Origin of the sequence: Kluyvera sp. CHPC 1.251 (assembly GCF_036759945.1) — a bacterium.
GTDB lineage: Bacteria > Pseudomonadota > Gammaproteobacteria > Enterobacterales > Enterobacteriaceae > Kluyvera > Kluyvera sichuanensis.
In genome coordinates, this window is sequence record NZ_JAPKIC010000001.1 from 862,930 (window position 1) to 919,310 (window position 56,381).

The 56,381-nt window shown below is 54.6% G+C and carries 55 protein-coding genes and 1 pseudogene (2 of these 56 only partly in view); 28 read left to right on the forward strand and 28 right to left on the reverse strand.

From position 1 onward, the window contains the following. Positions 1 to 926, reverse strand: partial view of a GGDEF domain-containing protein gene (locus V6940_RS03865; RefSeq protein WP_333494889.1) — the 5' portion only. Its footprint begins 160 nt before the window's first position; 926 of the gene's 1,086 nt are visible here — the first part of the coding sequence; its start codon is at positions 924 to 926; its stop codon lies off the left edge, out of view. Positions 927 to 1,209: 283 nt separating this feature from the next. Between V6940_RS03865 and V6940_RS22740 the strand changes: the two are divergent. After that, positions 1,210 to 1,370 (forward strand): annotated as a pseudogene (locus V6940_RS22740) (glyceraldehyde-3-phosphate dehydrogenase); the annotation flags it as partial. Continuing rightward, positions 1,324 to 1,581, forward strand: coding sequence for a hypothetical protein (locus V6940_RS03870; RefSeq protein ID WP_333494890.1), 258 nt, complete (start codon positions 1,324 to 1,326; stop codon positions 1,579 to 1,581). The pseudogene V6940_RS22740 and the gene V6940_RS03870, both read left to right, overlap by 47 nt. Before the next feature lie 66 nt (positions 1,582 to 1,647). On the opposite strand, the gene ydfZ is transcribed toward V6940_RS03870, so the two are convergent. From ydfZ to V6940_RS03885, 3 genes are all read right to left on the reverse strand, one after another. Beyond that, on the reverse strand, positions 1,648 to 1,851 hold the full coding sequence (gene ydfZ / locus V6940_RS03875; RefSeq protein WP_185668649.1) for a putative selenium delivery protein YdfZ: 204 nt from the start codon (positions 1,849 to 1,851) through the stop codon (positions 1,648 to 1,650). Positions 1,852 to 1,986: 135 nt separating this feature from the next. Beyond that, positions 1,987 to 2,232 carry a hypothetical protein gene (locus V6940_RS03880; RefSeq protein WP_333494891.1) on the reverse strand — a complete coding sequence of 82 codons (246 nt, stop codon included), beginning with the start codon at positions 2,230 to 2,232 and terminating at the stop codon, positions 1,987 to 1,989. A gap of 114 nt (positions 2,233 to 2,346) precedes the next feature. Continuing rightward, positions 2,347 to 2,688: a DHCW motif cupin fold protein gene (locus V6940_RS03885; RefSeq protein ID WP_333494892.1), complete on the reverse strand. Its 342-nt coding sequence runs from the start codon at positions 2,686 to 2,688 to the stop codon at positions 2,347 to 2,349. A 567-nt stretch (positions 2,689 to 3,255) separates the two neighbouring features. On the opposite strand from V6940_RS03885, the gene V6940_RS03890 reads away from it, so the two are divergent. Both V6940_RS03890 and V6940_RS03895 read left to right on the forward strand, forming a co-directional pair. Next, positions 3,256 to 3,645, forward strand: a complete 390-nt coding sequence (locus V6940_RS03890) for a SecDF P1 head subdomain-containing protein (RefSeq protein WP_333494893.1) — start codon at positions 3,256 to 3,258, stop codon at positions 3,643 to 3,645. A gap of 684 nt (positions 3,646 to 4,329) precedes the next feature. Further along, positions 4,330 to 4,815, forward strand: coding sequence for a hypothetical protein (locus V6940_RS03895; RefSeq protein ID WP_333494894.1), 486 nt, complete (start codon positions 4,330 to 4,332; stop codon positions 4,813 to 4,815). A gap of 110 nt (positions 4,816 to 4,925) precedes the next feature. On the opposite strand, the gene V6940_RS03900 is transcribed toward V6940_RS03895, so the two are convergent. After that, entirely contained in the window at positions 4,926 to 5,462 is a 537-nt protein-coding gene (locus V6940_RS03900) for a hypothetical protein (protein ID WP_333494895.1), read from the reverse strand. A gap of 524 nt (positions 5,463 to 5,986) precedes the next feature. On the opposite strand from V6940_RS03900, the gene sufA reads away from it, so the two are divergent. The 7 genes from sufA (at position 5,987) to ldtE (ending at position 12,638) form a co-directional block, all read left to right on the forward strand. Further along, positions 5,987 to 6,355, forward strand: coding sequence for a Fe-S cluster assembly scaffold SufA (gene sufA, locus V6940_RS03905; RefSeq protein WP_333494896.1), 369 nt, complete (start codon positions 5,987 to 5,989; stop codon positions 6,353 to 6,355). Between the two features lie 10 nt (positions 6,356 to 6,365). Then, entirely contained in the window at positions 6,366 to 7,853 is a 1,488-nt protein-coding gene (gene sufB, locus V6940_RS03910) for a Fe-S cluster assembly protein SufB (RefSeq protein WP_220439723.1), read from the forward strand. A gap of 17 nt (positions 7,854 to 7,870) precedes the next feature. Further along, entirely contained in the window at positions 7,871 to 8,617 is a 747-nt protein-coding gene (gene sufC, locus V6940_RS03915; RefSeq protein WP_185668657.1) for a Fe-S cluster assembly ATPase SufC, read from the forward strand. Further along, entirely contained in the window at positions 8,592 to 9,866 is a 1,275-nt protein-coding gene (gene sufD / locus V6940_RS03920) for a Fe-S cluster assembly protein SufD (protein WP_333494897.1), read from the forward strand. Before sufC ends, sufD begins: the two co-directional genes overlap by 26 nt. Continuing rightward, a complete protein-coding gene (sufS, locus tag V6940_RS03925) occupies positions 9,863 to 11,083 on the forward strand; it encodes a cysteine desulfurase SufS (RefSeq protein WP_333494898.1) in 1,221 nt (406 codons plus the stop codon). The genes sufD and sufS overlap by 4 nt, the downstream gene beginning before the upstream one ends. Before the next feature lie 12 nt (positions 11,084 to 11,095). Continuing rightward, positions 11,096 to 11,512 carry a cysteine desulfuration protein SufE gene (sufE, locus tag V6940_RS03930; RefSeq protein ID WP_333494899.1) on the forward strand — a complete coding sequence of 139 codons (417 nt, stop codon included), beginning with the start codon at positions 11,096 to 11,098 and terminating at the stop codon, positions 11,510 to 11,512. A gap of 109 nt (positions 11,513 to 11,621) precedes the next feature. Then, positions 11,622 to 12,638, forward strand: a complete 1,017-nt coding sequence (gene ldtE / locus V6940_RS03935) for a L,D-transpeptidase LdtE (protein ID WP_185668661.1) — start codon at positions 11,622 to 11,624, stop codon at positions 12,636 to 12,638. A gap of 63 nt (positions 12,639 to 12,701) precedes the next feature. Here the strand turns inward: ldtE and V6940_RS03940 are convergent, their stop codons facing one another. The 3 genes from V6940_RS03940 to ynhH form a co-directional block, all read right to left on the reverse strand. Continuing rightward, positions 12,702 to 12,938, reverse strand: coding sequence for a major outer membrane lipoprotein (locus V6940_RS03940; RefSeq protein ID WP_002908860.1), 237 nt, complete (start codon positions 12,936 to 12,938; stop codon positions 12,702 to 12,704). 311 nt (positions 12,939 to 13,249) lie between these two features. Continuing rightward, complete coding sequence (gene pykF / locus V6940_RS03945; protein WP_185668662.1) at positions 13,250 to 14,662, reverse strand: pyruvate kinase PykF; 1,413 nt, start codon at positions 14,660 to 14,662, stop codon at positions 13,250 to 13,252. Between the two features lie 7 nt (positions 14,663 to 14,669). Then, positions 14,670 to 14,894, reverse strand: coding sequence for a protein YnhH (gene ynhH / locus V6940_RS22745; protein WP_442910774.1), 225 nt, complete (start codon positions 14,892 to 14,894; stop codon positions 14,670 to 14,672). A 233-nt stretch (positions 14,895 to 15,127) separates the two neighbouring features. Here ynhH and fumD point away from each other — a divergent pair, with 233 nt between their 5' ends. Beyond that, a complete protein-coding gene (fumD, locus tag V6940_RS03950; protein WP_185668663.1) occupies positions 15,128 to 15,340 on the forward strand; it encodes a fumarate hydratase FumD in 213 nt (70 codons plus the stop codon). Between the two features lie 23 nt (positions 15,341 to 15,363). Here the strand turns inward: fumD and V6940_RS03955 are convergent, their stop codons facing one another. Then, complete coding sequence (locus V6940_RS03955) at positions 15,364 to 16,002, reverse strand: TetR family transcriptional regulator (protein WP_333494900.1); 639 nt, start codon at positions 16,000 to 16,002, stop codon at positions 15,364 to 15,366. 132 nt (positions 16,003 to 16,134) lie between these two features. Here V6940_RS03955 and V6940_RS03960 point away from each other — a divergent pair, with 132 nt between their 5' ends. The 4 genes from V6940_RS03960 (at position 16,135) to V6940_RS03975 (ending at position 21,061) form a co-directional block, all read left to right on the forward strand. After that, positions 16,135 to 17,985: a bifunctional sugar phosphate isomerase/epimerase/4-hydroxyphenylpyruvate dioxygenase family protein gene (locus V6940_RS03960; protein ID WP_333494901.1), complete on the forward strand. Its 1,851-nt coding sequence runs from the start codon at positions 16,135 to 16,137 to the stop codon at positions 17,983 to 17,985. Positions 17,986 to 18,077: 92 nt separating this feature from the next. Beyond that, a complete protein-coding gene (locus V6940_RS03965; protein ID WP_333494902.1) occupies positions 18,078 to 19,427 on the forward strand; it encodes an MFS transporter in 1,350 nt (449 codons plus the stop codon). Then, positions 19,417 to 20,253: a shikimate dehydrogenase family protein gene (locus V6940_RS03970; RefSeq protein WP_333494903.1), complete on the forward strand. Its 837-nt coding sequence runs from the start codon at positions 19,417 to 19,419 to the stop codon at positions 20,251 to 20,253. The genes V6940_RS03965 and V6940_RS03970 overlap by 11 nt, the downstream gene beginning before the upstream one ends. Positions 20,254 to 20,320: 67 nt before the next feature. After that, positions 20,321 to 21,061, forward strand: coding sequence for a substrate-binding domain-containing protein (locus V6940_RS03975; RefSeq protein ID WP_333494904.1), 741 nt, complete (start codon positions 20,321 to 20,323; stop codon positions 21,059 to 21,061). On the opposite strand, the gene V6940_RS03980 is transcribed toward V6940_RS03975, so the two are convergent. The 3 genes from V6940_RS03980 to V6940_RS03990 are packed head-to-tail and all read right to left on the reverse strand — an operon-like array spanning position 21,036 to position 23,852. Then, on the reverse strand, positions 21,036 to 21,794 hold the full coding sequence (locus V6940_RS03980) for an ABC transporter ATP-binding protein (protein ID WP_333494905.1): 759 nt from the start codon (positions 21,792 to 21,794) through the stop codon (positions 21,036 to 21,038). The genes V6940_RS03975 and V6940_RS03980 overlap by 26 nt on opposite strands. After that, positions 21,791 to 22,798, reverse strand: coding sequence for a FecCD family ABC transporter permease (locus V6940_RS03985; RefSeq protein ID WP_185668670.1), 1,008 nt, complete (start codon positions 22,796 to 22,798; stop codon positions 21,791 to 21,793). Before V6940_RS03985 ends, V6940_RS03980 begins: the two co-directional genes overlap by 4 nt. Then, the gene (locus V6940_RS03990) at positions 22,785 to 23,852 is read right to left on the reverse strand and encodes an ABC transporter substrate-binding protein (protein ID WP_333494906.1); all 1,068 of its coding nucleotides are present in this window, start codon (positions 23,850 to 23,852) and stop codon (positions 22,785 to 22,787) included. The genes V6940_RS03985 and V6940_RS03990 overlap by 14 nt, the downstream gene beginning before the upstream one ends. Before the next feature lie 674 nt (positions 23,853 to 24,526). Here V6940_RS03990 and V6940_RS03995 point away from each other — a divergent pair. Continuing rightward, positions 24,527 to 25,429, forward strand: a complete 903-nt coding sequence (locus tag V6940_RS03995; protein WP_333494907.1) for an alpha/beta hydrolase — start codon at positions 24,527 to 24,529, stop codon at positions 25,427 to 25,429. 3 nt (positions 25,430 to 25,432) lie between these two features. Here the strand turns inward: V6940_RS03995 and V6940_RS04000 are convergent, their stop codons facing one another. Together V6940_RS04000 and V6940_RS04005 are read right to left on the reverse strand one after the other, a co-directional pair. Next, a complete protein-coding gene (locus V6940_RS04000; protein ID WP_333494908.1) occupies positions 25,433 to 25,720 on the reverse strand; it encodes a putative quinol monooxygenase in 288 nt (95 codons plus the stop codon). A 1-nt stretch (position 25,721) separates the two neighbouring features. After that, positions 25,722 to 26,729: a zinc-binding alcohol dehydrogenase family protein gene (locus V6940_RS04005; protein ID WP_333494909.1), complete on the reverse strand. Its 1,008-nt coding sequence runs from the start codon at positions 26,727 to 26,729 to the stop codon at positions 25,722 to 25,724. A 247-nt stretch (positions 26,730 to 26,976) separates the two neighbouring features. Here V6940_RS04005 and V6940_RS04010 point away from each other — a divergent pair, with 247 nt between their 5' ends. Both V6940_RS04010 and V6940_RS04015 read left to right on the forward strand, forming a co-directional pair. Continuing rightward, positions 26,977 to 27,843, forward strand: coding sequence for an aldo/keto reductase family oxidoreductase (locus V6940_RS04010; protein ID WP_333494910.1), 867 nt, complete (start codon positions 26,977 to 26,979; stop codon positions 27,841 to 27,843). Between the two features lie 11 nt (positions 27,844 to 27,854). Beyond that, positions 27,855 to 28,262, forward strand: a complete 408-nt coding sequence (locus V6940_RS04015; protein WP_333494911.1) for a GFA family protein — start codon at positions 27,855 to 27,857, stop codon at positions 28,260 to 28,262. A gap of 94 nt (positions 28,263 to 28,356) precedes the next feature. On the opposite strand, the gene azoR is transcribed toward V6940_RS04015, so the two are convergent. After that, positions 28,357 to 28,959: an FMN-dependent NADH-azoreductase gene (gene azoR, locus V6940_RS04020; RefSeq protein WP_035893172.1), complete on the reverse strand. Its 603-nt coding sequence runs from the start codon at positions 28,957 to 28,959 to the stop codon at positions 28,357 to 28,359. A gap of 199 nt (positions 28,960 to 29,158) precedes the next feature. Here azoR and hrpA point away from each other — a divergent pair, with 199 nt between their 5' ends. Further along, entirely contained in the window at positions 29,159 to 33,061 is a 3,903-nt protein-coding gene (hrpA, locus tag V6940_RS04025; RefSeq protein ID WP_333494912.1) for an ATP-dependent RNA helicase HrpA, read from the forward strand. A 158-nt stretch (positions 33,062 to 33,219) separates the two neighbouring features. Here the strand turns inward: hrpA and V6940_RS04030 are convergent, their stop codons facing one another. From V6940_RS04030 to V6940_RS04055, 6 genes are all read right to left on the reverse strand, one after another. Beyond that, positions 33,220 to 33,879 carry an O-methyltransferase gene (locus tag V6940_RS04030; RefSeq protein ID WP_333494913.1) on the reverse strand — a complete coding sequence of 220 codons (660 nt, stop codon included), beginning with the start codon at positions 33,877 to 33,879 and terminating at the stop codon, positions 33,220 to 33,222. A gap of 21 nt (positions 33,880 to 33,900) precedes the next feature. Then, complete coding sequence (locus V6940_RS04035; protein WP_333494914.1) at positions 33,901 to 35,277, reverse strand: efflux transporter outer membrane subunit; 1,377 nt, start codon at positions 35,275 to 35,277, stop codon at positions 33,901 to 33,903. After that, complete coding sequence (locus tag V6940_RS04040) at positions 35,274 to 36,359, reverse strand: HlyD family secretion protein (RefSeq protein WP_333494915.1); 1,086 nt, start codon at positions 36,357 to 36,359, stop codon at positions 35,274 to 35,276. Before V6940_RS04040 ends, V6940_RS04035 begins: the two co-directional genes overlap by 4 nt. A gap of 24 nt (positions 36,360 to 36,383) precedes the next feature. Further along, on the reverse strand, positions 36,384 to 38,036 hold the full coding sequence (locus V6940_RS04045) for an MFS transporter (protein WP_333494916.1): 1,653 nt from the start codon (positions 38,034 to 38,036) through the stop codon (positions 36,384 to 36,386). After that, positions 38,036 to 38,467 (reverse strand): MarR family winged helix-turn-helix transcriptional regulator, encoded by a 432-nt coding sequence (locus V6940_RS04050; protein ID WP_333495003.1) that lies wholly within the window; start codon positions 38,465 to 38,467, stop codon positions 38,036 to 38,038. Before V6940_RS04050 ends, V6940_RS04045 begins: the two co-directional genes overlap by 1 nt. A 199-nt stretch (positions 38,468 to 38,666) precedes the next feature. Further along, positions 38,667 to 39,989, reverse strand: a complete 1,323-nt coding sequence (locus tag V6940_RS04055; RefSeq protein ID WP_442910775.1) for an MFS transporter — start codon at positions 39,987 to 39,989, stop codon at positions 38,667 to 38,669. 362 nt (positions 39,990 to 40,351) lie between these two features. On the opposite strand from V6940_RS04055, the gene V6940_RS04060 reads away from it, so the two are divergent. Further along, entirely contained in the window at positions 40,352 to 41,146 is a 795-nt protein-coding gene (locus V6940_RS04060; protein ID WP_333494918.1) for a YdcF family protein, read from the forward strand. Positions 41,147 to 41,174: 28 nt separating this feature from the next. Here the strand turns inward: V6940_RS04060 and V6940_RS04065 are convergent, their stop codons facing one another. Continuing rightward, positions 41,175 to 41,702, reverse strand: a complete 528-nt coding sequence (locus tag V6940_RS04065; protein WP_442910776.1) for a hypothetical protein — start codon at positions 41,700 to 41,702, stop codon at positions 41,175 to 41,177. 224 nt (positions 41,703 to 41,926) lie between these two features. Here V6940_RS04065 and aldA point away from each other — a divergent pair, with 224 nt between their 5' ends. Further along, positions 41,927 to 43,372, forward strand: a complete 1,446-nt coding sequence (gene aldA / locus V6940_RS04070; RefSeq protein ID WP_333494919.1) for an aldehyde dehydrogenase — start codon at positions 41,927 to 41,929, stop codon at positions 43,370 to 43,372. An 87-nt stretch (positions 43,373 to 43,459) separates the two neighbouring features. Here the strand turns inward: aldA and V6940_RS04075 are convergent, their stop codons facing one another. From V6940_RS04075 to gap, 4 genes are all read right to left on the reverse strand, one after another. Beyond that, the gene (locus tag V6940_RS04075) at positions 43,460 to 44,386 is read right to left on the reverse strand and encodes an alpha/beta hydrolase (protein ID WP_333494920.1); all 927 of its coding nucleotides are present in this window, start codon (positions 44,384 to 44,386) and stop codon (positions 43,460 to 43,462) included. Between the two features lie 31 nt (positions 44,387 to 44,417). Continuing rightward, positions 44,418 to 45,476 (reverse strand): bifunctional transcriptional activator/DNA repair enzyme AdaA, encoded by a 1,059-nt coding sequence (locus V6940_RS04080; RefSeq protein WP_333494921.1) that lies wholly within the window; start codon positions 45,474 to 45,476, stop codon positions 44,418 to 44,420. Beyond that, positions 45,460 to 46,236 (reverse strand): isocitrate lyase/PEP mutase family protein, encoded by a 777-nt coding sequence (locus V6940_RS04085; RefSeq protein WP_333494922.1) that lies wholly within the window; start codon positions 46,234 to 46,236, stop codon positions 45,460 to 45,462. Before V6940_RS04085 ends, V6940_RS04080 begins: the two co-directional genes overlap by 17 nt. A gap of 124 nt (positions 46,237 to 46,360) precedes the next feature. Further along, positions 46,361 to 47,362 (reverse strand): type I glyceraldehyde-3-phosphate dehydrogenase, encoded by a 1,002-nt coding sequence (gap, locus tag V6940_RS04090; protein WP_185668686.1) that lies wholly within the window; start codon positions 47,360 to 47,362, stop codon positions 46,361 to 46,363. Positions 47,363 to 47,589: 227 nt separating this feature from the next. Here gap and cybB point away from each other — a divergent pair, with 227 nt between their 5' ends. The 5 genes from cybB to V6940_RS04115 all read left to right on the forward strand — a co-directional run bounded on the left by cybB (position 47,590) and on the right by V6940_RS04115 (position 52,319). Then, positions 47,590 to 48,117, forward strand: coding sequence for a cytochrome b561 (gene cybB, locus V6940_RS04095; RefSeq protein ID WP_333494923.1), 528 nt, complete (start codon positions 47,590 to 47,592; stop codon positions 48,115 to 48,117). Positions 48,118 to 48,187: 70 nt separating this feature from the next. After that, positions 48,188 to 48,826 (forward strand): leucine efflux protein LeuE, encoded by a 639-nt coding sequence (gene leuE, locus V6940_RS04100; protein WP_333494924.1) that lies wholly within the window; start codon positions 48,188 to 48,190, stop codon positions 48,824 to 48,826. A gap of 239 nt (positions 48,827 to 49,065) precedes the next feature. Further along, entirely contained in the window at positions 49,066 to 49,341 is a 276-nt protein-coding gene (locus tag V6940_RS04105; RefSeq protein WP_185668689.1) for a metal/formaldehyde-sensitive transcriptional repressor, read from the forward strand. 23 nt (positions 49,342 to 49,364) lie between these two features. After that, positions 49,365 to 50,483, forward strand: a complete 1,119-nt coding sequence (locus V6940_RS04110) for an S-(hydroxymethyl)glutathione dehydrogenase/class III alcohol dehydrogenase (protein WP_185668690.1) — start codon at positions 49,365 to 49,367, stop codon at positions 50,481 to 50,483. Positions 50,484 to 50,621: 138 nt separating this feature from the next. Next, positions 50,622 to 52,319 (forward strand): methyl-accepting chemotaxis protein, encoded by a 1,698-nt coding sequence (locus tag V6940_RS04115; protein ID WP_333494925.1) that lies wholly within the window; start codon positions 50,622 to 50,624, stop codon positions 52,317 to 52,319. A gap of 141 nt (positions 52,320 to 52,460) precedes the next feature. On the opposite strand, the gene V6940_RS04120 is transcribed toward V6940_RS04115, so the two are convergent. Then, positions 52,461 to 54,836 carry a glucose/quinate/shikimate family membrane-bound PQQ-dependent dehydrogenase gene (locus V6940_RS04120; protein WP_333494926.1) on the reverse strand — a complete coding sequence of 792 codons (2,376 nt, stop codon included), beginning with the start codon at positions 54,834 to 54,836 and terminating at the stop codon, positions 52,461 to 52,463. Between the two features lie 392 nt (positions 54,837 to 55,228). Here V6940_RS04120 and V6940_RS04125 point away from each other — a divergent pair, with 392 nt between their 5' ends. Next, complete coding sequence (locus tag V6940_RS04125) at positions 55,229 to 56,137, forward strand: lipopolysaccharide core biosynthesis protein RfaZ (RefSeq protein ID WP_333494927.1); 909 nt, start codon at positions 55,229 to 55,231, stop codon at positions 56,135 to 56,137. Positions 56,138 to 56,171: 34 nt separating this feature from the next. Here V6940_RS04125 and V6940_RS04130 read toward each other — a convergent pair whose 3' ends face one another. After that, positions 56,172 to 56,381, reverse strand: the 3' portion of a protein-coding gene (locus tag V6940_RS04130) for a LysR substrate-binding domain-containing protein (protein WP_333494928.1). The gene runs 714 nt beyond the window's last position; only the last 210 of its 924 coding nucleotides appear in the window; its start codon lies off the right edge, out of view; the stop codon is at positions 56,172 to 56,174.

Consider the following 56,381-nt stretch of genomic DNA (forward strand, 5'->3'; position numbering starts at 1 on the left):
GGAATCCTGGCATCACTGATAGTCTGACGAATTCTCTCAGCAATCATAACGGCTTCCTGAATGTGGCTGCAGCGGCTGAGCACGATAAATTCTTCACCCCCAAAGCGGAACGCGGTATCCGTTGATTTTCGGAGAGACTGGGATAGGCATTTTGCGGTCTTCACCAGGCATTCATCGCCAGCAACATGGCCATAGAGATCGTTATACTGCTTGAAAAAATCGATATCCATGATGATCATGAATAGCTTCTCGCCCGGTTTCCGCAGTAGCTGGACATTCTCGTCGAAATGCGTATTCAGACTGCCTTTGTTCAGCAACCCGGTAAGAGAATCGCGATGAGCCAATCGCGTAAGTTTTTTAATCAGCATACTTTTGGCGAATTCGCTGTTCTGTGTGCGAACATACCATTCCAGAAGAATATACCGAGCGCTTATTACCACTGCGAAAATAATAATTGTTCCAGAAATTTGTAATGGATTGAATTTCTCAAAAGATGTCAGTTCACTAAGGATCATTGAAAATACAATGGGTGCGCAAAAAAGAATCAATATTCTTCCTGATATATAAAATGAAATAGTTGCTGGTAATAAGAGGGTGATGAGTAAGGCGAGGGAGGTTGCGGGCGTATTGTAGTTCTGCATCATAAAGTAAAACATTCCTCCCCATAACAAACCTAACATCAACACCAAAAGGGCTAACGTTAATGGCTGGAATTTCTTTTTGATGTGCCTTCTCAAGTAAAAGCCGAACAATGCAACGATGATAGTAATAAAGCATAACTTGTTGATTATGGTGCTGTTGAGACTGCTGGAGGAGTGAGAGACATTGCTGGCCAGCGTCCATAGACAAAAAATCACGTTAAGACTAAGAAACCAGATGTAGCCCCAGGAGTTAACGATATCTAAAATTCGCTTACTGTCGGTCATTACCTTCATTGTCTACGGCTCGCCATTTATAACTCTAGTCTGGAATTATAGTCTAATCATGCATGCTGCCACGTCTTGAATTCGTTTAAGACTGGACAAAGCTCAAATGAACCTACGGTGTTTAAGCCTTACGCGCAATAATAAAAATAAATGTATCTGGGTTATAGCCATGTTCAGAATGCGGGCTGGAGAATGTGCGTGGCCATTACGGTGATTAATCCTGCTGCTGCCATTGCTTTGCTGGAAAGCGCAAGCCGACGGCCTGTTTGATCCTGAAGATGGCATGCTGGATATGAGTCGCTACCTGCAGGATAACCAATATGGTTTTTTCCCATCCCCGTCGTGATTACGGAGCCCGTCGTGGGATACGGCGGTGGGTTGTTTGGCCTTTTTTTGCATGGCAAAGGTAAACGTGAGGATCAACGTTTTGTTCCTCCGCCTATCTAATGAAAGCGCTCAGCCGCTGATGTTGACGTTTCCTGCTGTTGTCGAAGGGTATCAACGTTCACATTTGGGGGCGCTACAAATCTATCCTGGGAAAGAGATGCAGTTACTTCCGTTACCTGAATCCTTCTACAGCACGCAGCAGTTTCAAAAACTGGCCGATAAGACAGCGCGTTCGGATAAGGTGCTTTTTGATAGGATACAAAAATAATTAAGGCCACAATCGTGGCCTTAGGCTGATATTTTCGACGCTGGTTTTCGTCAATACGATCGCGTATCAGTTGAAGCCAAGACGGATCAAATCCAGCGGGCAATAGACGCCATCGCACCCTTCAATCTCAACGGAGTCAGTACGGCGAATTTGCTCAGCCGTTTTACCTTCACCGTGAATTGACCGGATAACGCCCGTCGCGCCATTGTTAGCAATCATGACGCGGCTGCCAATAGTGATAGCGTTACGGTTACGATCGTAGGTTTTCATCGTCTCCTCCTTTCACATTTCAAGACGGGATACATTTGCGGTGTGAATTAATACCGCTGTGACACGCGTCATGTTTTGAGCTTCGTCAAAAGAGTGGTTATTTTTAGATGGAGTGATTGCGGAGTGAAAAACGAATCAGGATTTCCGATAGCTGACAAACCACAGCACAAACCCGCCAGCGGCGCCAACGCCGGCCATGCTGAGAAAGAGAAGGGCATGAGAGAGGAAATAATCAGGCAAGGTCATACGTCCATTCCACACATCTTCAGTTGAGTCACCAATCGCAAAATCAATGAAGACCAACACGAAGACGAACATGAGGGCATAGGTGATCATCATGTAGCAAAGCGCGTAAAGCTTAAAATCAGTCTTGCTGCTCACGAGTGTGCCCCGGTGTGGTTTGAACGGGTAAGATAACGTATTGCGGGAAAGATGCCTAGATGCGTGAATGGGTAGGAAGAACGTGCCAGAGGCGCTGGCGCTCTGGCGTGCGACTTAATCAACAATAAAGAGTCTGGCGCCCATGGTGGTTCTGGACTGATGTGGCTCAGCGTTATCACCAACCTGGTAGCTCATTCCGGCTTTCAGTACAAATACGCGCCCATCCTCGAGCGTGGTTTCTAATTCGCCTTCCATACAAAAAAGAATGTGTCCTTTATGGCACCAATGATCTGCAAGATAGCCTGGGCTGTACTCAACCATCCGCACGCGGATTTGATTGGGCTCGGTACCAAAGTGCTGCGTACGCCAGTACGCGATACCGGTTTCTCCGGGATGCTCTGTGCTTTCAATCTTGCTCCAGTCGGTCGTGCCAAACGCAAATGCATCCATTTTCATGTTTATGGTTTCTCTTTTTGATGGGGTGAACGTCTTTAGAGTAGAGGGCAGCATAAAATTTGACCGTTTAATTATTCTCGTTCTACACGCGTTTTTCAGGAAGCTGTGTGGCAAATTTAATAGCCATGGAAAAAATATCTGATTTTCAGACCCATAAACTTTAAAACTGGCCACAGATAGTGTTGGATAATATAAGACGAAGGTAAAACCACGACTACCGCAAACATCGAGCAGAGTCCGTAAATCGTACTCTTTCGCGCTAACTCAGCGAAATCAATGTTGAATGACCCGTATTCAATCATCATTCTCGTGCTCGAACCCACAAAACACGTACCAAAAACTCCGACAAAAAGGTAGGTAAGTACACAAGCATAGCGGATAACTGTCTTGAAAGGTCTCACACAACCTCCAGTGATAATACTCTGTTTATAAGTTAAAACAGGCTATTCATCAATGCATAAATTGGCCTGTCTTACAGATGAAGGGATTATCTAATATTGGTAGCTCTAATGCGCTTTTGGCCTTAACGCAATGAGGTATAATCCGTTTCGTAACAATGGATACCATATGTTTTTAAGAGCAGTGTTTTCTATAGCGATGCTAATACCTGTGCACGCATGGGCAGATAAAGGCGATTTTACATTTCAGATTGCCGATAGCGTTAATGCTATTCCATCGGCATGCGTGGCGTCATTGGAATACTCGCCTAAAGATGAATTTGATTCTGAGAATGTATTTCTTTCACTCAACTCGGAGTGTGCAAAACCTTTAACTCAGTTAACAAGACAGAACATCGGCAAGACCGCCATTATTTTCTACAGAGGAAATGCGCTCTCCCCGGTAGTCATTACCTCCGCTCTGGGTATCACTTTCAGAATTTCATCAAAGCAAATACCGAGAGTTATTCTCCTGCAGATGCTAAATGATTACGGCGTTACGCTTAAAGTAAATGGATAGTAGCGGTTTGTGTTGCCTACAAGCGCGTAAAGTCCAGGTTCTGCCTTTGCAGAACGCGAAGCCTTACGTAGATGCTAATCAATGCCCGTCGGGGTTTTTTAATCTATGCTCAATGGACATTTGTCGAGAGTGACACTATGAAGCCGAAGAAACCAACGAAACCAAATGCCGAGCATCAGCACCAATTAGATCTTGAATTGGTAAAGAGGAAGCCAACTAACCGAGCCGAAGCAAGAGCCCATCTGGCAGCACAGTTGCGTATCAGTAAGCATAAGGCTAATGGCCGGAAAGGTTTCAAAAGTGGTGTACAAGAGGCACGGGCTGCCTTATCTAAAGCAAACGCAACCAGATTTAGTGATGGCGTGGTTGAGTCAGTGGACACCGACAGAATATCAGAGAGCAATAAGCGCTGGAGAGGGAGAACCGCAGACTGATTTGCGATAGTAGAGATAACGCCTTGCTATCAAATCGGGCAAAACGGTAAAAGCGCGATAGCTGCTTCTTAATAACGGTGTTAGTGCTTGAAGGTAATGCAAGCAGAGAATACAGGTGACAGTATGATTAAAAAGTTGACGTGAATCGCCACGGGTCTAACAGACATGACCCCACACCGGTTGACGATCCTGCCCTATATGCACCGGTAGTAAACACGTTTTTAAGCCTCGTCGATGTGCGGGGCTTTTTATGCGCATCAATGACCATTACAGCTCTGAAGTGTATAATTCTCGCTTTGCGTTAGGTTATGCCATGAAAAAAATGATATTTGCAGCGTTGTTTTTGATGGGGACCGCACAGGCCGCTAATCAGCCGACAATGCTCGTTTTTAAATGTACCCCTGAACATTCCAAAAAAAGCACTATTGTTACTTGGCAGGATGTAGAAAAAGCAGATGGATGGCATCGTTATGCCAGTTGGAAAGATCGGCTGGGTGACCATTTTGGTATCGAGCTCTACTTTAACGGCTCTGCTCCAAACGATGATGGTCAGATTGAAGACTTCTACGTATTTGGCAATATGGATGCTGCGAAGAAAATAGCTGGCCCCACAGTTACGATGACTTTCAATAAAAAGGCCAAAAAAATAACGTACAGTATTAGCAACGACATCGCTGGTTCCGATGTCAGCGCTCAGATTGAGAAGGGTAGCTGTGTTTTGAGCGACAAAGGATAAGCCTTCGACGTTTATAATTTTTTTATCTCCCTTAGAAGCTGCCTTAGGCAGCTTTTTCTATTTTCAGAATACGGAAGCCTTCACTATGTTGGGAGATACTGGATATACGGTCAGTTGCCTAGTTTATGAACATTCACTAATTCGGGATCCATTTGATCGAAGGGGGCGCAATCATGAAACTCATAATACAACCCCTTATCAAGATAGCGGCTGCAGACAAGCTCTACAACACTGTCAGCATCGAAGTTCTTGAGCCACTGAATATCTTCGGATTTTGTGTTATGTGGGCGGAAGGAAAATCCTATACCACCTTCTTTACTGACGGCGTAACAGTCAGTATCTGTTTCACATCGTATACGGTCGATAGTCATTGAAAATCTTACCCAACCGCGTCGAAGTTGATCTTTCAGCTTTAGTTCATTTTTAACTCGTTGTTCTGAAACGTCGTCAATGCTGTAGGTATAAATCTCAATTTTCGGCTTTGGTTTGACTTCCTGCTTGGGGGGAGGAGAAGGCTCAGTTTGCTGGCTTGGGGCTGCGGGTGTGACTCCTGATGCAGGTACGGAATTTCCTGCAAAATGGTACCCCACAAGGCCACCAATGATTAGGCAACCTAGCCCCGTGGCTAAAACACCATAATTGTTCATCGTAAATCTCATTCAACTCATTAGTTAGACGAAAAGTATACATGAATTGAATTTTAACTATTAAATCTGTTTCAGGCTCCGGGAAAAAACCTCGACCGATATTGTGATGCGGTTGTTAATCGGCTGGCACTATGCACTTACAAACAACTTCCGCCTGAGTTTGGGGGCATCAAAAAGACCGTATATGTCCCCATATGTCCATACCTCACTTTTCCTAACCTACTGATTATCCGCTAAGTGCTTGATTCACTGAAACCCTCAAAACCGATTAAATAAATAGGCATTGGCTATACATCTTTAGCACATCTCGCCAATCCACCTATCACCATTAATAAATCCATTATTTTTCAAAGTATTGTAAAAATAAATCTATCTCAATCGGCGATTGTTGCAGGGTCTATGCTTATAAAAAGGCATAAATAAAGGGAAAACGGGGAATACCCCCACGCGGCGCGGGTTGAAGTGATAATCATTATCACTAACATGGTGTTATCCCTTTGTGGTTCCACTGATGAGGTAGACCTATGGATTTGCATTCAGGAACTTTCGATCCCAGTGATGTGACCTGGCGCGGCGTGACGCTCACGCCGCCCGCTGCGGCGCATATACGGGAGTTGGTCAAACAACAACCCGGTATTCAGGGCGTGCGGCTTGGGGTGAAACAGACCGGCTGCGCGGGTTTTGGCTATGTGCTGGACGCGGTGAGTGAACCGAATAAAGACGATCTGCTGTTCGAAGCCGACGGCGCGAAGCTGTGGGTACCTTTAAGCGCGATGCCGTTTATTGACGGTACGGAAGTGGATTACGTGCGGGAAGGCCTGAACCAGCTGTTTAAATATCATAACCCGAAGGCGCAGAACGAATGTGGCTGCGGCGAAAGCTTCGGGGTATAGGCGGTACATAATGACGCGCAATACTGATGCAAGTGACGATGTCCAGACCTGGGCCGGCGGCCCGCTGAACTATAAAGAAGGGTTTTTTACCCAACTACAGACCGACGAACTGGCGAAAGGGATCAATGAAGAGGTGGTGCGGGCGATTTCAGCCCGACGCAATGAGCCCGAGTGGATGCTGGAATTTCGCCTGAAGGCTTATCACGCCTGGACCCAGATGGAAGAGCCGCACTGGCTGAAGGCCCACTACGCCTCGCTGAACTATCAGGACTACAGCTATTACTCTGCACCGTCGTGCGGCAACTGCGATGATACCTGTGCTTCCGAACCGGGCGCGCAGCAGCAAACCGGGGCCAGCAGCTTTTTGACCGATGAAGTTGAAGCGGCCTTCAACCAGCTCGGCGTGCCGGTGCGCGAAGGCAAAGAGGTAGCGGTAGATGCCATTTTTGACTCTGTCTCGGTTGCCACCACCTATCGGGAAAAGCTCGGCGAGCAGGGGATTATTTTCTGCTCTTTTGGCGAAGCGATCCACGATCACCCTGAACTGGTCCAGCGCTACCTCGGCACCGTCGTGCCTGAAAACGACAACTTCTTCGCCGCGCTGAATGCGGCAGTGGCCTCGGACGGCACCTTTATCTACATCCCGAAAGGGGTGCGCTGCCCGATGGAGCTATCGACCTATTTTCGTATTAACGCCGAGAAGACCGGCCAGTTTGAACGCACCATCCTGATTGCCGACGAAGGCAGCTATGTCAGCTATATCGAAGGCTGTTCCGCCCCGGTGCGCGACAGCTACCAGCTGCACGCGGCGGTCGTTGAGGTGATCATCCATAAAGATGCGGAAGTGAAATACTCCACCGTGCAGAACTGGTTCCCCGGCGACAACAACAGCGGTGGGATCCTCAACTTCGTCACCAAGCGTGCGCTGTGCGAAGGGGAAAATAGCAAGATGTCCTGGACGCAGTCGGAAACCGGCTCGGCCATCACCTGGAAATATCCGAGCTGCATACTGCGTGGGGATAACTCGGTCGGCGAGTTCTTCTCAGTGGCGCTGACTAGCGGCCATCAGCAGGCCGACACCGGCACTAAGATGATCCACATCGGCAAAAATACCCGTTCGACGATTATTTCGAAGGGGATCTCTGCTGGTCACAGTCAGAACAGCTATCGCGGGCTGGTGAAAATCATGCCGACGGCAACCAATGCGCGTAACTACACCCAGTGCGACTCAATGCTGATTGGCCCTGACTGCGGGGCGCATACCTTCCCATATGTTGAGTGCCGCAATAACAGCGCGCAGCTGGAACATGAAGCCACAACCTCACGCATCGGTGAAGATCAGTTGTTTTACTGCCTGCAGCGCGGCATCAGCGAAGATGATGCTATCTCGATGATCGTGAACGGCTTTTGTAAGGATGTTTTCTCGGAGCTGCCGCTGGAATTCGCCGTGGAAGCGCAAAAACTGCTGGCTATCAGCCTCGAACACAGCGTCGGTTAAGGATTAAGGGAAACGGTATGTTGAATATCAATGAATTAGAAGTCTCGGTTGACGATAAAGCGATCCTGCGCGGCGTTAACCTGAACGTGCGTCCAGGCGAGGTGCACGCCATTATGGGGCCAAATGGCTCAGGGAAAAGTACGCTCTCTGCGACGCTGGCGGGCCGTGAAGATTATACCGTTACCGGCGGTTCGGTAACGTTTAAGGGCAACGACCTGCTGGCGTTGTCTCCGGAAGAACGGGCCGGAGAGGGCATCTTTATGGCTTTCCAGTATCCGGTTGAGATCCCAGGGGTCAGTAACCAGTTCTTCCTGCAAACCGCGCTGAACTCGGTGCGCGCGCATCGTGGGCAGGAACCGCTGGATCGTTTTGACTTCCAGGATCTGATGGAAGAGAAAATCGATCTGCTGAAGATGCCCGCGGATCTCCTGACCCGCTCGGTTAACGTTGGTTTCTCCGGCGGGGAGAAGAAGCGTAACGATATTCTACAGATGGCGGTGCTGGAGCCTGAGCTTTGTATTCTCGATGAAACGGATTCCGGGCTGGATATCGATGCTCTCAAAATCGTCGCCGACGGCGTGAACTCGCTGCGCGACGGCAAGCGGGCGTTTATCATCGTCACCCACTACCAGCGCATTCTGGATTACATCAAACCTGACGTGGTGCACGTGCTCTATCAAGGGCGTATTGTGAAATCCGGCGATTTCCGTCTGGTGAAACAACTGGAGGAGCAGGGCTATGGCTGGCTTAGCGAACAACAGTAGCGCGCTGCAGCAGTGGCATGCGCTGTTTCAGTCGCGGGGCGGCAACGTGTCGCCTCAGGCGCAACAGCACCTCCAGCAGGTACAAAAGCTGGGTCTGCCAACACGCAAAGATGAAGACTGGAAGTACACTTCGCTGGATAAACTGCTCGCCAGCACTTTCGTTGCTCCGGCACTGCCTGCGCTGACCGTCGCAGAGCGCGATGCGCACGCGGTGGCGCTGGATGCCTATCGGCTGGTGTTTGTTGACGGGCAGTTCGACGCCCGACTGAGCGACGATTTATCGGCGAGTGGCTTTGAGGTGACGGTTAATAACCAGCGTCAGTCGCTGCCGGATGCCGTGCACGGTGAAGTGTTCCTCCATCTGACTGAAGGGCTGGCAACCAGTGTGACCCATATTGCGGTGGCGCGTAATCAGCATCCGGCAAAACCGCTGCTGCTGCTGCATATTACCCGTGGCCTTGATTCTGATGAGATGAACACTGCGCACTATCGCCACCACCTGCGGCTGGCGGAAGGGGCACAGGCAACGGTGATTGAGCAGTACGTTAGCCTGAATGCCGCGCGCCATTTTACCGGTGCGAGGTTGACCGCAGAGGTGGCAGACAACGCGCAACTTCAACATTTTAAACTGAACGGTGAGAATGCTCTGAGCTATCACTTTGCCCACAACGATTTGCGACTAGGACGGGATGCTTCGGCTTTCAGCCACAGCTTCCTGTTGGGCTCGGCGGTCACGCGCCACCACACCAGCACACAGCTGAATGGTGAAAACAGCACCCTGCGGGTGAATAGCCTGTCGATGCCGGTGGGCAACGAAGTGTGCGATACCCGCACCTGGCTTGAACATAATCAGGGTTACTGCAACAGCCGCCAACTGCATAAAACCATCGTTAACGATAAGGGCCGGGCGGTGTTTAACGGCGTGATTACCGTGGCGCCGCACGCGATTAAAACCGATGGGCAGATGACCAACAACAACCTGCTGCTCGGTCGGCTGGCGGAAGTGGATACCAAGCCGCAATTGGAAATCTACGCCGATGATGTGAAGTGCAGTCACGGTGCCACCGTGGGTCGTATCGACGATGAGCAGCTCTTTTACTTACGCTCACGCGGGATAGCGCAGGAGGAGGCGAAAAAAATCATCCTCTATGCGTTTGCCGCCGGGCTGACCGATGCCATTGCCCTGGAAGCGCTCAAGCAGCACGTGCTGGCGCGCATTGGGCTGCGTCTGGCAGGAGGCAAACAATGACTTTTTCCGTACAACAGGTTCGCGGTGATTTTCCAGTGCTGGCGCGTGAAGTGCATGGTCAGCCGCTGGTTTATCTCGACTCGGCCGCCAGCGCGCAAAAACCAGAACAGGTGATCAACGCCGAAGCGACCTTTTATCGCCACGGTTATGCCGCTGTACACCGGGGGATCCACACGCTCAGCGCCGAAGCCACACAGCGTATGGAAGATGTGCGTCAGAAAGTGGCGCACTTCCTCCATGCTGCCAGCGCCGAAGAGATCGTGTTTGTCCGCGGCACCACCGAGGCGATTAACCTGGTGGCGAATAGCTGGGGAAGCAGCAACATCAAGGCCGGTGACAATATCGTGATTACCGCCATGGAGCATCATGCCAATATCGTCCCCTGGCAGATGCTCTGTGCGCGCAGTGGGGCGGAGCTGCGGGTTATCCCACTCACGCCTGACGGCACCCTGCAACTTGATGCCGTAGAGGCGCTGTTTGACGAACGCACCCGTCTGCTGGCCGTCACCCAGGTCTCCAACGTACTGGGCACGGAAAATCCGCTATCGGCGCTGATCGCCCTGGCCCATCGCCACAGCGCGAAAGTGCTGGTGGACGGTGCGCAGGCGGTGATGCATCTGCCGGTTGATGTGCAGACGCTGGACTGCGATTTCTATGCTTTCTCCGGTCATAAGCTCTATGGCCCGACCGGGATCGGTGCGCTGTACGTCAAAGCGGAGATCCTACAGGAGATGCCACCGTGGGAAGGGGGTGGCTCCATGATCGCGACCGTCAGCCTGACTGAAGGCACCACCTGGACCAAAGCGCCGTGGCGTTTTGAAGCGGGTACGCCCAACACCGGCGGCATTATTGGCCTCGGTGCGGCGCTGGACTACGTGAATGCGCTGGGGCTGACGGCGATCGACGAATACGAGCAGACGCTGATGCGCTACGCGCTGGACGCGCTGGCCACCGTGCCTGATCTGCATCTTTACGGCCCCGCCGAGCGCCGCGGGGTGATTGCCTTTAACCTCGGCAAGCATCACGCCTATGACGTGGGCAGTTTTCTCGATAACTACGGCATCGCCGTACGCACCGGCCACCACTGCGCCATGCCGCTGATGGCATTTTACCAGGTTCCCGCCATGTGCCGGGCCTCGCTGGCGATGTACAACACCGTAGAAGAGGTCGACAGGCTGGTGGCAGGGTTACAGCGCATCAGGCGCTTATTGGGCTAACAGGGAGCAACGATGGCGGCTTTACCGGATAAAGACAAACTGCTGCGCAACTTCACGCGCTGCGCAAACTGGGAAGAGAAGTATCTCTACATCATCGAACTGGGGCAGCGCCTGGCGCCGTTAAGCGCTGAACAACACCGCCCGGAACACCTTATTCAGGGTTGTCAGAGCCAGGTGTGGATAGTGATGGGGCGCGATGAACAGGGCAGGATAACTCTGCAGGGCGATAGCGATGCCGCTATTGTTAAAGGATTGATTGCCGTGGTGTTTATCCTCTACGATGGGATGACCGCCGCCGACGTTCAGGCATTTGATGTTCGCCCCTGGTTTGAACAGCTGGCGCTGGCGCAGCATCTGACACCGTCGCGCTCTCAGGGGCTGGAGGCGATGATTCGGGCAATTCGTACGCAAGCAGCCAGTTTTAGCTAATATCAAATAGACAGCTTTCATTCTGTTACGAAAGGCGGGCTTAAGCCCGCCACGCTGGTGGTTCAGCTTTCTGGCACGTTGTCAGTGAATATGAATAAGGAATCCAGATATGAAGCGCGCGTCCCTCTTAACACTCAGCATTTTAGGAGCCCTCAGCGCCATTTCCAGCGCCTGGGCCGTTGACTACCCATTACCCCCCGCCAATAGTCGTTTAATCGGCCAGAATCAAACCTACACCGTTCAGGACGGTGATAAGAATCTACAGGCCATCGCCCGGCGCTTTGATACGGCGGCGATGCTGATCCTCGAAGCCAACAATACTATTGCCCCGGTGCCAAGACCCGGTACCGTTGTGACTATCCCGTCGCAGATGCTGCTGCCGGATGTGCCGCGTGAAGGGATCGTGGTGAACCTGGCCGAACTGCGTCTCTACTACTTCCCACCGGGAGAGCAGCAGGTGCAGGTTTATCCTATTGGGATAGGCCTTCAGGGGCTGGAGACGCCGGAAATGACGACACGTGTGGGACAGAAGATCCCCAATCCTACCTGGACGCCAACGGCGGGCATCCGCGCGCGCTCTCTGGAGCGTGGCGTCACGCTGCCAGCAGTGGTGCCTGCTGGGCCGGGTAACCCGCTGGGGCTCTTTGCGTTGCGCCTGGCGTACGGTAACGGCGAGTATCTCATTCACGGCACTAACGCCCCGGACAGCGTCGGTCTGCGCGTCAGCTCGGGTTGTATTCGCATGAATGCGCCGGACATCAAAGCGCTGTTCGCCCAGGTACGTAGCGGAACGCCGGTCAGGGTGATCAATGAACCGGTGAAGTACGCCGTCGAGCCGGATGGTTCTCGCTATCTGGAAGTGCATCGCCCGCTGTCGCAGAACGAAGCACAGGACACGCAAACCATGAAGATGACGTTATCCCCTGGCTTTAAGCAGTTCGTCCAGCAGGCGAGCGTGAGCGAAGACCAGGTGAAGAAAACGCTGTCGCGTCGTGCCGGTTATCCGGTGATTATCTCTACGGGGAAAGGAACGGCTTCTGCGGCTGAACCGGTGCTGTCGGTACAGAACAGTGCGCGGGGAGAAACGGTGGGTGCAGAAACGTCATCCGGGAAGGTGACGCAGTAGAGCAGGCAAATCGCAGACAAAAAAAATGGCGCACAATGTGCGCCATTTTTATTACCAGAACTCTTACTTACGGTAAGAGTGAGCCTGGTTGTCCAGACGCTGGTTAGCACGAGCTGCGTCGTCTTTAGCAGCCTGAACGTCGGAACGCATTGCGTTCACGTCGTTGCTCAGCTGGTCAACTTTAGCGTTCAGAGTCTGAACGTCAGAAGACAGCTGATCGATTTTAGCATTGCTGGAGCAACCTGCCAGCAGAGTAGAACCCAGGATTACCGCGCCCAGTACCAGTTTAGTACGATTCATTATAAATACCCTCTAGATTGAGTTAATCTCCATGTAGCGTTACAAGTATTACACAAACTTTTTTATATTGAGAATATTTTTTTATGCGTTTTCCCTTATTTTTGATCGTTCGCTCAAAGAACCATCGACTTTAGGATTTTGTGGCGAAAAAGTGTGTGAAAACAGGGAACTTCCATCGGATTCATCTTAGAAAAACCGAGTTTAAATAGTGACAGCCTATTTGATTTTTTATTGAGCTCAGTTATCTGAGTGTATAAAAAAAGCGCCCAGAGGGCGCTTTTTTAAGCAAACTATAATAAGTATGTAGATTATTACAGTACGTGCACGGATGCAGTGTTGGTGGTTCCGCTTGGAACCAGCGCGCCAGAAACCATGACAACAACGTCACCTTTCTGAGCCAGACCGCTTTCCAAAGCCACTTCTTTACCCATACGGTAGAAATCATCAGTAGAGCTGATTTCTTTGACAACCTGAGCGATAACGCCTTTGCTCAGTACCAGCTGACGAGCAGTGGTTTCGTTGGTGGTCAGCGCCAGAATGGTGGCATCCGGGAAGTATTTACGGATAGCACGTGCAGATTTACCGCCCTGGGTAGCAACCACGATCAGCGGTGCGTCCAGTTTTTCTGCAGTTTCAACGGCGCCACGGCATACGGCTTCAGTGATGCGCAGTTTGCGGCTGTCGTTGTTGAAGTCCAGACGGCTGGTCATCACGCGGTCAGTACGTTCGCAGATGGTAGCCATAATGGTTACCGCTTCCAGCGGGTATTTACCTTTAGCGGATTCGCCGGACAGCATGACAGCATCGGTACCGTCGAGGATGGCGTTCGCTACGTCGCCTGCTTCAGCGCGGGTAGGACGTGGGTTTTTGATCATGGAATCCAGCATCTGGGTCGCAGTGATAACGACTTTACGTGCACGGATACATTTTTCGATGATCATCTTCTGCGCGAAGATAACTTCTTCAACTGGGATCTCAACGCCCATATCGCCACGAGCAACCATGATACCGTCAGACGCTTCGAGGATTTCGTCGAAGTTGTTCAGGCCTTCCTGGTTTTCGATTTTGGAGATGATCTGGATGTTTTCGCCGCCGTGCGCCTTCAGGTGCTCGCGAATTTCAACAACGTCAGAGCGTTTACGGATAAAGGATGCTGCAACGAAGTCAACGCCTTGCTCGCAACCGAAGATCAGATCCTGTTTGTCTTTCTCAGCCAGTGCTGGCAGAGCGATAGAAACGCCTGGCAGGTTAACGCCTTTGTTTTCGCCCAGGTCACCGTTGTTCAGCACTTTACAGATAACCTTGTTACCTTCGATAGCGGTCACTTCCATACCGATCAGACCATCGTCTACCAGTACGGTGTTGCCTACGGTCAGGTCAGTAGTAAAGCCTTCGTAAGTCACAGCAACGATTTCGCTGTTACCCACAACGGATTTGTCGGTGGTGAAAGTGAAGGTCTGGCCCGCTTTCAGGGAAACGTCGTTACCGCCTTCCAGCTTGATGGTACGGATTTCTGGACCTTTGGTATCCAGCAGGATAGCTGCTTTCTTACCGGTTTTGCTCAGCACGTTGCGCAGGTTTTTGATGCGCTGACCGTGTTCAGCATAGTCGCCGTGAGAGAAGTTCAGACGCATGACGTTCATGCCAGCGTCAAGCATTTTGCCTAACATCTCTTCGGATTCAGTTTTCGGCCCGATGGTACAAACAATTTTGGTCTTTTTCATGACAGTCTTAGTCTTTAAGTTGAGATTGAGAAGGATTGGGATTTTGAATTCTCGCTCCATGCGCGCACGGCCACGGAGTCAAACCGGTATTACGAAAGTTGCTATGCCACGCCATAAGGATAGGTGACATAAAAAAAGCGTGCAGAGGAAAGTGTGCTAGAGGTTCAGCATAGTTAAATAGGCGATGTTTTAATCGTTTATTAATGCAGTCCAATGAGCTGAAACCATTCAAGAAAGAAACGCCGCAGATTATACGATGTTATGTTGCAAAAAGAAAATAAAAACACTGTTTCAAAATCAAAAGGCGCTAATTAACAAAACAAAAACGAATTATTTCTAAAAATGTAACAGCGAAGATGCGCAACAAACTGCGTAAAGCCGCGCGGTGGCCGTTGCTGATTTGCTTTATCCACTAATAGAATCAATAATAATTTGATTCTTAATGGAAATTAGCGAGCGTAAACGATGGGAAATCAGGCGAAAGACGACGTTTTATATCAGGAAATGTGCCGCGTGGTGGGCAAGGTAGTGCTGGAAATGCGCGATTTAGGCCAGGAGCCAAAGCATATTGTGATTGCAGGTGTGGTGCGTACGGCGCTGGCGAATAACAAAATCCAGCGCTCCGAGCTGACGCGCGAAGCGATGCAAAAGGTAGTGACTGCGCTTTCAGGGCAGTGATAACGCCCTGAAATAAATAATGATCAGGCGATGACGAAGCGTAGAATTGCTTTCACCGCCAGCTCGCTGTGGTGGGAAATCAGCGCATCGTCATCGATTTCCGGAAGCGGGCCGTCCAGATAGAGGCTATTAAAGCTATAAAAGTTGGAAACCTGATAGAAGCTGAAGCTGCTGATCAGGCGATGCACATCGCGGGCTTCAAGCGCAGGCTGGAAAATGCCCTGCGCCTGCCCGCGATGAAGAATGTGCTCCAGCAGCGAAAGGGCGCTTTTATTGAGTCGTTTCAGGTCGCCTGACGCCAGCAGCCATTTCCCGCGCTGCATGTTCTCCATACAGATAATCCGCATAAAGTCCGCATGTTCAGCGTGGTAGCGAACGCTCCACTTCACCAGTTGCACCAGTGCTTCTACAGGCGGCTGATTCTCCAGACCGAGTTGCTGCTCGGTTTCACGGATCCGTGAATAAACATACTGAAGAACCGACTGGTACAGCTGTTCCTTCGTTTTGAAGTAGTAAACCACCATGCGTTTGGTCGTTTGTGCCTCCCCGGCAATCTGTTCCATTCTGGCTCCCGCCAACCCATGTTCGGCAAACACGGCAATGGCCGCGTTGAAAATACGGTTCTTGAGCGACTGGGCTTCGTCTTGAGTAATGGCGGACATAACAACTCCTGTTAACTTTTCCAAGGGAACAAAAAATACACACAATGATCACAATTTAGCAACCAAATATGGCGCAGACGAACCAAATGATTCATATTCATCCCACCGTTACCGCATGAGCCTGGTGAAACTATGTTGCGTTCTATTGCTACCGTGTCTATTTCTGGAACCCTGCCTGAAAAGCTGAGCGCAATTGCGGCGGCAGGCTATCAGGGCGTTGAGATCTTCGAAAATGATTTGCTCTATTATACCGGCACGCCTGCGGATGTCCGTAGCATGGCCGACGATCTGGGGCTTAAAATCACCTTATTTCAGCCGTTTCGCGATTTTGAAGGTGGCACGCGCGCGCAGTTTGCCGCCAACCTTGAGCGGGCTAAGCGTAAATTTGCACTGATGCACGAACTGGGCTGCGACACGCTGTTGCTTTGCAGTAACGTTCAGGCGGACTGCTCTGCCGATATTGACCTCCAGATTGCCGATCTCCGCGCGCTGGCGACGCTCGCCGAGCAGGAAAATATCCGCATTGGCTATGAAGCGCTGGCCTGGGGAACGCATGTTAACCGTTGGTACCAGGCATGGGAACGGGTGAAGGCGGTAGATAGCCCAGTGCTGGGTATTGTGCTAGACAGCTTCCATATTCTGTCACTCGGTGACGATCTCAGCCGCCTGCATGAAGTCCCGGTCGATAAAATTACCTTCCTGCAGCTGGCGGATGCGCCGTTGATGAAAATGGACGTGCTCGAATGGAGTCGTCATTTCCGCTGCTTCCCTGGCCAGGGTGAACTGCCGCTGGTGGAGTTTACACGTGAGCTTACACGCGTGGGCTATCGCGGGCCGTGGTCGCTGGAGATCTTTAACGACGGCTTCCGCGCCTCTCCGAATGGTGCAACGGCCAAAGATGGCTATCGCTCACTGCTGTGGCTGGAAGAGCAAACGCACCGCGCGTTGGATCACACCGACGCCTGTCTGTTCCAGACCGCGAATTTACCCACTTACCAGGGCACCGAGTTTATTGAATTTGCCGCCAGCCCCGCAGAGGCTAAAAAGCTGAGCGCCATGCTCAGTGGGATGGGGTTTACGCTTGCCGGTACGCACCGTTCAAAGCAGGTCGCACTGTGGAGCAACGGCGGGGCGCGAGTGATTATCAACGCTCAACCACACAGCTGGGCCGATCACTTCTACCAGCGTCACGGCGTGTCGCTGTGCGCAATGGCGCTGCGGGTCAGCGAAAGCGCGCCGATTGTGGCGCGGGCAAAAGCCTATGGCTACGCCACCTGGCAGGGCGAGGTGGGGCCGAATGAGAGCACGATACCAGCGGTTTGCGCACCCGACGGCAGCCTCATCTATCTGGTGGAAGGTAATCAGGATATCTACAGCCAGGATTTCAACCTGACCGCAACGGCAAACGGCGGCGCGCTGCTGGGTATTGATCATCTGGCACTAGGGATGGAGGCCGACAGCCGTGATAACTGGGTGATGTTCTGCCGGGCGGTATTGGGCTTTACGCTTGAACATGAACAGACGATGCCAGATCCCTACGGCCTGGTGCGCAGCCTGGCGGTACAAAGCCCGCAGGGCAATATTCGCCTGGCGCTGAATATCTCGCAAAGCCGGGCTACGCAGATAGCACGATCCGTTGCCTGCTATCAGGGTGCGGGGCTTCAGCATGCCGCGTTTGCCTGCCGTGACCTGCCGGCATTACTGGACAAGCAACCGCTGGCGGAGTCGCTCTCCTTGCCGGTACCGGCAAACTATTATGACGATCTGCTGGCCCGTTTTGGCGGCCCGGAACAGGTTGCCCTTATGCAGCGTCAGCAAATTCTCTACGACCGTGATGCCGCTGGCGGTGAGTTTTTACATCGCTATACCTGGCCCTTTAGTGCAGGGCGCTTCTTCTTTGAATTAACCGAAAGACGCCACGGCTATACGCAGTATGGCGCGGTCAATGCCGCCGTTCGGCTTTCGGCTATGCAGTACCGTTAGCACGCGGGAATGAACCACCCGGTACGCCAACGTCACAGGACAGACCATAACAATAAACACTCATCTGCACTCGACAACGACAGGTAACTACTATGAATTCACTCGGCCATAATCGCGTGGCTACCGCTGAGGCGGTTAACGCGGTCCCTCGTACCCGGCGGCGCATCGGTATTCTGGCGCTGCTGGCCGTTGGGACAATGATTAACTATCTTGACCGCACCGTGCTCGGCATTGCTGCTCCGCAACTCACCCAGGAACTGGGTATCGGCGCCGCGGTGATGGGGATCGTCTTCTCTGCCTTTGCCTGGACCTATGCGCTGGCGCAGATCCCCGGCGGTATGTTCCTTGACCGCTTTGGTAATAAAGTGACCTATTTTCTGGCACTGGGATTCTGGTCGCTGTTCACGCTATTCCACGGGTTTGCCGTGGGGCTAAAATCGCTGCTGCTGTGCCGTTTTGGCCTTGGCATCAGCGAAGCGCCGTGCTTCCCGGTGAACAGTCGTGTGGTTAGCGCCTGGTTCCCTCAGCACGAACGCGCCAAAGCAACGGCGGTCTACACCGTCGGGGAATATCTCGGCTTAGCCTGCTTTGCGCCGCTACTGTTCTGGATTATGGACGGTTTCGGCTGGCGTACGCTGTTTATCTCCGTCGGTGTGGTCGGCATCCTGTTTGCGCTAGTCTGGTGGCGCCATTACCGTGAACCGCATGAAGACGTGCGCCTTAGCGAGCAGGAACGCGACTACATCAGCGCAGGCGGCGGTATGACGACCGGAGCCGAGCAGCGCAAAGCCTTTAGCTGGCCGTTGGTGCGCCAGTTGTTGCGCAAACGCCAGATTGTTGGTGCCAGTATCGGTCAGTTCGCGGGTAACACCGTGCTGGTCTTCTTCCTCACCTGGTTCCCTACCTACCTGGCGACCGAACGCCATATGCCGTGGATCAAGGTGGGTTTCTTCGCCATTATGCCGTTCCTGGCAGCAGCGGGCGGTGTGATGTTCGGCGGCTGGGTGTCTGACAAACTACTGAAGGCGACCGGTAGCGCCAACCTGGGGCGTAAATTGCCCATCATTGCCGGGCTATTGATGGCAAGCTGCATTATCAGCGCCAACTGGCTCACCAGCGATACGGCGGTCATTATGGTGATGTCCTTTGCCTTCTTTGGGCAGGGAATGGTTGGCCTCGGCTGGACCTTAATTTCCGATATGGCGCCAAAAGGGCTGGGTGGCTTGACCGGCGGGCTGTTCAACTTCTGCGCTAACCTGGCGGGGATCCTCACGCCGTTGGTGATTGGCTTTATCGTTGCCGCGTTCGGTAACTTCTTCTACGCGCTGTTTTATATCGGCGGTGCGGCGCTACTTGGCGTGGTGGCCTATCTGTTTATCCTTGGCGACGTGAAACGCATTGAGCTGGATCTGCCGGAGCAGGAGGGTACTCATGCAAATTAGTGGGCATACGCGGTTAATTGCTCATTTGGGGTACCCGACCGAAAGTTTCAAAGCACCGATGATTTACAACCCCTGGTTCGAAAACCAGGGGGTCGATGTCAAAGTGGTACCGATGGGGGTGAAGCCGGACGATTATGCGACGCTGATTCCGCCACTCTTCGCCCTGACCAATATTGCCGGCGCGCTGGTGACCATGCCGCATAAGGTAGCGACCTGTGCGCTGGTGACTCGGATGAGCCCCACAGCGCAAATTGCTGGGGCATGTAATGCGATTCGCCGGGAGGCAGATGGCACGCTCACCGGCGATATGTTTGACGGCGATGGTTTTGTTCGTGGCATCCAGCGCAAAGGCTTTCGCACTATTGGTGCGCGCGCGCTGGTCACCGGCTGCGGCGGCGTGGGGTCGGCGATTGCCGCCTCGCTTGCTGCCGCAGGCGTCAGTGCGCTAACGCTGTTCGACACCCGTGAAAGTACGGCGAATGCGCTAGCGGCGCGGCTGCAGGCACACTATCCGCAACTGCGACTGACGGTGATGTCTTGCGACCCGGCAGGGCACGACCTGGTGGTGAACGCGACGCCGCTTGGTATGTCGCCCGGTGACCCACTGCCGGTCGAGATGTCGCGGGTGGCTCCCGGCACGTTTATCGGTGAAGTGGTGATGAAGCAGGAATACACGCCATTTTTACAAGCCGCGATGGAACGCGGTTGCCCGGTGCAGCGCGGTACTGACATGCTGTTTGAGATGATCCCAGCCTATCTGGATTTCTTCCACTTACCGGTGGCTACACCAGAACAGCTCCAGGCGCTGGCGGACATTCGTTACTAAAGCGCTGGTCAGCGGCGTAATAGCCTGGGTAATATAACGCTTATGTCCAGGCTTTTGCGTACCTACTATGAACTCCACACTCACTCTGCTGGCGGCGGGCAGCCTCCGCCGCGCTTTTATTCCGCTTCAGTCTCTCTTTACCGCTCAAACCGGGATACCCGTTGAACTTGTTTTTGGACCTGCCGGGCTACTGCGTGAGCGCATTGAGGGCGGGGCGCCGTGTTCGCTCTTTGCTTCCGCTAACCGACAGCACCCGCAAACGCTCTGCGAGAGCGGGCGGGCGCACGACCTGCGGATATTTGCGCGCAATACGCTGACTCTGACGGTCAGAAATACTCCGCAGACAGCGGATAAAAGCTGGTTCGAACTGTTGAGCGACCCATCGCTGCGTCTCGGTACGTCTACGCCGCTGTGCGATCCCTCGGGGGATTACACCTGGCAGTTGTTTGAACAGCTTGAAGCGGGCTTTTCTGGACTCGGCGAATCGTTGAAACAGCGGGCAATGCCGCTAGTCGGTGGGCGCGATTCACTGACGGTTCCCGCGGGTGAAATGGCGAGCAGTTGGCTGATTCGCGAAGGGTTAGCCGATCTGTTTATCGGCTACGCGCACTACGCAACGGCACTGCAAGATGAGCAGGATGTGCGCAGCGTGGTTATCCCGGCGGAGTGGAATATTCGCTGCGATTACTACATGGCCATGCTGGACGATAGCGCCGCAGCGCGGCAGTTCTACCGGTTTATCCTCGCGGATGAAGGGCTGTGCTGCCTGCGCGATGCGGGCTTTATGTTGGCGAGCGGCGCAGAGTAAACAGCGGCGTGACCACGGCGGCCGGGTAATCCTCAAGCTGTAGCTTGCGTACTTTGACCCCATACGCCTGCTGTAGGTTCTGTTCCTGCACAATCTCGTCGGTCGGCCCTGCCAGCCACTGACGGTCAGGCAACAGCAGCAGCGTATGGCTGGCGACCTGCAATGCATGCGTGGGGTCGTGGGTAGTGAACATCACCGTGCGCGACTGCGCGTGGGCCAGATCGCTAATCAGCTGTAGCACCGTTTGCTGATTTCCCAAATCCAGCGCCGAGCAGGGTTCATCCAACAAAATGTTCTGACTGGCGCTGACGAGCGCACGGGCAATCATCACCAGCTGCTGTTGGCCGCCAGACAGGTTGCTGAACAGCGCGTCGGCAAGCGCGGTGATATTTAACAGCTCCAGCGCTGCCATCACCTGCTGTTCATCTTCTTCCTGTGGCTGCGAGAAGAGGGCGATATGCCGCGCGCGGCCCATCAACACCACTTCCCGTACTCGCCAGGCAAAGGCCGGGCGAAACGACTGCGGAACGATGCCCACGCCGCCGGTCACGGTAATCTCACCCGCGATGGCCGGCAACACGCCGGTGATGGTGTCCAGCAGAGTACTTTTCCCACGCCCGTTTGCGCCGAGAATAGCCCAGACCTTACCCGGCTGACAGTGCAGGCTGAGCGGCGCAAACAGCGGCATTTTATGGCCGTACTCCAGCCGGGATAGGGAAAGCGTTGGGGTCATTTGAGCATTCCTTTTCGGCTTGCGCGTACCAGCATAACGGTGAAGAGCGGGGCACCTACCAGCGCGGTGATGATCCCAATCGGGATTTCGGCGGCGGTCAGCGTGCGGGCGAGGTCATCGACCAGAATCATAAAGCTCGCCCCCATCCAGAATGCGCAGGGCAGCAGGCGGCGATGATCGGCACCGGAGAGCATCCTGGCCAGATGCGGGATCACCAACCCCACCCAGGCGATGCTGCCGCTTACCGCCACTTGTGCAGCCACCAGCAGCGCGCAGCAGAGCAGCACACCCCGGCGTAGCGCAGTGACGCGCACGCCAAGGGCACGGGCATCTTTATCATCCAGCGACAGTAAATTGATACGCCAGCGCAGTTTGTAGAGCACCAGCGCCGCCACGGCGACGGGGATCGACAGCAGCAGCACTTTAGTCCAGTTGGCGGTGGCAAAACTGCCCAGCAGCCAGAACACAATATTAGGCAGCACCTCTTCGGTATCGGCCATGTACTGCATCAGGCTCACCAGCGCGGCAAAGAAACCGCTGAGAATAATCCCGGCGAGAATCAGCACCAGCGTGCTCTCTCTTCCCTGAAGCGCGGCCAGTAGATAGACCAGCGTTAGCGCCAGCAGGCCGAAGAAGAAGGTCGAGCCCATCATCATCGGCATGCTGAAGCCCAGCAGAATGGCTAACGTGCCGCCGAAGGCGGAGCCGGAGGTCACGCCGATAATATGCGGGTCGACCAGCGGGTTCTGGAACACCCCCTGTAACGTCGCGCCGCACAACCCCAGGGCGCCGCCTGCCAACAGGGCCATCAGAATACGAGGAAGGCGTACGGACCAGACAATCTGATGGGCAATATCGGCATCGCTGTGCGGATGCATAAGCTGGTTCAGTACATCGCCAATCGACAAACCATACTGCCCAAAACATAGTGAGACCACGGCAACGACCAGGGTGAGCAACATCAGCCCACCCTGTACCGTTTTCGGATGACTACTGATGTGCATTAGCCTGCCAGTCGGTACGGTAGAAACGATGGTAGTAATCCTGCGCCTGTGCATCGACATCGACGTTTTTATAGCGTTCCGGATAGAGCTTTTTCGCCATCCACAGCTCGCCAATCGCCAGCGCTTCAGGCATCGGGTAGCCCCACGCTTTGGCGTATTCCGGCATTAACCAGACGCGATGATTTTTGACCGCATCAATGCCTTGCCACTGCGGATCGGCGGTGATTTGTTTCACCACATCAGGGTAACGATCCTGGACGAAAATCACCTGCGGGTTCCACTGTAATACTTGTTCAAGCGAAACCTGACGCGCGCCTTTTACCGTTGCCGCCGCCACGTTCATTGCGCCCGCATGCTGCATCATCAGGCCGGTATATTTACCGGAACCGTAGGTGTTCAGGTCCGGGTTCGCCATATAGACACGCACTTTCTCCGCCTGCGGAATATTGGCTACCGGGGCGTTGAATTTCGCGCGAGCGTTGAAGGTGTAGTCGATAAGCTGGTTGGCTTCCGCTTTGCGGTTGACGACTTCACCAATCAGACGAATACCCTGCTTGAGCCCTTCGTTGTAAGCGTGCTCTTCATCCGCCATCGTCGGGTTCATCTTATTCTTCTCACCAGCAGCATCTTCGCGCAGAGAAATGGCCACAACCGGGATGCCCGCGTTCGTGATCTGCTGAATCATCGCTTCTGGCGCGTAGTTGGCGATAAACACCACCTGCGGGTGCAGCGCCAGCAGGCTTTCGATATTGACCTGGGTCAGGTCACCCGGCATCGGCAGTTTCTCAATGCCGGGCATAAAGCGTGCAAACTCAGGACCGAGCTGTTTTTTCCAGCTGCTCAGGACGCCGACGATATCGTCAGAGGCGTTGAGTTGGACTAACAGATTTAGCGTCTGGTGTTGGAGAACCACCACGCGGTTAACGGTATCGGGAAGGGTCACCTGACGACCAAGCTGATCGGTTACGGTGCGATCGGCCAGCGCAGGGGTAGCGGCCACCAGGCTAGCGCAGGCTAGCGCCAGGCCAAGGAGTAAACGTTGTAATGTCGACATGAGTCACTCAGTAAGGAGGGGAAATAAACGATGTGTATTTGATTATATAACGTTGGAAAATGCAAACCATCCGAGAATATTACCCCTAAATATCTGCGGCCAATGCCACGCATAACAAACCCTTAACGAAAAAGGCCACCAGGTTTTACCCCAGTGGCCCGGTTCGGGCGCATGCCGTCATTGCGACGAGGCATCACGCTCCTGTCAGATTAGAGGTTGAAGAAGTGACAAACCAGCACGACCACGATAGGCCCAACCACTGATGTCACAACCGCAATCACTAACGCTTCCCTGAACGTCATATAACCGCCTGTGTTGCAATGGCAACCGTACGCGGCTATCCTTGAGTCGTTGAGGTTCAAGAATGGCCCTCGTTACGTTGCCAGGTTATACCAAACAACGTGCGGGGGTTTTCTCTTTCCAGCAACAGGTGCCGCCGGGGATGAAGTCCCCGCAACATTGCGCCTCCCCCGAATGCTCGGGATTGCTAAGATCCTATAGCAGCCACTCAGGCGCTAGCAATCAAAATAGCTGTATTTTTATCCAGTAGTACGCTTTTCGGAATTTAGCCCATACCAGGCGGGATTCCTCTGTAACCATTGGTCATAAATCCTCCATTTTTCATCCTTCCTTTTTTGCTTAACTGTTGATTCCGTCCTTATCGAGATGCACTTATGCACCGTCGCCATTTTTTGTTGGGTGTCACCGCTATACTATTTTCAGCCCGATACGGTTTCTCATCGGTTTTTGCTGCGTCATGGCAACAGCAGACGATACCGCTCTGGCCCGCCACGCCGCCCGGTGGTGGTGGGCCGATGGGGCCAATGCAGGTAAGTCAAAAAGGGGCGCAAAGCCAGATAGTCACACCCTCGCTTACGGTACTGACGCCAACCGCGCCTAACGGACACGGCGTATTGATTGCGGCGGGCGGCGGCTATCAGCGAATTGAGATGGCGATGGAAGGCTGGCCTGCGGCTCTCTGGCTGGTTGCCCGAGGCTATACCGCGTACCTGTTGAGCTATCGGTTGCCGGGTGAAGGCTGGAACGATGGTAATCTGGTGGCGCTGCAAGACGCGCAACGGGCGCTGCGGATGGTGGCGCAACGGGAAAAGCAGGTGAGCGCGCTGGGGTTCTCCGCCGGAGGGCATCTACTGGGAATGGCAACGACGCGGGCGGATTATCAGAGCTACCCGGTGCAGGATGCGCTCGATGAACGACCAGCAAGCGTCAGCCGTGCGGCGCTGATTTATCCCGTTATTACGCTTGAGAAACCCTATACCCATACCGCCACGCATAAAATACTGGTGGGAAAATCGGCGACAGAAAGCGAAGAGGCCGCGTGGTCGGTGCAACAATACGTTACGCCGCGTACGCCGCCGATGTTTCTGGTACAGGCTGAGGACGATCCGGTGTCCGATCCGCATAACACGCTTATTATGCAGGCAGCTTGTCTGCGCGAACAGGTGCCGGTCACGATGTACCGTTATCCGACTGGCGGACATGGCTTCGCGTTAGGCAGGCCGGGGACGAAAACCGTCGAATGGCCTGCCCATTATGAAAAATGGCTACAGGAGTAGGGCTTACTCGATGGGCGTGAGATAGTCCAGCCGTAGCGGCTCGGCTAACAGGCTGTCCATCTGCCCGATAAAGCTCTGGAAATGTGGGAGGGACACGTGGGTCTCCAGCGCCGCCTGGTCATCCCAGGACTCGCGGACGTAAAAGGTGTCCGGCTCATCGCGCAGTTGAAACAGTGCGTAGTCATGGTTTCCCGGCTCCTGACGCGTCGGGGCCAGTAGCGCTTTCAGCGCCTCGCTTAACGCTTCCCGTTTACCCGCTTTCGCCTTCAGTACGGCAATAATTGAAATCATTTTAAAATCCCTCCAGCACAATTTTACCCACCGCCCGGCCGGTTTCGAGCTGGGCGTGCGCTTTGCGCAGGTTTTCTGCGGTGATGGTACCGTAATGATCGCCAAGCGTCGTGGTGATGACTTTCTGATCGATAAGCGTGGCTATTTCGGTCAGCAACTGATGCTGCGCAATGATGTCCTGGGTCTCAAACATGGAGCGGGTAAACATAAACTCCCAGTGCAGCGAGATGCTTTTCAGCTTTAATGGGCGCGCATCGAGGCTCTGCGGATCGTCAATGAGTGCCAGCTTTCCCTGCGGCGCCAGGGCGGCAATCAACTTAAGATAGTGCTCGTCGGTATTGTTGAGGCTGGCTACATGCGTCACGGCTGGAATACCAATACGAGCCAGTTCCTGAGTCAGCGGTTGGCGATGGTCGATCACGTGATGCGCACCGGCATTGCGCACCCACTGCTGGCTTTCAGGGCGTGAAGCGGTGCCGATCACGGTCATTCTGGTGAGCTTGCTTGCCAGTTGCGTCAGGATGGAACCTACGCCGCCCGCCGCACCGACGATAAGCAGGGTATCGCCCTCGTTACCCCCACGGGTAACGCCAAGGCGGTCAAACAGCAATTCCCAGGCGGTAATCGCCGTTAATGGCAGCGCCGCGGCAGAGGCGTTATCCAGCGTGAGTGGTTTCAGCGCCACAATACGTTCATCGACCAATTGAAACTCGCTGTTGCTGCCCGGGCGTCCCAGGGCACCGGCGTACCAGACTTCATCGCCAGGAGCGAAGAGCGTCACCTGCGGGCCCACGGCTTTGACGACGCCAACGGCATCCCAGCCCAGCACACGCGGCGTGTCACCGTTAAATCCGGCGCGAACCTTGGTGTCTACCGGGTTCACGGAAATGGCTTTGACTTCGACCAGCAGGTCGTGGCCCGTCGCCTCAGGAATAGGCAGTTCAATCTCGCTGAGAAAAGGGATGTTGCTGCCTTCGCTGGCAGCGCGGGTAATGGCGAATGCTTTCATGTGATATCTCCGGGTATCAATGGGAATAGCCGAATAGTAGAAGCATGCCGTCGTGGGAAAAATAGCGTGCTGGCGATAAGTGTTATTCGCAAATCGCGAAAATCCCTATAAAAAACATGTCCAGCGCCGGAGAATTACGTGGGCAGGGTCACTTTTTTGCGTTTATGGCATGAAAAGCACAGTGGCAACCTCAAAAGCGTTCCTATACTGACGGTCACATTCATCATGATGTTACAGGCAGGGCGTTATGACCCGTTACACTACGTTTTCCCTTGGTTCTCAATTCGTTAATCGCCTCGGTTACGGGGCGATGCAGCTGGCAGGCCCAGGCGTATTTGGTCCGCCAAAAGATAGACATGCCGCAATTTCCGTGCTGCGCGAAGCGCTGGCGCTTGGCGTAAATCATATTGATACCAGCGACTTCTATGGCCCGCACGTGACCAATCAGATTATCCGCGAAGCGCTGCATCCTTATGCTGACGACCTGGTGATTGTGACGAAAATTGGCGCGCGTCGTGATGACAAAGGCGCCTGGCTGCCGGCGTTTTCCGCCGAGGAGTTAAAGCAGGCGGTGCATGACAATCTGCGTAACCTCGGCCTTGATGTGCTGGATGTGGTCAATATGCGCGTGATGATCGGCGACGGCCATGCACCACGTGAAGGGTCTATTGAAGCCAGCGTTAGCGTGCTGGCAGAACTGCAGCAGCAGGGGCTTATCAAGCATATTGGGGTGAGTAACGTGACGCCAACGCAGGTGGCGGAAGCGCGTAAGATAGCGAACATCGTCTGCGTGCAGAACGAATACAATATCGCACACCGCCGCGATGACGAACTGATTGATACGCTGGCGCGTGACGGCATCGCCTATGTGCCGTACTTCCCGCTGGGCGGATTCTCGCCGCTGCAATCTTCCGCGTTGAACGATGTGGCAAGTTCGCTTGAAGCCACGCCGATGCAGGTGGCGCTGGCCTGGTTGCTGCACCGTTCACCCAATATTCTGCTGATCCCCGGTACGTCGTCGGTCACGCATCTGCAGGAAAATATGGCGGCGGGGCAGTTGACCTTACCTGAGGATGCGCTGGCGACGCTCGACGGCATCGCGGCTCGCGCATAACGGGAGGCTTAATGACGGACAAACGCTCTGCCCAGTGTCACTGCGGCGCGGTGGCTTTCACCGTGGTGCTTAGTGATGGCCTGAACACGGCTCGTCGCTGTAATTGTTCTTACTGCCGCATGCGCGGTGCAGTTGCGGTTTCTGCGCCATTGTCCGGCATCGAAATTCTGCGTGGGCAGGATAAATTGACGGAGTACCGCTTTAATACCGGCGAGGCCGTCCATTTTTTCTGTTCGGTATGTGGGATTTACACCTTCCATCAGCGGCGCTCGAACCCCCAGCAATACGGGATTAACGTCGCCTGTCTTGAGGGGGTGTCACCGTTTGATTTTGCCTGTGTAGAAGTTCATGACGGTGTTCACCATCCGAAAGACGGCGGCGGTGGCATCGCGGGATATTTGCGCTTCGACAAAAAGTAGCCGGAGCCGGTCCCGGCGGCGCTGCGCCTGGGCGGGATACAAAAAACAAAACCCTGCTCATGTGAGCAGGGTTTTTATATTTACTGCGGAGCGATTACGCTACCAGGCTGTCGATCGCAGCTTTCGCATCAGAGGTCGCTTTGGTTGCCACTTCTGGGCCGTAGGCGATACCTTCCGCGAAGACCACGTTCACGTCGGTGATCCCGATGAAGCCCAGGAACACGTTCAGGTATGGGGTGATCAGGTCAGTTGGGCTATCTTTATGGATGCCGCCGCGGCTGCTCAGTACGATAGCGCGTTTACCGGTTACCAGACCTTCCGGGCCTTTCTCGGTGTAACGGAAGGTGACGCCAGCGCGGGCAATCAGGTCGAAGTAGTTTTTCAGCTGCGTAGGGATGTTGAAGTTATACATCGGCGCGGCGATAACAATCACGTCGTGGGCTTGCAGCTCAGCAATCAGTTCGTCAGAGAGCTTCAGCGCTTCCTGCTGACGTGGGGTCAGTGGGGAGTCGCTTGGGCGCAGCGCGCCGACCAGTTCGCCATCCAGCACCGGAATTGGATTGGCAGCCAGGTCACGGACGGTGATTTCGTCAGCGGAGTGCTTTTCACGCCACTGTTCAACAAAATAGTCGGACAGCTGACCTGATTGAGAGTAGCCTGCCAGGATGCTGGATTTCAGAACTAATACTTTGCTCATAGGTAATTCCTTATATTTGATTGACGGGCGATGCCCTGTTGCTTGATGACACTTTATTCACAATCCTGCCACAGAGATAGCGCAATATATCGAAGTCTATGTTCAGTTTTTTTGAACAAGGCTCGAAATGCGCAAGTGTGGTATGCTATGACGATTCTTTATGAGAGCTTTTCCCGGCAGTGCACTGCCCAATAAGACTATGACAGAACAACAAAAAATCACCTTTGCGATGCTCAGCCAGCGCCTTGATGCGCTGACGCTGCGGGATAAACAGCGCTTTGCGCGCCGACTGCACGGCGTTAAGAAGGTTAAAAATCCTGAAGCACAACAGGCCATTTACCAGGAGATGGCGCAGGAAATTGAACAGGCTGCCGGTAAGGTTGTGCTACGTGAAGCGGCGCGTCCGGTGATTGAGTACCCGGAAAACCTGCCGGTTAGCCAGAAGAAACAAGACATTCTCAACGCCGTGCGCGACCACCAGGTGGTGATTGTTGCCGGGGAGACCGGTTCGGGTAAAACCACCCAGTTGCCGAAGATTTGTATGGAACTGGGGCGCGGGATCAAGGGGCTGATTGGCCATACCCAGCCGCGTCGTCTGGCGGCGCGTACCGTCGCCAATCGTATTGCCGAAGAGCTGAAAACCGAGCCGGGCGGCTGCATTGGCTACAAGGTTCGCTTTAGCGATCACGTCAGCGATAACACCATGGTCAAGCTGATGACCGACGGTATTCTGCTGGCGGAAATCCAGCAGGATCGTCTGCTGATGCAGTACGACACTATCATTATTGATGAAGCGCACGAACGCAGCCTGAACATCGACTTCCTGCTCGGCTACCTGAAGGAGTTGCTGCCGCGTCGTCCCGATCTCAAAGTAATCATCACCTCGGCGACCATCGACCCGGAACGCTTCTCGCGCCACTTTAATAACGCGCCGATAATCGAAGTCTCCGGTCGTACCTATCCGGTAGACGTGCGCTATCGTCCGATCGTTGAAGACGCGGACGATACCGATCGTGACCAGCTGCAGGCGATTTTCGACGCCGTCGATGAACTGGGACAGGAAGGGCCGGGCGATATTCTGATCTTTATGAGCGGTGAGCGTGAAATCCGCGACACCGCCGACGCGCTGAGTAAACGTGACCTGCGCCATACCGAGATCCTGCCGCTCTACGCTCGCTTATCGAACAGTGAACAGAACCGCGTCTTCCAGTCGCACAGCGGACGGCGCATTGTGCTGGCCACCAACGTGGCGGAAACCTCGCTGACGGTGCCGGGCATTAAGTACGTGATTGACCCCGGTACGGCGCGAATCAGCCGCTATAGCTATCGCACCAAAGTGCAGCGTCTGCCGATCGAACCGGTTTCTCAGGCCTCCGCAAACCAGCGTAAAGGCCGTTGTGGCCGTGTGTCGGAAGGTATCTGTATCCGTCTCTATTCGGAAGACGATTTCCTCTCGCGCCCGGAGTTTACCGACCCGGAAATTTTGCGTACCAACCTGGCGTCCGTTATTTTGCAGATGACCGCACTGGGGCTTGGCGATATCGCTGCGTTCCCGTTCGTGGAAGCGCCGGACAAACGCAATATTCAGGACGGTGTGCGTCTGCTCGAAGAATTGGGCGCCATTACCACCGATGAACAGGCCACCGCCTACAAGCTGACACCGCAGGGCCGTCAGCTCAGCCAGTTGCCGGTCGACCCGCGTCTGGCGCGCATGGTGCTGGAGGCGCAGAAACACGGCTGCGTGCGTGAGGCGATGATCATCACCTCGGCGCTCTCTATTCAGGACCCGCGCGAACGTCCAATGGACAAACAGCAGGCGTCCGATGAAAAACATCGCCGTTTCCACGACAAAGAGTCAGATTTTATGGCCTTTGTGAACCTGTGGAACTACCTCGGCGAACAGCAAAAAGCGCTGTCGTCGAACCAGTTCCGCCGCCAGTGTAAGCTCGATTTTCTCAACTATCTGCGCGTGCGTGAGTGGCAGGATATCTACACCCAACTGCGTCAGGTAGTGAAAGAGCTGGGCATTCCGGTAAACAGTGAACCGGCAGAGTACCGTGAGATTCATATTTCGCTGCTGACCGGTCTGCTGTCGCACATCGGGATGAAAGATACCGACAAGCAGGAGTTTACCGGTGCACGTAACGCGCGTTTCTCCATCTTCCCTGGCTCTGGTTTATTCAAAAAACCGCCAAAATGGACGATGGTCGCTGAACTGGTGGAAACCAGCCGCCTGTGGGGGCGTATTGCCGCGCGCATCGACCCGGAATGGGTGGAGCCGGTGGCGCAGCATCTGATTAAACGCTCCTACAGTGAACCGCACTGGGAACGGGCACAGGGCGCGGTGATGGCGACCGAGAAAGTGACCGTCTACGGTCTGCCTATTGTGGCGGCACGTAAGGTTAACTACAGCCAGATTGACCCGGCGCTGTGCCGCGAGCTGTTTATCCGCCACGCGCTGGTTGAGGGCGACTGGCAGACCCGTCACGCCTTCTTCCGCGACAACCTGAAGCTGCGTGCCGAAATTGAAGAACTGGAAAACAAATCACGTCGCCGCGACATCCTGGTGGATGACGAGACGATGTTTGAGTTCTATGACCAGCGTATCAGCCACGAGGTGATCTCCGCGCGCCACTTTGATAAGTGGTGGAAGCAAGCCAGCCGTGAAACCCCGGATCTGCTCAACTTTGAGAAGAGCATGCTGATCAAAGAAGGGGCGGAGCAGGTCAGCAAGCTGGATTACCCGAATTTCTGGCATCAGGGCAACCTGAAGCTGCGTCTGACCTATCAGTTTGAGCCGGGGGCTGACGCCGATGGTGTGACGGTGCATATTCCGCTGCCGCTGTTAAACCAGGTTGAAGAGGCCGGGTTTGAGTGGCAGATCCCAGGGCTGCGCCGTGAGCTGATTATCGCGCTGATTAAATCGCTGCCGAAGCCGGTGCGCCGCAACTTTGTGCCTGCGCCGAACTATGCTGAGGCCTTCTTAGGCCGTGTGACGCCGCTGGAACTGCCGCTGCTGGATTCGCTGGAGCGTGAACTGCGCCGGATGACCGGCGTCACCGTCGACCGTGAAGCCTGGCAGTGGGATCAGGTACCCGATCACCTGAAAATCAGCTTCCGCGTGGTGGACGACAAAAACAAAAAACTCCAGGAAGGGCGTTCATTGCAGGCGTTGAAAGATACGCTGAAGGGCAAAGTGCAGGAGACGCTGTCGTCGGTCGCCGATGACGGTATCGAGCAAAATGGCCTGCATATCTGGAGCTTTGGTGACCTGCCGGACCGTTACGAACAGAAACGCGGCAACTATAAGGTCAAAGCCTGGCCAGCGCTGGTGGATGAACGTGACAGCGTCGCCATCAAGCTGTTTGATAACCAGCTGGAACAGCAGCAGGCAATGTGGCGCGGCTTGCGTCGTTTGCTGTTGCTGAATATCCCGTCGCCGATCAAGTATCTGCACGAAAAGCTGCCGAACAAGGCGAAGCTCGGGCTTTACTTTAATCCGTACGGCAAGGTGCTGGACTTGATTGATGACTGCATCTCCTGCGGCGTGGACAAGCTGATTGACGAAGCGGGTGGGCCGGTGTGGAGTGAGGCGGGCTTCGCCGCGCTGCACGAGAAAGTGCGTGCCGAGCTTAATGAGACGGTGGTTGAAATTGCCAAACAGGTTGAGCAAATTCTAACGGCGGTGTTTAACATCAATAAACGACTGAAAGGGCGTGTGGACATGAGCATGGCGCTGGGGCTGTCGGACATTAAGGCGCAGATGAACGGCCTGGTGTACCGCGGCTTCGTCACCGGCAACGGCTTCCGTCGTCTGGGCGATACGCTGCGCTATCTGCAGGCGATTGAAAAACGTCTGGAGAAGATGGCCGTCGACCCACACCGCGACCGCGCGCAGATGCTGAAAGTGGAAAGCGTGCAGCAGGCGTGGCAGCAGTGGTTAAACAAGCTGCCACCGTCGCGTCGTGAAGATGATGATGTGAAGGAAATTCGCTGGATGATTGAAGAGCTGCGCGTCAGCTTCTTTGCTCAGCAGTTGGGGACGCCGTATCCGATTTCGGATAAACGTATCCTGCAAGCGATGGAACAGATCGTCGCCTGATCCCTCTGGTACTGGACCACACGGTGTTGTAGGCCCGATAAGCGTAGTGCCATCGGGCAGATTCCGGCACATTGCCGGATGGCGGCATTGCCTTATCCGGCCTACATAATGTTGTAGCCCGGGCGAGGCGTACGCCGACCCCGGGGCGTCACCGTGGTTTACGCGTTCACCCACGCCAACGTAAACCCATCCCACCCCTTAATGCCGACCGTTTGCAGCGCCGTGACCGTCAGGCGCGGATCGTTATGCATCATCTCAATAAACCGACGCACGCCGAGCACGCGGTCGTCTGTGCTGTTGGGGTTGGTTACCTCTCCGTCGCGCACCACGTTATCGCCGATGATGAGCGTGCCTGGGCGAGAATATTTCAGCGCCCATTGCAGGTAATAAGGGTTATTTGGCTTATCGGCATCAATAAAAATCACGTCAAACGGCGCGGCATCCTCAAGCGTTGCCAAAGAATCCAGCGCCGGACCTTCACGCAGCGTCACCACGCTATCAAGCCCGGCGAGTGCGATATTCTCTCGCGCCACACGGGCGTGCAGCGGATCGGCCTCGAGGGTAATTAACCGCCCATTCGGCGGCAGTTCGCGTGCCATCCAGATGGTGCTGTACGCGCCTAACGTACCAATCTCCAGAATGGATTTTGCCCCCACCATACGGATAAACAGCGCCAGCAGTTGCCCCTGATTGGCCGCCACGTCGTGCGCGGGCAGGCCAGCGCGATGGTTGTTTTCCAGCACCTGAGACAGCACGGCATCGCCGGGAATCAGGTTATCGATTAAATAATTATCAACGTCCGACCACTGTTTTTGCATTGTGACACCCCTTGGGATTTGTCAGCCTGACAGCGAAGACCAGCCGCCTCCTAGCGACCGGTAAAGATCGATTTGCGCCAGCAGCAGATTATTTTTCACCTGTACCACGCTGATTTGCGTTGAGAACAGCGTTCGCTGAGCATCCAGCACATCGAGATAAGAAGAGTAGCCGTTGTTATAACGATTCTGTGCTAGCCGCAACGTCTCCTGTGCCACCTCCTCCTGACCCTGCAATTCAGTCAGTTGCTCGCCGTAGCGGGTAATGGCATCGAGGCTGTCGTTGACCTCTTTAAACGCGCTGCGCACCGTTTTTTCATAGCTGTACAGCGCCTGATTGCGCTGGGCCATCGATACGTCGACCTGCGCATTCAGCGCCTGACGGTTGAGCAACGGCGCAAGAATACTGCCGCCAATACTCCAGAGTCGCAGCGGGTTATCGAGCAGGTCTGGCAGCGTGCGGTCCTGGAAGCTGCCGGTTGCCGTCAGGTTAATCGACGGCAGAAGTTTGGCCTGCGATGATGCCAGAGTCGCATCGGCGGCGATCAGCTGGCGCTGGGCCTGAGCGATATCGGGGCGGCGATTAAGCAGCGTAGAGGGGAGCTGCGACGGCAGCGAAAGCGGGGTGAGTGTATCAAACGCGTTGCGTTTCACTTCGCCGGGGTTATTGCCGAGCAGCACGCTAAGAGCATTTTCCTGCTGGGCAATTTGATGGCGCAGCAGCGGCACCTGAGCACGGGTAGAACGCAGCGCTGAGTCCGCCTGCATCAGTTCGAGGCGGGAGGTGTAGCCGGTTTCATACTGGCGCTTTGCCAGCTTATATGCCTCTTCCCGCGACTTTAGCGTTTGTTCTGTGACCTGTAGCTGCTCGTCGAGCGACAGCAGGGTGATATAGCCGACGGATACCGAGGTCGCGACCGTCAAATCTGCGGCAGCGGCGGCGGCTTTTTGCGCCTCCAGAGTTGCCTCAGCGGCATCGGACGCGCTGCGATTCGCCCCCCAGAGATCAACATCGTAGCTGGCGGTCAGCCCGCCTTTATAGACGGTGCTGTGAATCGGTAACCCCGTAGCGGCAGACTGCGCTCGGGCGCGGGTGCCGGTCAGCCCGGCGTCCAGCGTGGGGAACAGGCTGCCATCGGTGGCATAGGCGCGCGCCTGATATTCATTCACTCGTTCGCGGGCGATCAGCACATCGCTGTTGTAGCGTAGCGCCTGGTCAACGTACTGGTTGAGCACGCTGTCGTGAAAATTGCGCCACCATACCCCCTCGACCGGGCTTGTAGGGCCAATATCGGCGCGCCAGGCGGCAGGAATAGCCAGCGTCGGTTCGGCTCGCTGCACGTCGGCTGACTGGCAGCCGACCAGCGCGAGAGCCAGCGCAAGGGCGACGGGGCGGATCATGGTTTCGTCTCCGCGCGGGTATCTATCGTCACCTGTACCGACATCCCCGGGCGCAGACGCTGCAGGTTTTTCTGTCCTTCATCCACCGCAATACGCACCGGAATTCGCTGGGCGATTTTGACAAAGTTACCGGTGGCGTTATCCGGCGAAATCGCGCTGAATTCCACGCCGGTGGCCGGTGAAATGCTCTGCACGATACCGCTGAATTTCTCGCTGTTGAGCGCATCGACGGTAAAGGTCGCCGGCTGGCCGATACGCACTGTTGCAAGCTGAGTCTCTTTCAGATTGGCGATAACCCAATGCTGCGGCGGCACCAGCGGCGTTAAGTGCGTTCCGGCGGTGACGTACGCGCCAAGCCGCACGGCGATTTGCCCAAGCTGGCCGTCGGTGGGGGCGATAATGCGCGTGTTTTGTAGGTCAATCTCCGCCAGCTCCAGCGAGGCTTTGGCGTTGGCCACGTCGGCCTCCAGCGCGTCACGGTTGACGATGGTGGTCTGCAGATCCTGCTTTGACATCTCCAGCGTCGCCTTCGCCTGCTCAATATCCGCCGTCCCCTGAGCGGCGCTGGCGCGGGCAGAGTCACGCTCACGAACCGACAGCGAGCCGTCTGCCGTCAGATCCTGGACGCGCTTTAAATCCGCCTGCGATTTCAGATTCTGCGCGCGGGCGTTTTGCAGCACCGCCTCATTGCGGACAATCACCGCTTCGGCGCTTTTGCGCTGCTGGAGGTTATTGCGCAGCACCGCTTCCTTCATTGCCAGCTGCGCCTGTGCCTGGTGTACGCGCTGCTTATAGATGCGGTCATCAATCTGGAACAGCACCTGGCCTTTTTTGACCTGGTTAAAGTCCTGCACGTTGACCCCGGTGACGTAGCCGCTGACCTGTGGGCTGATAAAAGTGGTCTGGCCGCGCACGTAGGCGTTATCGGTAAACTGACTGTGGCGGGTAAACGGCGGTAGCTGCCAGGCGTACAGAATCACCAGTACGCCGACGAGGCCGATGGCCGCAGCGGTAAAAATGGATACCACGCGGATATTGTTTCGGGTATTGGCCTGTTGTTGGGCCGCATCCTGCTGACTCATAACGACTCCAGATCTCTCTTGTTGTTATTTGCTTCCCGTCGCACGTTTCAGCGCGATATGGGCGGTAATACGCAATCTTAATAATCGCCAGAACACCCACAGCAGCGTGGCGGCAGAAATAGCCGCCGTCAGCAGATAAGTGTCATTGTAGGCGAGAATATTGGCCTCCAGCGTGGAGAGGTTTTGCAGCACGGTACTGGCCTGAACGTTCAAAAGCACGCTATCGCCAAGCTGGCTCTGATACTGCTGGGCGTAAAGCTGTAGTCGCTCGTTAATCACCGGATTGAGGGTGGTTATCTGGTCGGCAAGCTGGCTGGAGTGAAACTTCTCGCGCCAGGTCTGGAAAGTGCCGAGGATCGCAGAGCCGAGCAGGCCGCCAATGTTCTGGCTCATGCCAAACAGCACCGAAAAGCTCACCAGATTTCGCTGATCGGCAATCACCCCGCCGATGCCCGCGAGCATGGCGGGCGCGAGGAAGAAGGCGCTGCCAAAACCGAGCAGGAACTGGCTGAACATTAGCTGGTCCGGGCGCGTCAGGCTGGTCGACTGGCTATCCAGCAGCGAGGCTACCATGATGAGGGTCAGCGCCGTGGCGGTCGGCCAGTAGAGGCGGCGCGGGTTAAGCGTCAAACAACTGGCGATAATCCCGCAGGTAATACCGGCAAAAATGGACCAGGCCAGCGTCGTCATCTGCTCATTTTGCAGACCTACGTACTGAAGCCAGCCGATCACGCCAGTGTTCTGCTCCGCCAGCACGATGCGGATCAGCACCATAATCAGCCCCAGGCGCAAAATACTGCCGCTGGAGAGCCAACGGGTATTGAGCAGCGGGTTGGTGCGGTTATGTTCAAAGATAATGGCCGATACGATCAGCACCACCGCCGCTGCGAGCGACCAGCCAATCCACGGCGCTTCAAACCACCAGTCAAGACGGCCCAGCGACAGCACGGCGCAAATCAGCGCCATGCCGGGAGCCAGTAGAATAAAGGTAATAAAATCCTTCTTCTCGAACACTTTTTTGCGATCGCTCGGCGGCAGCTTAAGGGCGATAACGCAGGCCAACGATACCAGCGCTAGCCCCAGTTCGAAGAAATAGAGCCCGCGCCATTCATCGATTTGCAGCAGTTCGGTAGAGAACAGGCGAGCGATGGGGATCGCCAGCGACGAGCCGGTTATCCCAATGGTCAACGCCTTCAGGCGGTGTTTTGCCGGCCAGGCCTGCACCTGATAATAGATCCCGAGCGAACTTAGCGCTGCGGCCACCATGCCGTGGGCGGCGCGCACCATCAGCGCGGAACTGAGGTCGTTGACGAACAGGTGAAAGAAGGTGACCAGTACGTAGAGCACCAGAAAGCCTTCGGTAAACGCCCGCAGGCCAAACTGCTGACGGAATTTCACCAACAGCAGGTTAATCGAGACGTTGGTCATCACGTACACGGCAGGCAGCCAGGCAATTTCCGTCGACCAGGCGGCAAACGAACCCTGCAGGTTTTGTAGGTTAGCGGTGACCACCGCGTTGCCCAGCGCCCCGGTCAGGCAGACCAGCAGGCCGACGATGCCGTAGGCCACGCGTTTCGGTGCGCTGTGAATAGGCGTTGACGGTGAGCCGAGGATCGCCGGTTTTTCGTGGGGCGCCCAATCGTGCGGGGCGTAAGGGTCGCGGCGCGGTGGAGCCATTATTTCTTCTCCACTTCGCGCAGTAACCGGGTCAGTACGTTGTGGGTGATCTCTTGTTCTTCTGGGGTAATGACCGTCAGAATTTCTTCACGCAGTTCATCCGCCACGGCTTTCACCTGATGATAAAGTTCAAGGCCTTTTGGCGTCGCGACCAGCAGTCGCTTACGTTTATCGCGCTCGGTGAGCACTCGCTCGACCAGTCCGGCCTCTACCAGTTTGTTAATCAGCGGCACCACGGTGGCGCTTTCTACACCCAATTCCTGAGCAAGTTCAGCTTGCGATAGCGGCTGTTCGTTGCGCGCAATGCTGGCAACGGCGACCCATGTGGCCTGGCTCATGCCGAGGTCTTTCAGCCGACGGTTTACCGCCAGCCGCCAGTGATGGGCGGTGAGATAGAGGAGATGCGAAAAATTAAGCTGACGGTTATCCATAGGCGATGTGTTCATGATCATTAGAGCTCTAATGATTCTACGTTCGCCGAAAACCATAATTCAAGTGAATGTGAAAAATAAATGTTATAGGAAGGAGATTATTTGTTTGCTATACGAATGCTTCTGTCGCCCGGCCAAGCGAAGCGCCGCCGGGAAAACACCCGGAGTCGGCGTTAACACGCCTCGTCCGGGCTACGGATTAAATCTGACTGGTCTGCGCATTCACCGAAGCCGCGTGATTTTTCCGACGACTGGCAAAGAAAATCGCCGTCAGAGAAATCGCCACCGTGACCGCCAGATACCAGGCCACGGGTACCCAATCGCCGTTGTATTTTGCCAGCAGACCGGTCGCAATCAGCGGTGCAGTACCGCCTGCCAGCGCGGCGCCAATCTGATAGCCCAGCGTGATACCGGTATAGCGTACGTTGGCGCTAAAGATTTCTGAGCACAATGTTCCCAGCACGGCGGTAATCGGTGACCATAGAATCCCGAAGGTGATAACGGTCGCGAGGGTGATCCCCCAGGTGGTGCCGGTGTTGAGCAGCAGGAACCACGGCACGATAAACAGACCCAGCAGCACGACGCTAATCGCGTACATCCGCTGACGACCAATCTTGTCGGAGAGCAGGCCCATCAACGGGATCATCACCGTGGAGACCAGCGCACCGAGCGTCACCGCTTCCAGCACCTGCGACTTCTGATAGGTCAGGGTGGTGGTGGCGTAACTCACCACGAAAGTGGAGAAGATATAGAACGGAGCCGTTTCCACCACTTTCAGGCCGGCCGCGATAATCACCTCGCGCCAGTGATTGGTCAGCGTTTCGCGCAGCGGTGCTTTAGCCACTTTACCGGAGGCTTTCACCTTCTTAAATTCCGGCGTTTCGTCGATATCTTTACGGATCCACAGGCCAACCAGCACCAGTGCCGCGCTCATCAAAAACGGAATGCGCCAGCCCCAGGAGAGGAACTGTTCTTCACTGAACAGGGTCATCAGCGAGACGATAAAGGTCGCCATCAGCATCCCAATGGTTACGCCTGCCTGCGGAATACTGCCGAAGAAGCCCTTACGTTTTTCCGGCGCGTATTCATAGGCCAGCAGCAGCGCGCCACCCCATTCACCGCCGATGCCAATCCCCTGAATGATACGCATCAGAATGAGTAAAATCGGTGCCCAGATGCCAATCATGTCGTAGGTTGGCAGCAGGCCAATCATCACGGTTGCACTCCCCATCAGCGACAGGGTTAACACCAGCGTCTTTTTACGACCGATACGGTCGCCAATGTGGGCAAAAATCACCCCACCAATGGGGCGAATAAAGAAGGTGAGCGAGAAAGAAAGATAGGAGAGGATCAGGCCGATGACTGGGTCAACCATCGGGAAAAAGATCTTATTGAACACCAGTGCGGCTGCTGTTCCGTATAAAAAATAGTCAAACCATTCAATGGAACTGCCGGTCAGGCTAGCAATCAGGACCCTCTTATTCTTTTTCAGGATCGTGGTGCTACTTTCTTGTATTGTCATTAAGAATAACTCCCGCCACATTGGGTTAAAATCAGGTGTCACCTTTTAGGGGTGAATGGTGCAACCTGGATTGTGAAAAAGGTTGTGTGTTTGTTAAGCAACTTAGATATGAGCGTTATCTTTGGCAAGCGTATCGTCAAAATTTGCGAGCAAAAATGAGAACCATTTCCATTTATTGCCTCTTAAATTTTGCGATATGTTGGTTTTAAATTCTAAAATACGATGAGTAAATGGCGTTTTATTCAGGTGCAACCGCACTGTTTTTAGACGTTTCTGGTTATTTCAAGATTGTTACAAAATGGCGGGGCTGAGGTAAATTTATGCCCTGCAATTGCGCGTAGACGAAGGGAGTAGAGCAGGTGATGAACGTGTCAAATTTACCGCAGGAAACGCTGAACGCTGCGAACGTGCTGGGGCGTTGGCTGGCACAAAATGATTTTGCCGCGCCGCCGCAGGCTTCACAAACGCAGTGGGTGGTGATGGCAGGGAATGCCGTGATGCCAACCATTGAGGCGGCCTGTCATTTGGTGAGCGAGCACGGCGGTTCGCTGCTGATAAGCGGCGGCATTGGTCATTCGACAAATTTCCTCTATGAGGCCATTGCCCAGCACCCGCGCTATCAAAGCATTAGCTGTGATGGCGAAGCCGAGGCGACGCTGCTGGCGGAAATTGCCCATCGCTTCTGGCAGATCCCGCGGGAGCGAATTGTGGTGGAAGACCAGTCAACGAACTGCGGTGAGAACGCCGCGTTTACCCGCCGGGTGATGGAAGAGAGAGGTATTTGTCCTCAGACGGCGACGGTGGTGCAGGACCCAACCATGCAGCGCCGCACGATGGCGACCTTTACCCGCGTCTGGCAGGGTGTGGATAATGCCCCGCGCTGGCTCAGCTATCCGGGCTACATCCCGGAACTGCTCAATACGCCGGAAGGCGTCAGCTACCGCCAGCCTGCGGTTGGGCTGTGGCCGGTATCGCGCTATCTGTCGCTGCTGCTTGGTGAAGTGCCTCGCCTGCGTGACGATGCCAGGGGTTACGGGCCGCGCGGGAAAGATTTTATTACTCACGTCGATATCCCCGCTGAAGTCGAAGCCGCCTGGCAGCACCTTTCAGCCGACCCGCTACTTCAGCAGATCTTAGCCAGTCGAACTATGGCCTGACGTTAATCCGGCCACTAACCTGGCCGGGCTAGCGGAAACTCCACTGCACGCTGACCACAAATATCGACGGCAGAATAATGCCGCTTTCAATACCGAAGTAGTCGGTAAAGTTGTACTGCAGCCCGTGGTAAATATACGGTGAGAAGCCCACGCCGGTGATTTTTTTCGCCGTGTGGTAGGTGCCGGAATCGCCGCAGTGGCTGAAGGCATCAAAAAAGAACTCGCCCGTATAGGCGTAAACGCCTTTAAAGGTCCAGCCCTTATTCTGGCCGCTGCCCTGGAGCCAGTCACGACGAACGCCCAGCGACAGGCAGCGGTCAGCAAAGCTGTTCTTCATTGTGCCGACCAGCAGACTGTATTTTGAATCTTCAGAGAACTTGCGTTCGATGGAGAAAAAGTCGTTATTGAATTTTTCGTTATATTGACCGTGGTTGCCGCTCATATGGTAGACAAAGGAGCCGGTATTAACGGAGTAGAGATTTATCTCATCTGCAACGCTGGAGGCGGCCGGCAGCAGCGCCGACGCAAATGCCAGCACGCTGGGTATTTTACGCATTTTAAAACTCAGTAAAGCCAGAAAGAAAAAACATTGCGCTACATGATAGGTCTTTCGCGATAAACCTCGGCTAAACCAGCGCTGCATCCTGCGGAAAATTAGCGCGCTATCTTTTCGCGTCGCTTCACAGAAACAGACATAATCGGTTGGAAAAGTTGCCAGAGTGTATATGTATTTAACAATATTTTTACTTGTTAACGACCTAACACAGACAGGAGCAGCTCATGACGTCACCCGTACAACACCCGATGTATATCGATGGTCAGTTCGTCAGCTGGCAGGGCGATAGCTGGATTGATGTGATTAACCCGGCAACCGAAGCATGTCTTTCCCGTATTCCTGATGGTGATGCCGAGCACGCGAAGCAAGCGATTGATGCCGCTGAGCGCGCACAGCCAGCCTGGGAAGCGCTGCCAGCGATTGAACGTGCCGGATGGCTGCGCAAAATTGCCGCTGGCATTCGCGAGCGTGCGGCGGAGATTAGCCAGATGATTGTTGCCGAAGGCGGCAAAATTCAACAGCTGGCTGAGGTTGAGGTGGGCTTCACCGCTGACTATATCGAGTACATGGCTGAGTGGGCGCGTCGTTACGAAGGGGAGATCCTGCAAAGCGATCGCCCCGGTGAAAATATCTTTGTCTTTAAACGTGCGCTGGGGGTGACCACCGGTATTCTGCCGTGGAACTTTCCCTTCTTCCTGATTGCCCGCAAGATGGCGCCAGCGTTGATTACCGGTAATACCATCGTTATCAAACCAAGCGAGTTCACACCGAATAACGCCATCGCCTTTGCTGAAATTGTCCATAAAATTGGCCTGCCGAAAGGCGTTTTCAACCTGGTGCTGGGGCGTGGTGAAACCGTGGGCCAGGAGCTGGCGGGTAACCCGAAGGTGGCGATGGTCAGCATGACCGGCAGCGTGGCAGCGGGTGAGAAAATCATGGCGGCGGCGGCAAAAAATATCACCAAAGTGGGACTTGAACTGGGCGGTAAAGCTCCGGCGATCGTGCTGGATGATGCCGATATTGAGCTGGCGGTGAAAGCGATTGTCGACTCGCGCGTGATTAACACCGGGCAGGTGTGTAACTGCGCCGAGCGCGTCTATGTGCAGAAAGGGATTTACGATAGCTTCGTTAATAAACTGGGTGAAGCGATGAAGGCCGTGGCCTTTGGCGACCCGGCGAAACGTAACGATATTGCGATGGGGCCGTTGATTAACGCCGCCGCGCTGGAGCGCGTAGAGCAGAAAGTGGCGAAAGCCGTCGCCCAGGGGGCGAAGGTGGTGCTAGGAGGCAAAGCGGTAGAAGGCGCCGGTTATTTCTACCCGCCAACGCTGCTGCTGGATGTGCGCCAGGAGATGAGCATCATGCACGAAGAGACCTTCGGCCCGGTGCTGCCGGTAGTGATGTTCGATACGCTGGACGAGGCGCTGAAGATGGCGAACGACAGTGACTACGGTCTGACTTCATCGGTCTATACCCGCGACCTCAACCAGGCGATGAAAGCCGTGCGTGGACTGAAGTTTGGCGAAACCTATATCAACCGCGAAAACTTTGAAGCGATGCAGGGGTTCCACGCCGGCTGGCGTAAGTCCGGCATCGGCGGGGCAGACGGCAAGCATGGGTTGAACGAATACCTGCAAACGCAGATGGTCTATTTGCAGACGCAGGGCTAAGTGCTATTCCCGGCGTCGCGTTGCTCGGCCGGGCTACATTCAGATTTGTAGCCAGGCCAAGCGAAGCGCCGCCGGGATCTCACCGAACTACACCTTCGTCGCAATCCAGTTCATCATCAACCGTGGCCACACCGCGACCGGCAACCCCTCGGCATCGCGAATACCAAACCCGTGCCGCCCCTGTTCAAACAGATGCATCTCCACCGGCACCTGCTGGGCATGCAGTGCATTGAACAGCGCCAGGCTGTTTTCCACCTTCACAGCCGGATCGTCAACCGCATGCAGCAAAAAGGTCGGCGGCACCTGACGATCGACACGTTTTTCCAGCGAATAATGTGCACGCTGCGCCGGGTCTGGCGTATCGCCAATCAATGCACGGCGAGAGCCGGGGTGGCCAAACCCTTCGTCCATGCTGATAACAGGGTAGGCCAGCGCCATAAAGTCAGGGCGGGCGGAGACCTCATCAATCTCGTCCAGCGGCGGATAGGCTTTCTCCAGATAGCGAGTACCCAGGCTTGCCGCCACGTGCCCGCCAGAGGAGAAACCGAGAACGCCGATTTTGTCAGGAGAAATATGCCAGTGCGCAGCCTGGCTGCGGAGGGTGCGCATTGCGCGTTGAACATCTGCCAGCGGTGCATTGGCACCTTCCTGGTGACCGTCTCCCGGCATGCGATAGGTCATCACGAATAGCGTATAGCCTTGAGCGGTAAAGTCGGGGGCGAGCGCCGTACCTTCTTTATCCAGCACCACGCGCTGATAGGAACCGCCAGGCGTCACCAGAATCCCCACGCCGTTAGGATTTTCGGGCTGAAACACCGTTATTTGCGGCGCACGAACGCCGGTGACCGCGCGATCCCACGCGCTGCTGCCGGTGTGGTCGCGTTCTAGCGTGGGCGTTACAGTACTGGTGCTGGCGCCCGGCGCATCGCCGCCGGGCCAGAGGGTGAACGTGGTGGATGTGCGGGCTGCCTGGGCCATCCGTGTCAGTAATAGATCCTGGGGTGTTGCGTTCATGGCATCCTCAATCGGTTTGATGTAGCGCGAATTATCTCTCCGCGCGGGCTATTTTTGCCTCGTGTTCCAGTAGCCAGGCTTTGCGGGCAATGCCGCCGCCATACCCGGTCATGCTGCCGTCTTTGCCGATCACCCGATGGCAGGGAATAACGATAGCAATACGATTTGCGCCGTTGGCCGCCGCAACGGCACGGGCGGCGGTCGGTTTGTTGAGCGTTTCGGCCAACGCTTGATAGTGGGTGGTTTCGCCGCAGGGTAGCAAACACAATGCCTGCCAGACGCGGCGTTGAAAGTCACTGCCGGGAGTATCCAGCGCTAGGGTAAATCGCTGGCGCTGTCCGGCAAAATACTCGCTAATCTCTTTTTCAGCTTGCCGGGTATGAGCATTTTGCCCGGCGATAATACGGGCATTCAGCAGGCGCTGGATGTCGCTAAATTCGGTTTCCAGCATGCGGCGGTCAACAAACTCGAGCAGGCACACTCCACGTTCGCTGGCGCAGACGAACATTGGCCCAATCGGCGTGGTAAAGCGGTGAATTAACAGCGACGGCTGGGCCGTTGCCGGAGAGTGGCCGGTGAGCTTTTTATAGGTATAGCCGAAGCCGCTGAGCGACTCGTAGCCGCTATCAAAAGCCACATCCGTGGCGCTGCGTCCGCTTTTCAACTCCTGCAGGGCAACGTTAACTCGCTGCATTCGCTGGAATGCCTGAAAGGTGATGCCGTGATGGTGTAAAAACCAGCGCCGAACGCGCTCCGGACTAATGTGGTTTTCACGAAGCTGGGTATCGCTGACGCGCACTTTTGGCGTTTGCCGCACCAGCGCCAGCGCCTGCTCGATAAAATCCGGCGCGCTGCAGGCGTTTTCGGTAGGACGGCATACCTTGCAGGGGCGAAAGCCTGCGTCGAGCGCCGACTTAAAATCACGGAAGAACTCCACGTTTTCCCGCTTTGGTTTTCGCGCCCGGCACACCGAAATACAGAACACCCCGGTGGTTTTTACTCCGACGTAGAAAACGCCGGTATACTCCGACGCCCGCGCCAGCAGTGCCTGGTACCAGGTGTCGCACTGGACACTATCGGTGACTTTCATCGTCGAAGACTCCTGCAAAGGACGGCTGATGGCGAAGGGTTAACAGTAGATCGTTTAGCCGGGTTTGTATTGCACTATGTACCGCATTACCCATTGAAATGCGACGTACCCCAAGTTCTGCCAGCGTGGCGAAATCGGCTAGAGCGGGAATCGCCATCACGTTCAGCGGTAGGGTGGTTTGCTGGACCAGAGTGGCAATATCCTGTGAACGGTGGACGCATGGCACAAACAGCCCATCGGCACCGTTTGTCGCATAGCGAGTATTTCGTGACAGTGTCACTTGTAGTGCATCAGGTTCGCCGAGCAGAAAGGCATCGGTACGCACGTTTAAAAAGAGCGGGCAATCACTGGCATCGAGCGCTTTGCGTATATCTCGCAGTTGATGAGCGAAACCGTCAGCATCTATCAGGCGTCGTACACCGTCGTGAACCCGGCTGTCTTCCAGATTCACGCCTACCACGCCAAGCGCGCTCAGTTGCAGCAAATTCTCCACAATGCCATCGACGGTGTCGGCATATCCGGCTTCCATGTCCACGCTGAGTGGTAATGACGTACAGGCGCGAATACGGCTGACCAGATAGCGTAGTTCGGCAAAAGGAAGACCTTCGCCGTCGGCGTAGCCCAACATGGCCGCGATGGCGGCGCTGGACGTTCCCATCGCCTGATACCCGGCGTTCTCGGCTGCCAGCGCGCTAGGTACATCCCACACGTTGGCGATAAGCAGAGGGTGAGGTTGGTGGTGTAATTGGCTGAAGTTCATCGGGTTCTCCGGTTGTGTGTGCAAACGGAGTGTGACGCGACAGGCAAAATGCCAGCAACCGAAAATCGGACGACCATTTTTGACGGGGAAGACGGCGGGGGCATGATGCCGCCCGCCGGAGACGTTACATTTTGGCGAATTTTTCCAGCACGCGAATAAGCTGGGTCACAAAGCCATATTCGTTATCGTACCAGGAGACGGTTTTAACCAATTGCAGGCCGCCCGCTTCGGTCACTTCGGTTTGGGTCGCATCGAAAACGGAACCGAAATGGGTGCCGATGATATCGGAAGAGACAATCTCCTCTTCGGTATAGCCAAACGATTCATTGTTGTGCGCCGCATTCTTCATCACCTGGTTAACCTCCTCGGCGGTGACTTTCTTACCCAGGATAGAGACCAGTTCAGTAACTGAGCCGGTTTTGGTCGGCACGCGTTGGGCGTGGCCCTTCAGCTTGCCGCTCAGCGCCGGGATCACCAGACCAATGGCTTTGGCTGCCCCGGTGGTATGCGGAATGATGTTCTCTGCTGCCGCACGTGAGGCGCGCAGATCTTTACCGCGCGGGCCATCAACCAGCGACTGGGTGCCGGTGTAGGCGTGAATGGTGGTCATGGTTCCGACTTCAATGCCAAACGCGTCGTGAAGGGCTTTGGCCATTGGCGCCAGGCAGTTGGTGGTGCACGAGGCGACGGAGATAATCTTATCGCTGGCGTTCAGCGTATCGTCGTTGACGTTAAAGACGAGGGTTTTCATGTCGCCCGCAGGGGCGGAGACCAGCACTTTTTTCGCCCCGGCATCAATATGCGCCTGCGATTTTTCCGTCGAGGTGTAGAAGCCGGTGCATTCGACAATCAGCTCTGCGCCCTGGGCAGTCCAGGGAATGTTTTGTGCCTCTTTTTCGGCGTAAACGGTGATGGTTTTACCATTCACAATCAGCGCATTATCGTTGTAATCCACGCTCCACGGGAATGGGCCGTAGTTGGAGTCATGCTTTAACAGATAAGCCAGAACTTTGGGGGAGGTGAGATCGTTAATTGCGACCACTTCATGACTGCTGGATACTTCCAGTAAACGGCGCAGAACCAGACGACCGATGCGCCCAAACCCGTTAATGCCAATTTTACTCATGGTGCTCTCCTGTCAGTGATGGGGTGTCAGCCCAATATGCGTGCGTCAGATCGATTCAATGAATAAGTGTGGTTTATGTATTTCACCTGTCCAGGCTTAGTTCAGCGCGCCGGGAAGGGCAACGCTGTCGCGAAAATTTAATTTGTATCGATTTGAAAAAGTTAATGAAATTTTAACGAATCGCGGCTATTTTGCTTTTTTATGTTACTTCTCAGAGTATTTTGGCGATGAACGATAAATATTCCCGCTTACAAATTGCCATCCACTGGCTGGTCTTTCTGCTGGTGGTGGTGGCCTATGCGGCGATGGAGCTACGCGGATTTTTCCCCCGCAGCGACCGCCCGGTCATTAATATGATTCACGTCTCCTGCGGGACTAGCGTACTGGTGCTGATGGTGGCGCGTCTGCTGATTCGCCTGAAGCGTCCGGCGCCGCCAATCGTGCCGAAGCCAAAGCCGATGATGACCGGCATGGCGCACCTGGGGCACCTGGCTATCTACCTGCTGTTTATCGCACTGCCGCTGATTGGTCTTATCATGATGTATAACCGTGGTAACCCGTGGCTGGCGTTTGGTATCACCATGCCGCACGCGGCGGAGGGGAATTTCGACCTCGTCGATACGCTTAAACACTATCACGTGTTCCTCGCCAACCTCGGCTACTGGCTGATTGGTCTGCATGCGCTTGCCGCACTGGCTCACCACTATATCTGGAAGGACAATACGCTGCTGCGCATGATGCCGCGCAAGCGTTAACAGGCTTTCAACTCCCTGGGCTCTGCGCTACCATAAGTCTTATGTCTGACGTATGAGTGGAGAGAACAGGGTGTTCGCAGATTTTGGTGTACTTAATTACTGGACCTATTTGCTCGGGGCCATCTTTATTATTCTGGTGCCGGGGCCGAATACCTTCTTCGTGCTGAAGACCGGCGTGTCGCACGGTATCCGCAAAGGCTATATGGCGGCGCTCGCGGTGTTTATTGGCGACGCCGTTCTGATGTCTCTCTCGTTTGCGGGCGTCGCTACGCTGATTAAAACCACGCCGGTGCTGTTTAATATTGTGCGCTACCTGGGGGCCATTTATCTGCTCTATCTTGGCGGCAAAATGCTCTACAGTACGCTGAAACGTAAAAATGCCGAACACGATGAAGCGGCCGAACCGGGCCACGCTATCTTCAAACGTGCGTTAACCCTGAGCCTCACTAATCCGAAAGCGATCCTGTTCTACGTGTCGTTCTTCGTGCAGTTTATTGACGTTCACGCGACAACTCCGGGCCTGGCGTTCTTCATTCTCGCGGTGACGCTGGAGCTGGTGAGCTTTACCTACCTGAGCTTCCTGATTGTCTCCGGCTCGCTGGTAACGCGCTATGTGAAAACGCGTAAAAAACTGGCGAAAATCGGTAACAGCCTGATTGGCCTGGTGTTTGTCGGCTTTGCCGCGCGTCTGGCAACGCTCCAGTCCTGATAACTTTCCTGGCCCGATACCCCTTATCGGGCCAGTCTGTTTTATTCCTTTTCACATCACGATAACGGCGCAGGCCGGTCATCACATCCCCGTAATAAACGTCTAAACTTAGAGCTCTGGATGCGTAAACCCGCGCCGCTTGCGATATGCTCTTTCGCGCATTTGAAAAAAATAAAACATTTATTTTACATCAACACAATGAGATTGATAGTATACCCCCCTATACTATCGGAGGAGCTATGCCGCATTCACTCGAAGACAAAAAACGGGCATTAAGCCGAGTGCGCCGTATTAAAGGGCAGGTTGAAGCGCTGGAACGCGCGCTGGAATCGGGTGACTCGTGCCTGACCATCCTGCAGCAAATTGCCTCGATTCGCGGGGCCTCTAACGGCCTGATGGGCGAGATGGTTGAAATGCACCTTAAAGATGAACTGGTCAGCGGTGAAACCACGCCGGATCAGCGGGCGCTGCGCATGGCTGAGGTCGGTCACCTGCTTCGGTCCTATTTAAAATAATCCCCATAATGGAAAAGAGAGTTATGAAATCACGTGCTGCAGTTGCGTTTGGCCCAGGTCAGCCGCTGAAGATTGTGGAAATTGACGTTGCGCCGCCGAAAAAAGGCGAAGTGCTGGTCAAGATCACCCATACCGGCGTTTGCCATACCGATGCATTCACGCTGTCAGGGGATGACCCTGAAGGCGTGTTCCCGGCGGTGCTTGGCCATGAAGGCGGCGGCGTGGTAGTTGAAGTGGGTGAAGGGGTAACCAGCCTCAAGCCGGGCGACCATGTTATTCCACTGTATACCGCAGAATGCGGCGAGTGTAAGTTCTGTAAATCGGGCAAAACCAACCTGTGCCAGGCGGTACGCGCCACCCAGGGCAAAGGGCTGATGCCGGATGGTACCACCCGTTTCTCTTATAACGGCGAACCGATTTATCACTATATGGGTACCAGCACCTTCAGCGAGTACACCGTCTGTGCCGAGATCTCACTGGCGAAGGTGAACCCGCAGGCGCCGCTGGATAAAGTCTGCCTGCTGGGCTGTGGCGTAACCACCGGTATCGGCGCAGTGCACAACACGGCAAAAGTTAAAGAGGGCGATACCGTGGCGGTGTTTGGCCTCGGCGGTATTGGTCTGGCAGTGATTCAGGGTGCGGTACAGGCAAAAGCTGGACGCATTCTGGCCGTGGACACGAACCCGGAAAAATTCACCCTGGCGCGTGAAATGGGCGCAACCGACTTTATCAACCCGAAAGACTACGATAAGCCGATTCAGGATGTGATTGTTGAACTGACCGACGGCGGCGTGGACTTCAGCTTCGAATGTATTGGCAACGTCAACGTGATGCGTTCGGCGCTGGAATGCTGCCATAAAGGCTGGGGCGAAAGCATTATCATCGGCGTTGCCGGTGCGGGTCAGGAAATTAAAACCCGTCCGTTCCAGCTGGTGACCGGTCGCGTATGGCGCGGTTCAGCATTCGGCGGCGTGAAAGGCCGTACCCAGTTGCCGGGCATGGTGGAAGAGGCGATGGCGGGCAAAATTCAACTCGACCCGTTTATTACCCACCGTCTGCCGTTAGACCAGATCAACGAAGCGTTCGATCTGATGCACGAAGGGAAATCTATCCGTACCGTCATTCATTTCGGCGATAAATAATCCTCCCCCTAACCAGCGGGAATGTCCCGCTGGTTCTCTGAAGTGTGACCCGCCTTGCGTTTTGCACCATTGCTGATAACAAATCAGCGCTAATGGCCGATGACTCTATTACTTACCTCAAGTACAAGAGAGTCACTCATGGAAAAAAAATCCGCGCAGCCGCGTCGCGCACAAAAGGTCGGCTTCTTACATCATATCCGTCTGGTGCCGTTCTTCGGCTCGGTGCTGGGCGGCATTCTGGTACTGTTCGCGCTGAGTTCAGGGCTGGCGGGTTATTTTATGTGGAAGGCCGATAACGACCAGCGCGACGTTACCCAGGAGTTGCAGGTGCGCGTGGGGCTTTCCGACAGTGCCAACTATCTGCGCGAAGCCCGTATCATGATGATTCATGCGGGTGCGGACAGCCGCATTGCTGAAATGGAGAGCATGAAGAAAAACCTGGCGGCGGCAGAAGACAGAATCAAACGCTCTCAGGATGGGTTTAAGCTCTACGTCAACCGTAGCGTGAAAACGCAGGCGGACGAAGCACTGGATGCCGAAATGAATCAGCGCTACAACGCCTATTTAGAAGGGATGGCGCCGATGCTGAAATACGCAAAAAACGGCATGTTTGAAGCCATCATCAACTATGAAAGCGAGCAGGCCCGCGCGTTCGACGACGCGTACAACGATGTGCGCAACAAGGTCATTACTATTCGTACCGCTCGTGCCAACCAGCTTGCGGAGCTGGCCCACGACCGTACCCGTCTGGGTGTGATATTTATGATTGGCGCGTTTGTGCTGGCGGTGCTGATGACCATCGTCACCTTTACCACCCTGCGTAACGTGGTGATCCTGCCGCTGCAGCGCGCGGGCGTACGCATTGCACAGATTGCCAATGGTGACCTGACGATGCCGGATGAACCGGTAGGGCGCAGCGAGATTGGTCAGCTCAACGGCCATCTGCAAAAAATGCAGCACTCTTTGGTGCAGACTGTGGGCAGCGTGCGTCAGGGGGCGGAAGAAATTTATCGCGGCACTAGCGAAATCTCCGCTGGCAATACCGATCTCTCTTCTCGTACCGAGCAGCAGGCGGCGGCGATTGAACAGACGGCGGCCAGCATGGAGCAGTTAGCCGCAACGGTGAAACAGAATGCCGAGAACGCCCATCATGCCAGCAAACTGGCGGAGGACGCATCGGGCAAAGCAACGCGCGGTGGTCAACTGGTCTCCGGCGTGGTGTCGACGATGGGCAGCATTTCGACCAGCTCGAAGAAAATCTCTGAGATAACCTCGGTCATCAACAGCATTGCTTTCCAGACCAACATTCTGGCGCTGAACGCGGCGGTGGAAGCGGCGCGCGCGGGTGAGCAGGGGCGTGGATTTGCGGTGGTAGCGAGTGAAGTTCGCACGCTGGCAAGTCGTAGCGCCCAGGCGGCGAAAGAGATTGAGGGGCTGATCAGTGAATCGGTCACATTGATTGAACGCGGCTCAGGCGAGGTGGTACGCGCGGGGACGACGATGACCGATATTGTGGATGCGGTAAAACGCGTAACCGATATCATGCTGGAGATAGCGGCTGCCTCTGATGAGCAGAATCGCGGTATTCAGCAGGTGAGCCAGGCGGTCACCGAGATGGATAACGTGACTCAGCAAAACGCCTCGCTGGTGGAGGAAGCCTCTGCGGCGGCGGCTTCGCTGGAAGAACAGGCGGCACGCTTAACCGAAGCGGTAGGTACCTTCCGCTTACAGTCCAGTGAGCGCGTTGAAACGGTCAAAACGATAGTAAAAGCCCCGTTTAACTCCGCTCGCCCGGCGGCGGCTACCGCAGGTGCGGATAACTGGGAAACGTTTTAAGCGAGTGCCTTGCCGGATGGCGGCGTAAACGCCTTATCCGGCCTACCAAAAAAAAGCCTCGTCACCGCAAGGGTGGCGAGGCAGTGTAGGCCTGATAAGCGCAGCGCCATCAGGCACAATACGCACACGGAAGTTCGACTATCAGTGGCTATCCGGCAGCGCGTAGGCAATGATGTAGTCACCACGATCCGGCGACTGGCGTGCGCCACCCGCGTTAATCACGATGTACTGCTTGCCGGTCTTTGGCGACACGTAAGTCATCGGGCCCGACTGACTGCCAACCGGCAGACGGTCTTTCCAGATCTCTTTCCCGGTTGCGGTATCAAAGGCACGCAGATAGAAATCCTGAGTACCGGCGAAGAACAGTAGGCCAGACTGAGTCGAGAGCGACGCGCCAAGCGTTGGCATACCGATAGGAATTGGCATATGCATGCGGATCCCCAGCGGCCCGGTATCTTCAACCGTACCAACCGGTACCTGCCAGACGATTTTCCCAGACTTCAGGTCCACCGCAGACATGGTGCCGAACGGCGGTTTCTGGCATGGAATACCCAGCGGTGACAGGAAACGCTCGCGCATTGCGCCGTACGGTGTACCGTCCATCGGTACAATACCCATCTCTATACCGCTGGCATTCTTCGCCACTTTGGCGCGTGGCACCATATAGTTTGCCAGCCCCAGACGCATATCGTTGACGAACATTAGGCTGTTGTTCGGGTCAACCGACACGCTGCCCCAGTTCATCCCACCCAGTGAGCCAGGATACTGCAGGGAACGGTCTTCCCCTGGTGGGGTGAAGATACCCTGATGACGCATCTCTTTAAACTGGATGCGGCACAGCAGCAGGTCGACCGGCGTAGCGCCCCACATATCGGACTCTTTCAGCGTTTCGTTGCCGATCATCGGCATACCCACGGAGTAAGGCTGAGTAGGCGAGTAGCGCTCGCCGGGCACGTTGCCTGCTGGAACCGGACGTTCTTCGACTTTGGCTACCGGCTCACCGGTTTCGCGGTTGAGCATAAAGATCATGCCCTGTTTGCTGGTCTGGACCAGTACCGGCGTGGTGCCGCCTTTACCATCTGGCAGGTCGTATAATAGCGGCTGCGAAGGTAGGTCAAAGTCCCACAGGTCGTGGTGGGTGGTCTGATAGTGCCAGCGCACTTTACCGGTGGTGGCGTCTACCGCCACGATGGAGGAGCTGTACTTATCGTCGAGTGCGGTACGTTCCCCGGCCCAGAAGTCAGGCGTAGCGTTACCGGTCGGCAGATAGACCAGGTTCAGCTTCGCGTCGTAAGACATCGCGGACCAGACATTCGGTGTACCGCGGGTATAGGTCATCCCTTCCGGCGGCAGACCGGTGAGATTCGGGTTACCCGGGTCCCACGCCCAGGCGAGTTTGCCGCTATGCACATCGTATGCGCGCACTACGCCGGGCGGTTCGCCGGTGGAGAAGTTATCGGCCACGCGACCGCCGACGATCACCACATTACCCGCCACTAATGGCGTAGAGGTCTGCTGATAGTAGCCCGGCTTGATATCGCCCATCCCAATGCTCAGATCAACCACGCCGTGGTCGCCAAAGTCGTCGCACACCTTACCGTTATCGGCATTGATAGCGATAAGACGTGCGTCGGTGGTCGGCAGGAACAGACGACGTGGGCAGGCGGCAGGTTGAGCTGTCGGTGCCTGTGCGTTAACGGACGAGTGGTCTTCAAAGTAGCCCAGACCGCGACAGCGCTGCCAGTTAGGCGCAGTGGCTTTCGAATCGTAGCGCCATTTCTCTTTACCCGAGTCAACGTCCAGCGCCAGTACTTTGCTGTACGGGGTGCAGACGAACAGGGTGTCGCCAACCTGCAGCGGGGTGTTTTGATCTTCCGCACCTGAACCGTTGCTTTGCGGAATATCGCCGGTATGGGCAACCCATGCCACTTGAAGCTTATCGATGTTCTGCTTATTGATCTGGTCTAGCGCCGCAAAGCGGTCGCCGTGGGTGGTATTACCCCAATGCTCCCAGTTTTTCTGCTCGTCACCGGGTGCCACCGGCTTAACCGGCACCGCTTCGGTTGCTGAAACCAGCGTTTGCGGCTTGAACATGCCGCCCATGCTGACCAACAGTACAACGGCAATCACGGCGGCAAGACCAAAGGCCGGGCCTTTTTTGGCTGGCTGAATGCGCGACATAAACGGCCATACCAGCGCACAGAGAAATGCCAGCACGCCAAAGGTAAACAGGCGCGAGAAAAGTGGCCAGAAATCCCAGCCTGCGTCGCTGATTGACCAGGCAATCGCCACGATAAACGCCAGCGCGTACAGCACGATCCCGCCACGGCGCTGACGAGCGATCAGAATGGCGCTAATCACCATCACCAGCCCCATCAGAGCAAAGAACCAGGTGCCGCCGACGCTGGCGAGCTTCGCCCCCAGCGCCCCGACAGCCAGGCCGACGATCAACATCAGCGCGATAAGAAGCCACTGCAGGACTCGTGGGAATCCTCGTGGCACGTTGCCAGTTGCCATACCGTTCTCCTTAAAACAGCAAAGATGCACGATTGAACCAGATGGTAATCTGATGTCGTGCTTATGTTTTGAATGAAATGAAATCCAGCTTCTAACAAGAGCTTGTAGCTCACTGCTTAGGTCCGATGTGAACCATTTGGTTAACTGATGGGTATGATAGATCTGTTAAAATGCATTGCGCAATTGTTAATAAAATATTTCGCATTAATTGGCTATTGGGCGGTAGAATGGTGAAGAGAACCAAAAGAAGCTTTATCTGATGCAGGGCAATGAAGTTTGTATCCTTACCATTGCCTGCGCACCCCTTCAGGCTATATGCAACTTTTTGCGTAGATAGAACGCTCTTTTGAAGCTAGTATAACGTCATTATAAGAATTAACGGAATTGAACATATGTTTTGCAAATATAGATTATATAAATGGCTATGCAAAACAGTCTACCGGTTGTCCCATAGCCCTGCGTACAAGCACAACAAAAATTTATGGCCTTTCTTTAAAGTAAACCGTAATGTCTCTGGGAGAATAGACACTATTTTTTACAATAAAAGTAAGATTGATAATATTTCACATCTTGAAAGTAGTAAAAAAGAACGCCCACTTCTCATTATGGCGACGGGGCCATCGATTAGCAGTATTGATCAACGTTTTTTTGACGACGGGTTTGATTATATTGGTGTTAACGGTGCTATTTCGATGGAATCGATCCGTTATTCCTGGTATGCCATTATTGATAGAGACTTTGTCATTCAACAGATTGATTTTGTTAAGGATATTGTTTCTCGAAATGGATTAATACTTTTCTGTACCTATGCCACACTGGAGTGTATTTTTTCATCGGTACCGGAATATGATATTCGTTGCAAATTTCATGTATTCGAAAGTGCCGCAAACTCAAAAATATATAAATTCTTGCAGGCTACCGTAGTGATTAAGCCAGATGATGAACGCTTCCATTGGCACCACGGTTTCGGCTTTTCCGATAATATTAGTCAAGCCCTGTTTGATTCCGGCACGGTAGCTTTTACCGCGTTACAGATTGGCTGTGCTTTAGGTTATAAAAAAATCTATATTGCGGGTCTGGATATGAACAACTTTAGTACACCACGCTTCTATGAAACGGCACAAAATCGATTAGACACCAGGCTGGATAAAGACTTTGATAGGATCATTCAATCATTTTTTGCAGCACGGGCATACTGTGACGAACATAACATTGAAGTGATAAATTTATCACCAGAAAGTGCCGTTGAAGCCTTCCCTAAAATGCGCTGGGATAGCGTGAAACCGGCCGTCGAAGTGTAGTGTCTCCGTGGCGTAATGCCACGGAGTACATTGATTATGTCGGCATCGATTTACGCACCGCGCTAAGCAACGTCTGCGCACCGGCTGAAAGCGGAGTGTCCACCCGCGTGAGAATACCAATGGGCTCTCCCTGGCCCTGCGTTGCAATCGGCAGGGCGGTGAGGACTCCGCGGCGCAAATCATCCTTCACTGCGCCGGAAGGCACAAACCAGATATAGTTGTAATCGACGGTAAGCTGGCGCGA

What these genes read in the sequence shown, in the direction of transcription:
- V6940_RS03955 (WP_333494900.1), bottom strand. Translation starts at nt 16,002, where the DNA reads ATGTCCGCCATTACTCAAGACGAAGCCCAGTCGCTCAAGAACCGTATT.
- V6940_RS03970 (WP_333494903.1), top strand. Translation starts at nt 19,417, where the DNA reads ATGCAAATTAGTGGGCATACGCGGTTAATTGCTCATTTGGGGTACCCG.
- V6940_RS04030 (WP_333494913.1), bottom strand. Translation starts at nt 33,879, where the DNA reads ATGCAAAAACAGTGGTCGGACGTTGATAATTATTTAATCGATAACCTG.
- V6940_RS03995 (WP_333494907.1), top strand. Translation starts at nt 24,527, where the DNA reads ATGCACCGTCGCCATTTTTTGTTGGGTGTCACCGCTATACTATTTTCA.
- V6940_RS04065 (WP_442910776.1), bottom strand. Translation starts at nt 41,702, where the DNA reads ATGCGTAAAATACCCAGCGTGCTGGCATTTGCGTCGGCGCTGCTGCCG.
- V6940_RS03990 (WP_333494906.1), bottom strand. Translation starts at nt 23,852, where the DNA reads ATGTCGACATTACAACGTTTACTCCTTGGCCTGGCGCTAGCCTGCGCT.
- sufE (WP_333494899.1), top strand. Translation starts at nt 11,096, where the DNA reads ATGGCGGCTTTACCGGATAAAGACAAACTGCTGCGCAACTTCACGCGC.
- sufB (WP_220439723.1), top strand. Translation starts at nt 6,366, where the DNA reads ATGACGCGCAATACTGATGCAAGTGACGATGTCCAGACCTGGGCCGGC.
- cybB (WP_333494923.1), top strand. Translation starts at nt 47,590, where the DNA reads ATGAACGATAAATATTCCCGCTTACAAATTGCCATCCACTGGCTGGTC.
- V6940_RS03895 (WP_333494894.1), top strand. Translation starts at nt 4,330, where the DNA reads ATGCGCATCAATGACCATTACAGCTCTGAAGTGTATAATTCTCGCTTT.
- V6940_RS04085 (WP_333494922.1), bottom strand. Translation starts at nt 46,236, where the DNA reads ATGAACTTCAGCCAATTACACCACCAACCTCACCCTCTGCTTATCGCC.
- V6940_RS03975 (WP_333494904.1), top strand. Translation starts at nt 20,321, where the DNA reads ATGAACTCCACACTCACTCTGCTGGCGGCGGGCAGCCTCCGCCGCGCT.
- gap (WP_185668686.1), bottom strand. Translation starts at nt 47,362, where the DNA reads ATGAGTAAAATTGGCATTAACGGGTTTGGGCGCATCGGTCGTCTGGTT.
- sufA (WP_333494896.1), top strand. Translation starts at nt 5,987, where the DNA reads ATGGATTTGCATTCAGGAACTTTCGATCCCAGTGATGTGACCTGGCGC.
- V6940_RS04110 (WP_185668690.1), top strand. Translation starts at nt 49,365, where the DNA reads ATGAAATCACGTGCTGCAGTTGCGTTTGGCCCAGGTCAGCCGCTGAAG.
- aldA (WP_333494919.1), top strand. Translation starts at nt 41,927, where the DNA reads ATGACGTCACCCGTACAACACCCGATGTATATCGATGGTCAGTTCGTC.
- pykF (WP_185668662.1), bottom strand. Translation starts at nt 14,662, where the DNA reads ATGAAAAAGACCAAAATTGTTTGTACCATCGGGCCGAAAACTGAATCC.
- V6940_RS03980 (WP_333494905.1), bottom strand. Translation starts at nt 21,794, where the DNA reads ATGACCCCAACGCTTTCCCTATCCCGGCTGGAGTACGGCCATAAAATG.
- V6940_RS04035 (WP_333494914.1), bottom strand. Translation starts at nt 35,277, where the DNA reads ATGATCCGCCCCGTCGCCCTTGCGCTGGCTCTCGCGCTGGTCGGCTGC.
- V6940_RS04055 (WP_442910775.1), bottom strand. Translation starts at nt 39,989, where the DNA reads ATGACAATACAAGAAAGTAGCACCACGATCCTGAAAAAGAATAAGAGG.
- V6940_RS04105 (WP_185668689.1), top strand. Translation starts at nt 49,066, where the DNA reads ATGCCGCATTCACTCGAAGACAAAAAACGGGCATTAAGCCGAGTGCGC.
- sufS (WP_333494898.1), top strand. Translation starts at nt 9,863, where the DNA reads ATGACTTTTTCCGTACAACAGGTTCGCGGTGATTTTCCAGTGCTGGCG.
- V6940_RS04125 (WP_333494927.1), top strand. Translation starts at nt 55,229, where the DNA reads ATGTTTTGCAAATATAGATTATATAAATGGCTATGCAAAACAGTCTAC.
- V6940_RS03885 (WP_333494892.1), bottom strand. Translation starts at nt 2,688, where the DNA reads ATGAAAATGGATGCATTTGCGTTTGGCACGACCGACTGGAGCAAGATT.
- V6940_RS04045 (WP_333494916.1), bottom strand. Translation starts at nt 38,036, where the DNA reads ATGGCTCCACCGCGCCGCGACCCTTACGCCCCGCACGATTGGGCGCCC.
- V6940_RS03940 (WP_002908860.1), bottom strand. Translation starts at nt 12,938, where the DNA reads ATGAATCGTACTAAACTGGTACTGGGCGCGGTAATCCTGGGTTCTACT.
- azoR (WP_035893172.1), bottom strand. Translation starts at nt 28,959, where the DNA reads ATGAGCAAAGTATTAGTTCTGAAATCCAGCATCCTGGCAGGCTACTCT.
- V6940_RS03870 (WP_333494890.1), top strand. Translation starts at nt 1,324, where the DNA reads ATGGCAAAGGTAAACGTGAGGATCAACGTTTTGTTCCTCCGCCTATCT.
- fumD (WP_185668663.1), top strand. Translation starts at nt 15,128, where the DNA reads ATGGGAAATCAGGCGAAAGACGACGTTTTATATCAGGAAATGTGCCGC.
- V6940_RS04005 (WP_333494909.1), bottom strand. Translation starts at nt 26,729, where the DNA reads ATGAAAGCATTCGCCATTACCCGCGCTGCCAGCGAAGGCAGCAACATC.
- ydfZ (WP_185668649.1), bottom strand. Translation starts at nt 1,851, where the DNA reads ATGAAAACCTACGATCGTAACCGTAACGCTATCACTATTGGCAGCCGC.
- V6940_RS04015 (WP_333494911.1), top strand. Translation starts at nt 27,855, where the DNA reads ATGACGGACAAACGCTCTGCCCAGTGTCACTGCGGCGCGGTGGCTTTC.
- V6940_RS03900 (WP_333494895.1), bottom strand. Translation starts at nt 5,462, where the DNA reads ATGAACAATTATGGTGTTTTAGCCACGGGGCTAGGTTGCCTAATCATT.
- V6940_RS03985 (WP_185668670.1), bottom strand. Translation starts at nt 22,798, where the DNA reads ATGCACATCAGTAGTCATCCGAAAACGGTACAGGGTGGGCTGATGTTG.
- V6940_RS03965 (WP_333494902.1), top strand. Translation starts at nt 18,078, where the DNA reads ATGAATTCACTCGGCCATAATCGCGTGGCTACCGCTGAGGCGGTTAAC.
- V6940_RS04075 (WP_333494920.1), bottom strand. Translation starts at nt 44,386, where the DNA reads ATGAACGCAACACCCCAGGATCTATTACTGACACGGATGGCCCAGGCA.
- V6940_RS04000 (WP_333494908.1), bottom strand. Translation starts at nt 25,720, where the DNA reads ATGATTTCAATTATTGCCGTACTGAAGGCGAAAGCGGGTAAACGGGAA.
- V6940_RS04010 (WP_333494910.1), top strand. Translation starts at nt 26,977, where the DNA reads ATGACCCGTTACACTACGTTTTCCCTTGGTTCTCAATTCGTTAATCGC.
- V6940_RS04040 (WP_333494915.1), bottom strand. Translation starts at nt 36,359, where the DNA reads ATGAGTCAGCAGGATGCGGCCCAACAACAGGCCAATACCCGAAACAAT.
- sufC (WP_185668657.1), top strand. Translation starts at nt 7,871, where the DNA reads ATGTTGAATATCAATGAATTAGAAGTCTCGGTTGACGATAAAGCGATC.
- V6940_RS04115 (WP_333494925.1), top strand. Translation starts at nt 50,622, where the DNA reads ATGGAAAAAAAATCCGCGCAGCCGCGTCGCGCACAAAAGGTCGGCTTC.
- hrpA (WP_333494912.1), top strand. Translation starts at nt 29,159, where the DNA reads ATGACAGAACAACAAAAAATCACCTTTGCGATGCTCAGCCAGCGCCTT.
- V6940_RS03890 (WP_333494893.1), top strand. Translation starts at nt 3,256, where the DNA reads ATGTTTTTAAGAGCAGTGTTTTCTATAGCGATGCTAATACCTGTGCAC.
- sufD (WP_333494897.1), top strand. Translation starts at nt 8,592, where the DNA reads ATGGCTGGCTTAGCGAACAACAGTAGCGCGCTGCAGCAGTGGCATGCG.
- V6940_RS03960 (WP_333494901.1), top strand. Translation starts at nt 16,135, where the DNA reads ATGTTGCGTTCTATTGCTACCGTGTCTATTTCTGGAACCCTGCCTGAA.
- V6940_RS04060 (WP_333494918.1), top strand. Translation starts at nt 40,352, where the DNA reads ATGAACGTGTCAAATTTACCGCAGGAAACGCTGAACGCTGCGAACGTG.
- V6940_RS04050 (WP_333495003.1), bottom strand. Translation starts at nt 38,467, where the DNA reads ATGGATAACCGTCAGCTTAATTTTTCGCATCTCCTCTATCTCACCGCC.
- ldtE (WP_185668661.1), top strand. Translation starts at nt 11,622, where the DNA reads ATGAAGCGCGCGTCCCTCTTAACACTCAGCATTTTAGGAGCCCTCAGC.
- V6940_RS04080 (WP_333494921.1), bottom strand. Translation starts at nt 45,476, where the DNA reads ATGAAAGTCACCGATAGTGTCCAGTGCGACACCTGGTACCAGGCACTG.
- V6940_RS04120 (WP_333494926.1), bottom strand. Translation starts at nt 54,836, where the DNA reads ATGGCAACTGGCAACGTGCCACGAGGATTCCCACGAGTCCTGCAGTGG.